The sequence below is a fragment of the Corynebacterium sp. HMSC078A10 genome, from assembly GCF_001811565.1.
GTDB lineage: Bacteria > Actinomycetota > Actinomycetes > Mycobacteriales > Mycobacteriaceae > Corynebacterium > Corynebacterium hesseae.
This window is the reverse complement of record NZ_KV805185.1, coordinates 1-57,671: the sequence shown is the minus strand read 5'-3', so window position 1 is coordinate 57,671 and position 57,671 is coordinate 1. Positions and strand designations below refer to the sequence as shown.

50 protein-coding genes and 2 pseudogenes are annotated in these 57,671 nt (G+C 59.5%); 39 read left to right on the top strand and 13 right to left on the bottom strand.

Translation table 11 applies throughout. The features are described 5' to 3' along the window. The first annotated feature begins 7 nt into the window (after nucleotides 1-7). The 8 genes from mshC (at nucleotide 8) to HMPREF2808_RS02095 (ending at nucleotide 8,638) form a co-directional block, all read left to right on the top strand. A complete protein-coding gene (gene mshC / locus HMPREF2808_RS02130; protein ID WP_070520550.1) occupies nucleotides 8-1,252 on the top strand; it encodes a cysteine--1-D-myo-inosityl 2-amino-2-deoxy-alpha-D-glucopyranoside ligase in 1,245 nt (414 codons plus the stop codon). A gap of 24 nt (nucleotides 1,253-1,276) precedes the next feature. After that, entirely contained in the window at nucleotides 1,277-1,660 is a 384-nt protein-coding gene (locus HMPREF2808_RS02125; RefSeq protein ID WP_070520547.1) for a hypothetical protein, read from the top strand. Further along, nucleotides 1,661-2,386: an HAD family hydrolase gene (locus HMPREF2808_RS02120; RefSeq protein WP_070520544.1), complete on the top strand. Its 726-nt coding sequence runs from the start codon at nucleotides 1,661-1,663 to the stop codon at nucleotides 2,384-2,386. A gap of 103 nt (nucleotides 2,387-2,489) precedes the next feature. Next, on the top strand, nucleotides 2,490-2,753 hold the full coding sequence (locus HMPREF2808_RS02115) for a phosphoribosyl-ATP diphosphatase (RefSeq protein WP_070520541.1): 264 nt from the start codon (nucleotides 2,490-2,492) through the stop codon (nucleotides 2,751-2,753). Between the two features lie 58 nt (nucleotides 2,754-2,811). Then, the gene (gene hisG, locus HMPREF2808_RS02110) at nucleotides 2,812-3,657 is read left to right on the top strand and encodes an ATP phosphoribosyltransferase (protein WP_070520538.1); all 846 of its coding nucleotides are present in this window, start codon (nucleotides 2,812-2,814) and stop codon (nucleotides 3,655-3,657) included. A 91-nt stretch (nucleotides 3,658-3,748) separates the two neighbouring features. Next, nucleotides 3,749-5,281 (top strand): aspartate ammonia-lyase, encoded by a 1,533-nt coding sequence (gene aspA, locus HMPREF2808_RS02105; protein ID WP_070520535.1) that lies wholly within the window; start codon nucleotides 3,749-3,751, stop codon nucleotides 5,279-5,281. A 309-nt stretch (nucleotides 5,282-5,590) separates the two neighbouring features. Then, nucleotides 5,591-6,898: an anaerobic C4-dicarboxylate transporter gene (locus tag HMPREF2808_RS02100; RefSeq protein ID WP_070520532.1), complete on the top strand. Its 1,308-nt coding sequence runs from the start codon at nucleotides 5,591-5,593 to the stop codon at nucleotides 6,896-6,898. Nucleotides 6,899-6,970: 72 nt separating this feature from the next. Continuing rightward, nucleotides 6,971-8,638: a formate--tetrahydrofolate ligase gene (locus HMPREF2808_RS02095; protein ID WP_070520529.1), complete on the top strand. Its 1,668-nt coding sequence runs from the start codon at nucleotides 6,971-6,973 to the stop codon at nucleotides 8,636-8,638. Between the two features lie 27 nt (nucleotides 8,639-8,665). Here the strand turns inward: HMPREF2808_RS02095 and HMPREF2808_RS02090 are convergent, their stop codons facing one another. Next, complete coding sequence (locus HMPREF2808_RS02090) at nucleotides 8,666-9,469, bottom strand: RecB family exonuclease (protein WP_070520526.1); 804 nt, start codon at nucleotides 9,467-9,469, stop codon at nucleotides 8,666-8,668. 76 nt (nucleotides 9,470-9,545) lie between these two features. Between HMPREF2808_RS02090 and HMPREF2808_RS02085 the strand changes: the two genes are divergently transcribed. From HMPREF2808_RS02085 to HMPREF2808_RS02035, 11 genes are all read left to right on the top strand, one after another. Next, nucleotides 9,546-10,808 (top strand): M18 family aminopeptidase, encoded by a 1,263-nt coding sequence (locus tag HMPREF2808_RS02085; RefSeq protein WP_070520601.1) that lies wholly within the window; start codon nucleotides 9,546-9,548, stop codon nucleotides 10,806-10,808. A gap of 39 nt (nucleotides 10,809-10,847) precedes the next feature. Then, nucleotides 10,848-11,684, top strand: a complete 837-nt coding sequence (locus tag HMPREF2808_RS02080) for a tRNA (adenine-N1)-methyltransferase (protein WP_070520523.1) — start codon at nucleotides 10,848-10,850, stop codon at nucleotides 11,682-11,684. Nucleotides 11,685-11,728: 44 nt separating this feature from the next. Then, nucleotides 11,729-13,303: a proteasome ATPase gene (gene arc, locus HMPREF2808_RS02075; RefSeq protein WP_070520520.1), complete on the top strand. Its 1,575-nt coding sequence runs from the start codon at nucleotides 11,729-11,731 to the stop codon at nucleotides 13,301-13,303. Next, nucleotides 13,300-14,844 (top strand): depupylase/deamidase Dop, encoded by a 1,545-nt coding sequence (dop, locus tag HMPREF2808_RS02070; RefSeq protein WP_070623423.1) that lies wholly within the window; start codon nucleotides 13,300-13,302, stop codon nucleotides 14,842-14,844. The genes arc and dop overlap by 4 nt, the downstream gene beginning before the upstream one ends. A 36-nt stretch (nucleotides 14,845-14,880) precedes the next feature. Beyond that, entirely contained in the window at nucleotides 14,881-15,072 is a 192-nt protein-coding gene (locus HMPREF2808_RS02065) for a ubiquitin-like protein Pup (protein ID WP_070520514.1), read from the top strand. 47 nt (nucleotides 15,073-15,119) lie between these two features. Continuing rightward, a complete protein-coding gene (gene pafA / locus HMPREF2808_RS02060) occupies nucleotides 15,120-16,502 on the top strand; it encodes a Pup--protein ligase (protein WP_070520512.1) in 1,383 nt (460 codons plus the stop codon). Between the two features lie 31 nt (nucleotides 16,503-16,533). Continuing rightward, nucleotides 16,534-17,523 carry a helix-turn-helix transcriptional regulator gene (locus HMPREF2808_RS02055; RefSeq protein WP_070520509.1) on the top strand — a complete coding sequence of 330 codons (990 nt, stop codon included), beginning with the start codon at nucleotides 16,534-16,536 and terminating at the stop codon, nucleotides 17,521-17,523. Beyond that, nucleotides 17,516-18,481, top strand: coding sequence for a helix-turn-helix transcriptional regulator (locus tag HMPREF2808_RS02050; RefSeq protein ID WP_070623421.1), 966 nt, complete (start codon nucleotides 17,516-17,518; stop codon nucleotides 18,479-18,481). The genes HMPREF2808_RS02055 and HMPREF2808_RS02050 overlap by 8 nt, the downstream gene beginning before the upstream one ends. An 83-nt stretch (nucleotides 18,482-18,564) precedes the next feature. Then, nucleotides 18,565-18,828, top strand: a complete 264-nt coding sequence (gene tatA, locus HMPREF2808_RS02045; protein WP_070520503.1) for a Sec-independent protein translocase subunit TatA — start codon at nucleotides 18,565-18,567, stop codon at nucleotides 18,826-18,828. A 188-nt stretch (nucleotides 18,829-19,016) separates the two neighbouring features. Next, a complete protein-coding gene (gene tatC / locus HMPREF2808_RS02040) occupies nucleotides 19,017-20,006 on the top strand; it encodes a twin-arginine translocase subunit TatC (RefSeq protein ID WP_070623419.1) in 990 nt (329 codons plus the stop codon). A gap of 96 nt (nucleotides 20,007-20,102) precedes the next feature. After that, on the top strand, nucleotides 20,103-22,916 hold the full coding sequence (locus HMPREF2808_RS02035) for a DEAD/DEAH box helicase (protein ID WP_070623416.1): 2,814 nt from the start codon (nucleotides 20,103-20,105) through the stop codon (nucleotides 22,914-22,916). On the opposite strand, the gene HMPREF2808_RS02030 is transcribed toward HMPREF2808_RS02035, so the two are convergent. Next, nucleotides 22,913-23,542 (bottom strand): serine protease, encoded by a 630-nt coding sequence (locus HMPREF2808_RS02030; protein WP_246818419.1) that lies wholly within the window; start codon nucleotides 23,540-23,542, stop codon nucleotides 22,913-22,915. The two genes, HMPREF2808_RS02035 and HMPREF2808_RS02030, sit on opposite strands and share 4 nt — an antisense overlap. A 45-nt stretch (nucleotides 23,543-23,587) precedes the next feature. On the opposite strand from HMPREF2808_RS02030, the gene HMPREF2808_RS02025 reads away from it, so the two are divergent. Continuing rightward, complete coding sequence (locus HMPREF2808_RS02025) at nucleotides 23,588-24,712, top strand: M24 family metallopeptidase (RefSeq protein ID WP_070520494.1); 1,125 nt, start codon at nucleotides 23,588-23,590, stop codon at nucleotides 24,710-24,712. Beyond that, the gene (locus HMPREF2808_RS02020) at nucleotides 24,712-25,458 is read left to right on the top strand and encodes an SDR family oxidoreductase (RefSeq protein WP_070520492.1); all 747 of its coding nucleotides are present in this window, start codon (nucleotides 24,712-24,714) and stop codon (nucleotides 25,456-25,458) included. The genes HMPREF2808_RS02025 and HMPREF2808_RS02020 overlap by 1 nt, the downstream gene beginning before the upstream one ends. Here HMPREF2808_RS02020 and HMPREF2808_RS02015 read toward each other — a convergent pair. Further along, nucleotides 25,455-26,294 carry a cobalamin biosynthesis protein gene (locus tag HMPREF2808_RS02015; RefSeq protein ID WP_070520490.1) on the bottom strand — a complete coding sequence of 280 codons (840 nt, stop codon included), beginning with the start codon at nucleotides 26,292-26,294 and terminating at the stop codon, nucleotides 25,455-25,457. The two genes, HMPREF2808_RS02020 and HMPREF2808_RS02015, sit on opposite strands and share 4 nt — an antisense overlap. 70 nt (nucleotides 26,295-26,364) lie before the next feature. On the opposite strand from HMPREF2808_RS02015, the gene HMPREF2808_RS02010 reads away from it, so the two are divergent. From HMPREF2808_RS02010 to musI, 9 genes are all read left to right on the top strand, one after another. Continuing rightward, nucleotides 26,365-26,937, top strand: a complete 573-nt coding sequence (locus tag HMPREF2808_RS02010; protein WP_070565285.1) for an FxsA family protein — start codon at nucleotides 26,365-26,367, stop codon at nucleotides 26,935-26,937. Next, entirely contained in the window at nucleotides 26,937-28,424 is a 1,488-nt protein-coding gene (gene lnt, locus HMPREF2808_RS02005) for an apolipoprotein N-acyltransferase (RefSeq protein WP_070520484.1), read from the top strand. The genes HMPREF2808_RS02010 and lnt overlap by 1 nt, the downstream gene beginning before the upstream one ends. Before the next feature lie 28 nt (nucleotides 28,425-28,452). Further along, nucleotides 28,453-29,328 carry a polyprenol monophosphomannose synthase gene (locus HMPREF2808_RS02000; protein WP_070520481.1) on the top strand — a complete coding sequence of 292 codons (876 nt, stop codon included), beginning with the start codon at nucleotides 28,453-28,455 and terminating at the stop codon, nucleotides 29,326-29,328. Between the two features lie 218 nt (nucleotides 29,329-29,546). After that, complete coding sequence (locus HMPREF2808_RS01995) at nucleotides 29,547-30,677, top strand: ABC transporter ATP-binding protein (protein ID WP_070520478.1); 1,131 nt, start codon at nucleotides 29,547-29,549, stop codon at nucleotides 30,675-30,677. 99 nt (nucleotides 30,678-30,776) lie between these two features. Beyond that, nucleotides 30,777-32,021: a DUF4032 domain-containing protein gene (locus tag HMPREF2808_RS01990; RefSeq protein ID WP_070520475.1), complete on the top strand. Its 1,245-nt coding sequence runs from the start codon at nucleotides 30,777-30,779 to the stop codon at nucleotides 32,019-32,021. Between the two features lie 365 nt (nucleotides 32,022-32,386). Beyond that, complete coding sequence (locus HMPREF2808_RS01985) at nucleotides 32,387-33,718, top strand: ABC transporter substrate-binding protein (RefSeq protein ID WP_070520595.1); 1,332 nt, start codon at nucleotides 32,387-32,389, stop codon at nucleotides 33,716-33,718. 172 nt (nucleotides 33,719-33,890) lie between these two features. After that, on the top strand, nucleotides 33,891-34,736 hold the full coding sequence (locus HMPREF2808_RS01980; protein ID WP_070520471.1) for a carbohydrate ABC transporter permease: 846 nt from the start codon (nucleotides 33,891-33,893) through the stop codon (nucleotides 34,734-34,736). Nucleotides 34,737-34,739: 3 nt separating this feature from the next. Then, nucleotides 34,740-35,654 (top strand): carbohydrate ABC transporter permease, encoded by a 915-nt coding sequence (locus tag HMPREF2808_RS01975; protein WP_070520468.1) that lies wholly within the window; start codon nucleotides 34,740-34,742, stop codon nucleotides 35,652-35,654. A 26-nt stretch (nucleotides 35,655-35,680) separates the two neighbouring features. Further along, nucleotides 35,681-36,322, top strand: coding sequence for an ABC transport system MusEFGK2I component MusI (gene musI / locus HMPREF2808_RS01970; RefSeq protein WP_070623413.1), 642 nt, complete (start codon nucleotides 35,681-35,683; stop codon nucleotides 36,320-36,322). Between the two features lie 103 nt (nucleotides 36,323-36,425). On the opposite strand, the gene HMPREF2808_RS01965 is transcribed toward musI, so the two are convergent. Continuing rightward, nucleotides 36,426-36,809, bottom strand: a complete 384-nt coding sequence (locus HMPREF2808_RS01965) for an RNA polymerase-binding protein RbpA (RefSeq protein WP_010186588.1) — start codon at nucleotides 36,807-36,809, stop codon at nucleotides 36,426-36,428. Between the two features lie 135 nt (nucleotides 36,810-36,944). On the opposite strand from HMPREF2808_RS01965, the gene HMPREF2808_RS01960 reads away from it, so the two are divergent. The 4 genes and pseudogenes from HMPREF2808_RS01960 to HMPREF2808_RS01950 all read left to right on the top strand — a co-directional run bounded on the left by HMPREF2808_RS01960 (nucleotide 36,945) and on the right by HMPREF2808_RS01950 (nucleotide 40,157). Then, nucleotides 36,945-37,304 carry a hypothetical protein gene (locus HMPREF2808_RS01960; RefSeq protein WP_070533068.1) on the top strand — a complete coding sequence of 120 codons (360 nt, stop codon included), beginning with the start codon at nucleotides 36,945-36,947 and terminating at the stop codon, nucleotides 37,302-37,304. 3 nt (nucleotides 37,305-37,307) lie between these two features. Next, nucleotides 37,308-38,006, top strand: a complete 699-nt coding sequence (locus HMPREF2808_RS01955) for a YceI family protein (RefSeq protein ID WP_070565281.1) — start codon at nucleotides 37,308-37,310, stop codon at nucleotides 38,004-38,006. Nucleotides 38,007-38,021: 15 nt separating this feature from the next. Next, a complete protein-coding gene (locus HMPREF2808_RS13455) occupies nucleotides 38,022-38,186 on the top strand; it encodes a hypothetical protein (RefSeq protein ID WP_168163001.1) in 165 nt (54 codons plus the stop codon). 601 nt (nucleotides 38,187-38,787) lie between these two features. Next, nucleotides 38,788-40,157, top strand: a pseudogene (locus HMPREF2808_RS01950) (MFS transporter). Nucleotides 40,158-40,495: 338 nt separating this feature from the next. Here HMPREF2808_RS01950 and HMPREF2808_RS01945 read toward each other — a convergent pair. Continuing rightward, nucleotides 40,496-41,473: a bile acid:sodium symporter family protein gene (locus tag HMPREF2808_RS01945; RefSeq protein ID WP_070520455.1), complete on the bottom strand. Its 978-nt coding sequence runs from the start codon at nucleotides 41,471-41,473 to the stop codon at nucleotides 40,496-40,498. 109 nt (nucleotides 41,474-41,582) lie between these two features. Between HMPREF2808_RS01945 and HMPREF2808_RS01940 the strand changes: the two are divergent. Next, a pseudogene (locus HMPREF2808_RS01940) lies at nucleotides 41,583-44,506 on the top strand (FAD-binding and (Fe-S)-binding domain-containing protein). A gap of 68 nt (nucleotides 44,507-44,574) precedes the next feature. On the opposite strand, the gene HMPREF2808_RS01935 reads toward HMPREF2808_RS01940, so the two are convergent. From HMPREF2808_RS01935 to HMPREF2808_RS01910, 6 genes are all read right to left on the bottom strand, one after another. Then, a complete protein-coding gene (locus HMPREF2808_RS01935; protein WP_070596585.1) occupies nucleotides 44,575-45,705 on the bottom strand; it encodes an ABC transporter ATP-binding protein in 1,131 nt (376 codons plus the stop codon). 26 nt (nucleotides 45,706-45,731) lie between these two features. Further along, nucleotides 45,732-47,042 (bottom strand): ABC transporter substrate-binding protein, encoded by a 1,311-nt coding sequence (locus HMPREF2808_RS01930; RefSeq protein WP_070596586.1) that lies wholly within the window; start codon nucleotides 47,040-47,042, stop codon nucleotides 45,732-45,734. A 76-nt stretch (nucleotides 47,043-47,118) separates the two neighbouring features. Beyond that, a complete protein-coding gene (locus HMPREF2808_RS01925; protein WP_070623410.1) occupies nucleotides 47,119-48,090 on the bottom strand; it encodes a carbohydrate ABC transporter permease in 972 nt (323 codons plus the stop codon). Continuing rightward, entirely contained in the window at nucleotides 48,091-49,065 is a 975-nt protein-coding gene (locus tag HMPREF2808_RS01920) for a carbohydrate ABC transporter permease (RefSeq protein ID WP_070520440.1), read from the bottom strand. It abuts the gene before it with no gap. Nucleotides 49,066-49,303: 238 nt separating this feature from the next. Then, nucleotides 49,304-50,023, bottom strand: a complete 720-nt coding sequence (locus HMPREF2808_RS01915; protein ID WP_070623407.1) for a glycerophosphodiester phosphodiesterase — start codon at nucleotides 50,021-50,023, stop codon at nucleotides 49,304-49,306. A 60-nt stretch (nucleotides 50,024-50,083) separates the two neighbouring features. Continuing rightward, entirely contained in the window at nucleotides 50,084-51,376 is a 1,293-nt protein-coding gene (locus HMPREF2808_RS01910) for a class I SAM-dependent methyltransferase (RefSeq protein ID WP_070623563.1), read from the bottom strand. Between the two features lie 186 nt (nucleotides 51,377-51,562). On the opposite strand from HMPREF2808_RS01910, the gene HMPREF2808_RS01905 reads away from it, so the two are divergent. Continuing rightward, nucleotides 51,563-52,906, top strand: coding sequence for an NAD(P)/FAD-dependent oxidoreductase (locus HMPREF2808_RS01905; protein WP_070520431.1), 1,344 nt, complete (start codon nucleotides 51,563-51,565; stop codon nucleotides 52,904-52,906). A gap of 99 nt (nucleotides 52,907-53,005) precedes the next feature. Then, nucleotides 53,006-53,842, top strand: coding sequence for a bifunctional hydroxymethylpyrimidine kinase/phosphomethylpyrimidine kinase (gene thiD, locus HMPREF2808_RS01900; RefSeq protein WP_070520428.1), 837 nt, complete (start codon nucleotides 53,006-53,008; stop codon nucleotides 53,840-53,842). Here the strand turns inward: thiD and HMPREF2808_RS01895 are convergent. Continuing rightward, a complete protein-coding gene (locus HMPREF2808_RS01895; protein WP_070520425.1) occupies nucleotides 53,839-54,441 on the bottom strand; it encodes a class I SAM-dependent methyltransferase in 603 nt (200 codons plus the stop codon). The genes thiD and HMPREF2808_RS01895 overlap by 4 nt on opposite strands. A gap of 83 nt (nucleotides 54,442-54,524) precedes the next feature. Between HMPREF2808_RS01895 and corA the strand changes: the two genes are divergently transcribed. After that, a complete protein-coding gene (corA, locus tag HMPREF2808_RS01890) occupies nucleotides 54,525-55,598 on the top strand; it encodes a magnesium/cobalt transporter CorA (protein WP_070520423.1) in 1,074 nt (357 codons plus the stop codon). A 4-nt stretch (nucleotides 55,599-55,602) separates the two neighbouring features. Here corA and HMPREF2808_RS01885 read toward each other — a convergent pair whose 3' ends face one another. Then, nucleotides 55,603-56,049, bottom strand: coding sequence for a PaaI family thioesterase (locus tag HMPREF2808_RS01885; protein ID WP_070520420.1), 447 nt, complete (start codon nucleotides 56,047-56,049; stop codon nucleotides 55,603-55,605). A gap of 43 nt (nucleotides 56,050-56,092) precedes the next feature. Here HMPREF2808_RS01885 and gndA point away from each other — a divergent pair, with 43 nt between their 5' ends. After that, entirely contained in the window at nucleotides 56,093-57,550 is a 1,458-nt protein-coding gene (gene gndA, locus HMPREF2808_RS01880) for an NADP-dependent phosphogluconate dehydrogenase (RefSeq protein ID WP_070520417.1), read from the top strand. Nucleotides 57,551-57,671: the final 121 nt, after the last annotated feature.

Genomic DNA, 57,671 nt, shown 5'->3' with positions numbered 1-57,671 from the left:
TGTGGGCATGCAATCTTGGCCTGTCCCGCACATCGATTCCGTCCCTGGCGCTCCGTCGCCGCTTCACCTCTATGACTCCGCTGATGAAGCGGTAAAGAAGCTCGACATCAGTGGGGAGACTGCCACCATGTACGTCTGTGGCATCACCCCATATGATTCGACCCACCTGGGCCACGCCGCGACCTATCTGACCTTTGATCTGATTTACCGCCAGCTGCTGGATAACGGCTACAAGGTGAATTACGCCCAGAACATCACCGATGTGGATGATCCGCTCTTCGAGCGCGCGGAGCGCGATGGCGTGGATTGGCGCGAGTTGGGGACCTCCCAAATCAACCTTTTCCGCTCAGACATGGAGCTGCTCTCCGTGTTTCCTCCGCAGCACTTCGTTGGGGCGATGGAAGCCATCGACGAGATTACGGAGATGGTGCAGGCGCTTCTCGACGCAGGTGCGGCCTACGTCGTCGATGACCCCGACTATCCGGACGTCTACGCATCCATCGAGGCCACGAAGAACTTCGGCTACGAGTCGAATTACTCCCGCGAGCAAATGGAGACCTTCTTTGCCGAGCGCGGTGGCGACCCTGATCGCCCCGGCAAGCGCGATCCTCTTGACGCTCTGATTTGGCGCGCGCACCGTGAAGGCGAACCGGCCTGGGATTCGCCTTTTGGGCCGGGCCGCCCTGGATGGCACATTGAGTGCTCCGCCATCGCAACCAACCGGCTTGGCTCCAGCTTCGATATTCAAGGCGGCGGTTCGGACCTGAAGTTCCCGCACCACGAATTCTCCGCAGCGCACGCAGAAGCAGCGCTCGGCGTGGAGCGCATGGCGCAGTCCTATGTACACACCGGCATGATCGGCTTGGACGGAACCAAGATGTCCAAGTCTTTGGGCAACCTCGTGTTCGTCCACAAGCTCGTGGAGGCGGGCGTCGATCCCTCAGCGATACGCCTGGGTGTCTTCGCCGGCCACTACCGTGCCGACCGCGACTGGTCAGATGACGTTTTGCGCACTGCGCAGGAGCGACTCCAGCGATGGCGCGAAGCTTTAAGCCATCCGGGCACTGTGGAGGAGGTCAAGGAGGTCATTCAGCACCTGCGGTTGGCGTTGGCTGATGATCTCGATACTCCGCGCGCCATTGCGGTTCTCGATGAATGGGCGAAGAAGGCTCCAGAATCCGGGGAAGCAACAGAAGAGGCATCCGATTTGCTGCGCACCGCAGTTAATTCCTTGCTGGGCGTGCGCCTCTAGGTAACTTCAGGCATGATTTAGCTCATGACGATTCGTGCAGAATTCCAGCCCACCGTTGATGAGTTCATGTCCAACCTACAGTCCTTCGCTACCGGGGATTACCTCAAGGAAGAAGAAAAGGAGTTCTGGGAGGCCCCGTTTGATGCCGCGGTACTCCCACGCCTTCGCACTATCTTGGAGTCCTTCCTTGACGATATGGATAAGCTGCCGGATGACCCTGAAGGGTCACTCCTGAGCGCCGCGGTACGCCCCACCGTGGACAAGCTCGCGGCCTTCAACCAAGAAAACGCAGATGCAGTGCTGGAACCGGAGGAGAAGGAAGAGCTCACGGAGCTTATTCACTCCGCCTCTGCGGCAACCGGTGCGGACGATGAGGCACTCGCGCAGCTTCCGGAGCTGGACTTCTAAGTGACTGACCACGCAACTTCCGCTTTCACTACCCGTCCAGCAGCAATCTTTTGGGATATGGACGGCACACTGACCAACTCCGAGCCCCTGTGGGAAGAGGCCACTTTTTATCTCTCTGAAACACTGGGGCGCCGCTTAACACCCACGGAGCGCTTGGCCACGGTTGGCGCTACCTTCGAAGACACACTCAGCATCTGTGCGCACAAAGCAGGCGTTACGCTTCAGCCAGGAGATAACGAACGCTATCGTGCGCTCATGTTCGATTACGTCAGGTCCCTTTTTGCCCAACACCTGGAGATTTTCCCGGGGATTCCCGAGCTGCTCGACGAACTCAAGGGCCTGGGAATGCCGATGATCGTGACCACAAACACGGAACGATATGTGGCTGATTCCGCGATTGCGGCCTTAGGCCGCGAGTACTTCGTCGACACGATTTGCGGTGACGAAGTACCTCAAGGCAAACCTGCCCCCGATATGTATATCGAGGCGGCGCGTCGAGTGGGTGCCGATCCACGGGACTGCCTTGTATTTGAAGACTCTGCGGCAGGTATGCGCGCGGCTGTCGACGCCGGGTGCACCGTCATCGGACTGCCGGAGGGAGACCACGTCGCGGTGCCCGAGCAAGCCACCGAAATTACTGACCTCCGGGGCTCTGCTCACCGTCATCTGAAGGGGGCGACGGCGGCCAATGTTCACGAGTGGTTTAGCCGGTTGCGCGCCGACTAGACGTACCGATTTCAGTTGCGCATCATGTCAGCCGGCTTTGCGTAACTGAGAATTTCGGCCGACTAGCAGAATTTTATGCAGCGGTGTGGAAGAATAAACCACCGTGAAGAATTTTGAGAGCCTATTTGAGGAACTGTCCCAGAAGATCGCCGAACGCCCTGAGGGCTCCGGCACCGTGGAGTCTTTTGACAAAGGCATCCACCATCTGGGCAAGAAGATCATCGAAGAGGCTGGCGAAGTGTGGATCGCCGCGGAATACCAGTCTGATGAAGAGCTCGCTGAGGAGATGTCACAGCTGCTGTATTGGCTCCAGGTTATGGCCCATAAGCGTGGCCTGAAGCTCGAAGACATTTACACCTACCTTTAATCGGCCATAAAGCCGTCCCACCATTCACCGTATTCAGCGTAGAAAGCACCACACACTGATGATCAAAATCGCCGTCCCCAACAAGGGATCGCTGTCCGAGGCAGCCCTTGAAATCCTCAAGGAAGCCGGCTACAAGGGCCGCGGACACAGTAAATCGCTCAACGTCGTGGACGAGGAGAACGGAGTCGAGTTCTTCTTTCTGCGCCCAAAGGATATCGCTATCTACGTGGCACAAGGCGTCTTGGATCTGGGAATTACTGGTCGAGACTTAGCGCTCGATTCCCGCGCGAAATTCAATGAAGTTCTAGCACTCAATTTTGGCGGCTCGACCTTCCGTTACGCCGCACCAGCAGGGGAGCAGTGGGACGTCGCCAAGCTGCAAGGCAAGCGCATCGCCACGTCCTATCCCAACGTGGTGCGCGATCACCTCGCTGCCAATGGAATCGATGCAGAGGTTATCCGCCTTGACGGTGCAGTAGAGATTTCGATTCACCTTGGAGTCGCGGACGTCATTGCCGACGTTGTCTCCACAGGAGCCACCCTCCGCCAGCAGGGGCTTGAACCCTTCGGCGACCCCATCGTCTCCTCGGAGGCCGTGGTGATAAAGCGTGAGGGAGAAGACGTCACCGCTGATGAAAACGTTGTGCTTAGCCGCATTCGAGGAATCCTCAATGCGCGCCACTACGTCATGCTCGACTACAACGTGGCAGAAGAAAAGCTGCCAGACGTCGAGGCAGTGACCCCTGGGCTTACAGGACCGACCATCTCTCCCTTGGCCCGTGAAGGGTGGGTTGCCGTGCGCGTCATGGTTCCCCGCAAACTGGCCAACCAAGTTATGGACAGCCTCGAAGAGCTCGGGGCAGAGGCAATTCTTGCCTCGGATCTTCGGATTGCCCGCTTTTAGGGGGAGATTCCAAACATTTTATTCGGGCTCCTAGCTACGATGGGGACTGACCATCATCGTTCTTCGATTTTTATGCAAGGAGTCAGCCCCGATGGCAAAGACAACTAAGAAGGATGCACAAGCAGAGGCCAAAGAGACCAAGGATGTAAAGTCCCAGGTCGAAGAAAAGGCCACCAACAAGTCTTCGAAGTCCGCCTCTAGCAAGAAGACGCGTACTGAGACTGACCTTCTCGGCTCCCTGGAAGTTCCGAACGATGCGTACTACGGCGTTCACACGCTCCGCGCTATCGAAAACTTCCAGATTTCCTACGTGACCATCAACACCATCCCGGACTTCATCCGCGGCATGGTCCAGGTCAAGAAGGCCACCGCTATGGCCAACCGCCGCCTGCACGTTCTTCCGAAGAAGAAGGCAGAAGCAATTATCTGGGCTTGTGACCAGATTCTGGAAGAAGGCCGCTGCATGGACCAGTTCCCGCTGGATGTCTTCCAGGGTGGCGCTGGCACCTCGCTCAACATGAACACCAACGAGGTTGTGGCCAACCTGGCGCTCGAGCACCTCGGTGAGGAAAAGGGTGCCTACGACATCATCAACCCGAACGATGATGTCAACATGTCCCAGTCCACCAACGACGCGTACCCGACCGGCTTCCGTCTCGGCATCTACTACGCGATGGAGGACCTCATTGAGCGTATCGACGCGCTGCAGGCTGCATTCCACGCCAAGGGCAATGAGTTCGTTGACATCCTGAAGATGGGCCGCACCCAGCTGCAGGACGCAGTGCCGATGACCCTGGGTGATGAATTCAAGGCCTTCGCTCACAACTTGGCCGAAGAGCAGGCCATCCTGCGTGACGCCCAGAAGCGCCTGCTGGAGATCAACCTCGGCGCAACCGCCATCGGTACCGGCGTGAACACCCCGGCTGGCTACCGCCACCAGGTCACCGCAGCACTGTCTGAGGTGACGGGCCTTGAGATCAAGACCGCCCGCGACCTCATTGAAGCAACCTCCGACTGTGGCGCCTACGTGCTTCTGCACTCCACCATTAAGCGCGCAGCGATGAAGCTGGCCAAGATCTGTAACGACCTGCGCCTGCTGGCCTCTGGCCCGCGCGCCGGCCTGGCAGAGATCAACCTGCCACCGCGTCAGGCCGGTTCCTCCATCATGCCGGGTAAGGTCAACCCGGTTATCCCGGAGGTTGTCAACCAGGTCTGCTTCAAGATCTTCGGTAATGACCACGTAGTCACCATGGCTGCCGAGGCTGGTCAGCTGCAGCTCAACGTCATGGAACCGGTTATCGGTGAGGCACTGTTCCAGTCCATCCGCATCATGGGCAACGCCGTCGACACCCTGCGTGAGAAGTGCGTCGTGGACATCACGGCTAACGCTGATGTTTGCCGCGCGTACGTTGAGAACTCCATCGGTATCGTCACCTACCTGAACCCGTTCATTGGTCACCACAACGGTGACATGATTGCTAAGGAGTCCCTCAAGACCGGCAAGGGCGTCAAGGAGCTCGTTCTGGAGAAGGGCCTGCTCGATGAGGAGACCCTCAACAAGGTTCTGTCCGTTGAGAACCTCATGCACCCGGAGTTCCGCGGTCAGCTCTACATCGATGAATAAACCTTCGTCAGCACCAGTGTTGTAAATACGCTCTGCTGTTTCGTCCACGCCCGTACTGCCTCGCTGAAGGTGGTACGGGCGTTTGGCTGTTTTCAATCCGACTGATGCTGCCGACACCCTGGATACCCCGATGGGGGTGCAGTGGTTGGCATCGGTGTGTAAACGGACACAATCGGGCCTGGATTCTCGCCAAAGCCACATAAATAGGGCAGAATTAGAACTGTCAGTTGTCGCGCCCAGGTCGTGTACTGACCACAGCGCGAATTACCACCCATACTGCAGTTCACCTGCACATATTGGAGTTACATAATGGTTGTTGTGCACATCATTATCGTCCTTGCGGCGATTTATCTCGGTGCCCGAATTGGTTCGATCGGTATTGGTATGGCCGGCGGCTTGGGCGTTCTACTACTCGGCCTCACCGGTGTCCCCGTAACGCGTGAAGACATCCCCTTTGATGTCATTGGCATCATCATGACCGTGATCGCCGCCATTGCTGCCATGCAGCGTGCTGGCGGTATGGACTATCTGGTCTACCTTGCCGAAAAGTTTCTTCGCAAGAACCCAAAGAGGATCACGTTCTACGCACCTATCGTTACGTGGTTGATGACCGTTCTGGCAGGCACCGGCCACACGGCGTTCTCCACGCTCCCGGTTATCGTTGAGGTAGCGAAGGAAGGCAAGGTCCGTCCTTCCCGCCCGCTTTCGATTTCCGTCGTAGCCTCGCAGATGGCAATCTGTGCCTCACCTATTTCCGCAGCCGTTGTTCTGTTGGCTTCGCTGCTGGAGCCGATGGGCGTGGGCTATTTGCAGATCCTCGCGGTCCTTATTCCGGCTACGTTCCTCTCCATTTTCCCTGCCGCTTGGGTAGCAAACCGCTCGGGCGCAGAACTCGAAGATGACCCCGTTTACCAAGAGCGCAAGGCCCAGGGCTTGGTGAAGCTGCCGCAGGGTTCCCAGAACTACGCTCCGGCACAAGGTGCAAAGACCTCGGTCATCATCTTCCTAGTCGCCATCGTCATCGTGATGCTGTGGGCCACCCTTACCTCATCCCAGGTGGGTCTTATCGAGGAACCGACGCTGCCGCGTAACGAGGCCATCATGACAGTGATGCTCACCGCCGCAACACTCATCGTCATGGTCACCAAGGTCCCCGCCGGCGACGTTCTCAACACGCCTGTCTTCAAGTCGGGTATGTCCGCCTGTATCTGCGTGCTCGGTGTCGCATGGTTGGGTACCACGCTGATCAACCACTACATGGAGGACATCCAGGCCATCTCCGGGTCCATCATTGAGTCCGCCCCGTGGCTGCTGGCCATCGTGCTCTTCTTCGCTGCGGCGCTCCTGTACTCGCAGGCCGCAACCACTAAGGCTCTCATGCCGGCAGCCCTGGCCCTCGGCGTCAACCCGCTTACCGCAGTGGCTGCCTTCCCAGCAGTGTCCGCGCTGTTCATCCTGCCGACGTACCCGACCTTGTTGGCGGCCGTCGAAATGGATGACACTGGCTCGACTCGCATTGGCAAGGCTGTCTTCAACCACCCGTTCATCATTCCAGGCACTGTGAGCATCGTCTTGTCGGTCCTCCTGTGCTACGCCTTTGGCGCAGTCCTTATCTAGCATCACCTAGCATCATTTAGAAATAATTTGATGTTGCTTAGCGCGCTTCTTTAGCGCGCTAAGCTGGAGAGCATGACTACGCAACCTTCTGATGTTGATATTGCTCAAGCTCACCAGCTCGAACCGATTACGGATATTGCTGCACGCGCAGGCATTCCGGAGACGGCTCTTATTCCTTATGGGCAAAGCAAAGCCAAAGTGGATATCACTCGAGTTGGGGATACTCCCGCAGATGGCAAGTTGGTCCTCGTCACCGGCGTCTCACCGACGCCAGCTGGCGAGGGTAAATCTACTGTTCTTATCGGCTTGACCGACGCCCTCACGCAGCTGGGCAAGAAGGCTATCGTCGCCCTTCGCGAGCCTTCCCAGGGCCCTGTCATGGGCATCAAGGGAGGCGCCGCGGGTGGCGGCTACTCTCAGGTTGTCCCAATGGAGGACATCAATCTCCACTTCACCGGTGACTTCCACGCTATCGCCGCGGCCACCAACACCTTGGCCGCCATCATCGATAACCACATCCACCAGGGCAATGCGCTCAACATCGATCCGCGCCGCATTACCTGGCAGCGCTGCGTTGACGTCAATGACCGTGCCCTGCGCCACGTTGTTACCGGGCTCGGTGGCCCCGCCCACGGCGTGCCGGGGGAGACTGGGTTCACCATTACGGCGGCGTCGGAAATCATGGCCATCCTCGGCCTCGCAACCGACTTGGCAGACCTAAAGAAGCGTCTCGGTGACATCACTGTGGGCTACACCTACGACCAAAAGCCAGTAACCGCCCGCGAATTGGGCGCAGAAGGCGCACTAACAGCGCTCATGCGTGATGCCCTGAACCCTAACCTGGTCCAGACCCTGGGCGGCACCCCTGCCTTCGTCCATGGCGGCCCCTTCGCCAATATCGCTCACGGCTGCAACACGCTGCTGGCAACCCAGACTGCGATGCGCTTCGGTGACATTGTCCTCACGGAGGCAGGCTTCGGCGCGGATCTCGGCGGCGAGAAATTCATGGACGTCAAGTCCCGCTTCGGTGATCTTGACGTCGCCGGTGCCGTCGTTGTTGCGACTATCCGCTCCCAGAAGTACAACGGCGGACAGCCCCGCGAGGAACTCACTACCGAAAACCTGGAGGCGCTAAAGAAGGGCGTGGTGAACCTCGAGCGCCACGTTGAGAACGTGCGCAAATTTGGCCTCAAGCCAGTGGTCGCTCTCAACCTCTTCTGGAGCGATACCGAGGCCGAGCGCGAGTTCATGCGCCAGTGGGCCGCCGATTTCGACGTCGCGCTCGAAGAAGCAGAAGTGTGGGCCAAGGGCGGAGCGGGAGCAACAGCGCTGGCTGAGCGCCTTCTGGAGAGTCTTTCCGAGGGTAACTCCCACCAGCTCTATGATCCCGCTGAGGGCATCGAGGCCTCCATCGACACCATTGCTAGGGAAATCTACCGCGCCGAGCGGGTGGAGTACTCGTCTAAGGCGCTGAAGGATTTGAAGTACATCAAGGACAACGGTTGGGAGGAGTTCCCAGTCGTGATCTCGAAGACTCAATATTCCTTCTCGGATGATCCGAGCCAGCTCGGCGCCCCGGAAGGCCACGTCCTTCATGTCCGCGAGCTGCAGCCCCGCACAGGCGCTGGCTTCATCGTGGCGCTGACCGGCGACGTCATGACCATGCCGGGTCTACCGAAGAAGCCCGCGGCCAACAACATCGATGTTGCTGCGGATGGTTCCATCTCTGGCCTGTTCTAAGCCGCGGCGCGCTCTTCGGGGCGCCGTCTACGAGGCCCGGTCCGGCCACCCGGGGTACTCGGGTGGCGTGCCGCCGAAGGCGGGGCATAGGTGTTGGAAAGAACACCAGCCACAGAGCTTCGAGGTCTTGGGCCTGAAGTCACCGGACTTGCCATCGCCTTCGATCTTGGCCCAGAGCTCACCCAGGTCGCGCTCGAAGTACTCGAGCTCCTCCGGCCCCGGCGTGAGGAACATCGAATCCAGGACCTTGAGGTACATCAGCCGCAACTGCGTGGGGATGGTGCCGAGCAGCCGCCAGTACACCAGCGCGTAGAAGTTCATCTGGAACTGCGCGTCCTGGGAATAGCGGGGGAGCGGCTTCTTTCCCGTCTTATAGTCCACCACGCGTACCTCGCCGGTGGGGGCAACGTCGACGCGGTCGATGAACCCACGGACAGGAACACCGTTCGGCAAGACGGTATCGACGTACATCTCGCACTTGTGGGCGTCGAAGCCTTGGGGGTTTTCCATCTGGAAGTAGCCCTTGACCAGTTCGCGCGCCTCGACGAAGAAGTCCAGCTCTTCGGGCTCCGGCACCAATTCACGCAGCTCGGGGTCTTTGTCCAGCATCACCGCCCATTCGGGCTTAATCATCTTCACCGCGGCTGGGTACTCACGTTGCTCGCGGGGCAGCTGGTGCATCTTTTCTAGGACTGCGTGGACCAGCGTTCCCTTCACCTGGGCCTTCGTCTTGGGCTCGGGCAACTTGTCAATAGCCCGGAAGCGATAGAGCAGCGGGCATTGTTTGTAGTCGGAGGCACGGGAAGGAGAGAGGGCTAGTCGTTTCGGCATAGTGTTTCTCAGCCTAGCGCATAGCCCACCGCGAACCTTCCCGCATCTCCCGACCGTCCGCGGCAAGCTAGATGGCATGAGCACTACGCAAGAGTTTCTTGATTTCATCGCCGCGAGCCCCTCGTCCTATCACGCGGCTGAAGAGGTGGCGCGCACGCTCGTCGCCGCCGGCTTTAGCCGCCAAGATGAGTCTGCCGAATGGTCAGCTGCACCAGGCGGCCACGTCATGGTCCGGGGTGGTGCGGTCATGGCATGGTATGTCCCCGAAGGCGCCGGCCCGGATTCCGGCTTCCGCATTATCGGCTCCCACACCGATTCGCCCGGCCTGGCGCTCAAGCCCACCCCGGACTTCGATTCCGCAGGGTGGCAGCAGGTAGCCGTCGAGGTCTATGGCGGGGTGCTTCTCCACAGCTGGTTCGACCGCGAGCTCACCGTCGGCGGCCAGGTCATCACGAAGGATGGCAGCCGCCACTTGATCAATACCGGCCCCTTGCTGCGCTTGCCTTCCTTGGCGATCCACCTCTACCGCAAAGATGAGTTCAAGCCGGATCGCCAGCGCCACATGCAGCCGGTGCTCTCCGTGGGTACTCCGGAGACGTCGGTGATGGGGGTCGTCGGCAAGCAGCTTGGCGTAGACCCAGAGGATATCGCTTCCTTCAACCTGATTACCGCGGATGCCCAGCGCGGTGAGGTCTTTGGCGCCGGCGAAAAGCTCATCGCTGCCGGGCGCATGGACAACCTTTCTTCCGTTCATGCTTCGCTGCGTGCCCTGCTCGCTGCTGCAAAGAACGCCGACTCCATCGAGCACAAGGACGTCCTCGTCATGGCGGCCTTTGATCACGAAGAGGTGGGCTCCTCTTCGCGCTACGGCGCAGGTGGCCCGATCCTGGGGGATATCCTGACCCGCACCGCCCGTGCCCTCGGCGCGAACGAGGAGCAGCGTTTCCAGATGTTTGCGCGCTCCAGCTGTGTCTCGGCCGACGCCGCGCACTCCGTGCACCCCAACTACGCCGAAAAGCACGATCCCACGCATCACCCGATCATCGGCCAAGGCCCGGTGACCAAGATTAACGGCAACCAGCGCTATGCTTCCGACGCTAATACCGTGGCCCTGTGGGAATCTGCCTGCCGCCGTGCGGGTGTTCCGGTCCAGCGCTTCGTGGGAAATAACGATGTCCCGTGTGGCTCCACCATCGGGCCGATTTCTGCCACCCGTCTGGGCATCCCCACCGTTGATGTGGGAGTGCCGATGCTCTCGATGCACTCGATCCGTGAGCTGGTAGGCGAGCGCGACCAACTATGGCTTGGTGACGCCCTTGAGGCATACTTGGTTGGTTAATCCTTCTTGCCCCTAACTTTGTGAAAGGTTTTTCACGCTATGGCTTATTCTGGCCCCTTCCGCTACGGCGACCGCGTGCAGCTCACGGATGCCAAGCGGCGTCATTACACCATCGTCCTCGAGGAGGGAGGCCAGTTCCATTCGCACAAGGGCATCATCAACCACGATGACATCGTCGGCATGGATGAGGGCTCCGTCATCGATTCGACGCTGGGCAGCTCCTTCCTCTTGTTCCGCCACCTCATGGTGGATCACGTCTTGTCGATGCCGCGCGGTGCTGCGGTGATTTACCCCAAGGACTCCGCGCAGATCCTGGTCGAGGGCGATATCTTCATGGGTGCGCGCGTGCTGGAAGCCGGCGCCGGTTCCGGAGCACTCTCAATGACCCTCTTGCGCGCCGTGGGGCCAGAAGGCCACGTTTTCTCCTATGAGGTGCGCGATGATCACTTGGAATACGCCGTGAACAACGTCGCCGAATACTTCGGTGAGCAGCCCGAGTGGTGGAGCCCGCGGCTTGGCGATTTGGCCGATGTGACCGTCGAGGAGCTCGGCGGCCCCGTGGATCGCGTCATCTTGGACATGCTCGAACCCTGGGAGCACCTCGAGAAGGTGCGCGATATCCTCATCCCGGGCGGCGTCTTCATGACTTATGTGGCCACCGTGCCGCAGCTGATGAAGGTGATGGAGGGAATCCGCGAGCTGAAGTGCTTTACGGAGCCGCGCGCCTGGGAGTCCCTCGTGCGTGAATGGAAGGTGGAGGGCTTGGCCACCCGCCCGGAGCACCGCATGAACGCGCACACCGCGTTCCTGATCTGGACGCGTCGGCTTGCCGACGGCGTCACCCCGCCCCGCCCGCAGCGCCGCGCCCGAAAATAAGCCCCGAGGCTTAACGTGGCGCACCGCGCGCTAGGGTGGATTCTATGAACGATGCCACTCATTCCCAGGAACTTGGCCAGCACCGCCGCCAGATAGAGCAACTGGCTGAGCGCAATGCCAAGCTTGCTGCCCTGTTGAAGGATGCGCGCACGAAGCTTCAGCAGATGCTCGCGGAGGTGGACGCTCTTGCAGAGCCTGCCTCCACGTACGGCGTCTTTCTTGGCTATTCCGGGCGCGCACACGATTCGCGCCGCGATGCTGAGGTATACACCAATGGCCGCGCCATGCGGGTGAAGATTTCTCCGAACCTGGAGCCAGGCTCGTTAGAAGTCGGGCAGCAGGTCCGCTTGGGCGAAGGATTCGTGGTGGTGGAGGGCTGTGCCCCGGTGAATACCGGCGCGCTGGCGACGCTCCAGGAGCGCCTAGGCACCGACCGCGCGGTGGTTATCAATTCCGCGGGCGAAGAGCAGGTGGTGCTGCTCGGCACGATGCTGCGCGATACCGTCCGTGCCGGCGATACCCTCCTGGTCGAGCCGAAATCAGGCGTGGCCACCGAGCGCGTGCACAAGACTGAAGTAGCGCAGCTCACGCTGGAGGAAGTCCCGGACGTATCCTACGAGGACATCGGTGGTTTGGACGAGCAGATTTCGCTCATCCGCGATTCGGTCGAGTTGCCTTTCCTCCACCCAGAGCTCTACCGCCAATACGATCTCCAGCCGCCGAAGGGCGTGCTGCTCTATGGCCCACCTGGCTGTGGCAAGACGCTCATCGCCAAGGCGGTCGCGCATTCTCTGTCGGCGTCCCTGGGCGCTACTGCCCCCAGCTACTTCCTCAACGTGAAGGGCCCAGAACTGCTCAACAAGTTCGTGGGTGAGACTGAGCGCCGTATCCGCCTCATCTTTGAACGCGCCCGCGAGCTTGCCTCCGAGCCCACTGCTGATGGTAGCCAGCGGCCGGTCATCATCTTCTTCGATGAGATGGAATCCATCTTCCGCACGCGCGGCTCCGGTGTGTCCTCCGATATGGAAACCACCGTCGTCCCGCAGCTGCTGACGGAATTGGATGGCGTCGAGAAGCTCAGCAATGTCATCGTCATCGGTGCCACCAACCGCGAGGAGCTCATCGACCCCGCCATCATGCGCCCGGGGCGCCTCGACATCAAGATCCGCGTCAACCGGCCCACCAAGCAGGGCGCGCGGGAAATCTTTGCGCGCCACTTCCCGGAATCAGTCCCGCACGAGGGCGAGCTTTCCCAGCTCATCGATACCGCAGTGGAGGATCTCTACGCGGAGCGCCCCTTCGTCACGCTGCACTTCTCCAACGCGGATCCTCGCGTGCTGCACTACCGGGACTTCGTCTCCGGCGCGATGATCGCCAACATCGTCTCCCGCGCAAAGAAGTTGGCTATCAAGGAGGCTTTGGACGAAACCAACGCTGCGGAGGGTAAACAACCCGCAGGCATCACCGCCGCGCACCTGCACCAGGCCATTGCTGCCGAGCAGGCTGAATCGGAATACGTACCGACATCCGCCAACCCGGAGGAGTGGGCCAAGATCGTCGCCGGGACCTCCGCCGGCGCGCATGTCACCGGGGTCGAATTGATGGGAGTAAAACCTTGAGCCGTGTCCTAGGAACCGAAACCGAGTACGGAATCTCCACGCCGTCGAACCCGGCGTTGTCACCAATCGTGACGTCCACGCACGCGGTAGTGGCCTATGCCGCCCTGCATACCGGTGCGCGCTCCCGCTGGGACTTTCGGGAGGAGCACCCGCTGCGCGATAGCCGCGGCTTCGATCTCAAGCGCTACCACACCGTGCCCGTGGTGGACCCAAACGCGCTGGGCGTGGCCAACGTGGTCACGGCCAACGGAGCCCGCTTCTACGTCGATCACGCCCACCCTGAGTATTCCTCTCCGGAGTGCACCAATGCCTGGGATGCGATGCTTTATGACGCCGCCGGCGACCTCATCCTGCGCCGCGCTGCAGATGCCGTAGCATCTCTGACTGCCCATGGCACGTCAGTACTGGCCACGCACGATCCCTGCCCGCCGCTGAAGTTTTACAAGAACAACGTGGACGGCAAGGGAGCTTCCTATGGCAGCCACGAAAACTACCAGTACTCCCGGGAGACTGATTTCGACGACATCGCCCAAGGTCTGATCCCGTTCTTCGTCACCCGTCAAGTGGTCACCGGTGCTGGCCGCATGGGCCTGGGCGCTGATGGTGAGGAACCAGGCTTCCAGATCTCGCAGCGCGCGGACTATATCGAGCAGGAGATTTCCCTGGAGACCACGCTCAACCGCGGCATCATTAACACCCGTGATGAACCGCATGCGGTGGCAGAGGACTTTGGCCGCCTGCACGTCATCATCGGTGATGCCACGATGGCCCATACCTCGACGCTGCTCAAGCTGGGTATGACGTCACTGGTGTTGGACGCCATTGAGGAGGGCGTTGACTTTAGTGACCTGCGCCTGAAGGACCCCGTGGCAGAGGTCCAGCGAGTTAGCCGCGACCTCACCCTGACTCATCAGCTGGAGCTTCACGACGGCCGCCGCCTCACCGCCCTCGAGATCCTCGCCGTCTACCGGGAGCGGGTCACTGCGACCTCAGAGTCAGATGAGAAGGTTCTTGCCGCCTGGGACGAGGTCGTGTCGCTCTTGGCGGACAACCCGTTGAAGGCGGCCCATCTGCTGGATTGGGTAGCCAAGTACCGCTTGATTAAGGGATACCTCGACCGTGGCGTGGCTGCAGATGACCCGAAGCTGGCGCTCATCGATCTGCAGTACACCGATATTGACCCGGCCAAGTCCCTCTACCACGCGCTCGTGCGCAAGGGCCAGATGCGCACCTTGGTCAGTGAGGAGGAGATTGCTGCGGCCGGCGACACCCCGCCCACGGATACCCGCGCTTATCTGCGCGGACACGCCACCCGCATGTTCGGCGAAGACGTCCTGGCCGCATCGTGGCAGTCACTAACCTTCCGAATTGGTGAAGCCGAGGGCGCCAACTCGGGAGCCGCCTGCGTGGCGCTCGATGACACCACGCGGCTCGGACAGGACGAAGTGGGAACCTTGCTGGAATCTGCAGACAGCGCCGCCGATTTCGTCGACGGTTTGCGCCAGCTCGGGGTGCGAATCGAGTACCCTACACTGTATTAGCGCAGCAAACCTCCACTCGCGAAAGGAGCTCTGACAATGAGCGGACAGCAGTCTCAGATCAATGCCGGCGGCGGCAACGGTGAGGGAGGAGACTCACAAGAGTTCGACGCTGGACAAGTCAGCATCAACAGCGCCGGAACCGATGATCTCCTCGATGAGATCGATGGGCTCCTGGAATCCAATGCCGAGGAGTTCGTGCGCTCCTACGTCCAAAAGGGCGGCGAATAAAGGTGGAACAGCGCTCCGGTAGCGCCCCTGTCTACGCACGGCGGATCATGGGCATCGAAACCGAGTACGGAATCACGGCGAGTGCTTCCCATGGCCAGCGAGTCATGTCCCCGGATGAGATAGCTCGCGTGCTTTTCCGGCCCATCGTGTCGAAGTACTCCTCCTCGAACATCTTTAGCCCCAACGCCTCGCGCCTCTACCTCGATGTCGGCTCCCACCCGGAGGTCGCCACCGCTGAATGCGATAGCCTGAGCCAGCTCATCGCGTACGAGCGCGCTGGCGATGCCATGGTCAACCGCATGGCCGTACAGGCGGAGGAAGCCTTGGCTGCGGAGGGGGAGAAGCGCGCCGTCTACTTGTTCAAGAATAACGTCGATTCTGCGGGCAATTCCTACGGCTGCCACGAGAACTACCTCATTGGCCGCCACGTGGTGCTCAAAGACCTCGGCAAGGCCCTCCTGCCGTTCATGATCACCCGCCAGCTCATTTGCGGCGCCGGGATGATTAAACCTGCCAAGGGCGACGAGCCTGCGCGTTTCGTGCTTTCACAGCGCGCCGACCAAGTGTGGGAGGGCGTGTCCTCTGCGACGACTCGCTCACGCCCCATCATCAACACCCGCGATGAACCGCATGGTGATTCGAAGCGTTTCCGCCGCATGCACGTTATCGTCGGCGACTCCAACATGGCGGAGCCCACGATGGCGCTCAAAGTAGGCTCCACGCTGCTCATGCTGGAGATGCTAGAGGCTGGCTTTGAGGTACCGGAGCTTTCGGTGCTTGATCCAATTCAGCACATCCGCACCATCGCGCTCGATTCCACCGGCCGCACCGAGCTTCCGCTCGAGGGAGGCGGCAACACCACCGCGCTCGCAATCCAGCAAGAACTGTGTGCCGCCGCAGAGCGTTGGCTGGAGCACCGCGAGGACACCGGGACACCAACGGCTGAGCTCGCACGCGTCGTCGATCTCTGGAAGCGCACCCTCCAGGCCATTGACACACAAGACTTTTCCGCGGTCGACCGCGAGATCGATTGGGTGATTAAGCGCGGCCTGCTGAACCGCTACCGCGAGCGCCTGGGCGGAGATTGGGCGCACCCCAAGCTGGCCCAGATTGACCTGACCTACCACGACATTCGCCCTGGGCGCGGTCTCTACAGCGTGCTGGAGCAGCGCGGCATGGTGGAACAGTGGATCGATGATGCAGCAATCAATGCCGCCGTCGATACCGCACCGCAGACCACCCGTGCCAAGCTGCGCGGCGAGTTCCTCGCCGTTGCCCGCGAGCTCAATGCCGCTGTGACGGTGGATTGGACGCGGATGAAAGTCAACCGCCCAGAACCCATGACCGAAGAGTTCTCCGACCCCTTCGTATCCGAGGACCCGCGCTTAGACGGGTTGTTAGACTACATGCGTTCGCACCAAGGTGCTTAAGGCCCCGAACCTCAACAAGGAACCTGCCATCATGCCGTCAGCAGATCGCACTGCGGCTCGGACACCAGTCCGAGATCGAGCCATCGAAAGGCTCACCAACCTCGCCTTTGCCCTCCACGGCGCAGCGCACCAAGGCGGCGTTCCCGACCGCAGCGCTGCCTGGATTCGCACCAACGTCGAGGGTTATCAATCCCGCAGCGACGAGGCCTTTCAGAAGCAGCTTTCCCGCGACATTGTGACGCTGCAACGCGCCGGAGTGCCGGTGGTGCACAGCAGTGGTGTGGAAGGCTCGCTGTATCGCCTTGATCCTGAGAGCTACCAGCTGCCTCCCGTGGACTTCACACCCGAGGAAGCCATGGTGTTGGGCGTTGCCGGAGGGATTGGCACCCCGGGGGGCTTGAGTGATTTCAGCTTGTCCGCGTGGACCAAACTCGCAGCCTCGGGAGCCTCCCGCGACTTGCGCGGTGCGCCCGTCTACACCGCCGTCAACGACATGACCAGGCTGAGCCCAGAGCTCGTCACCGGGGTGATTACCGCCGTGCGCGCGGGGCTGCGCATTTCCTTTGATTACTACGCCACGCCCTCAGCCAAGCCGGTTCGCCGCCACATGGATCCCTGGGGCCTAGTCAACCACCGTGATCGCGTTTACCTCGTCGGGTGGGATGTGGACCGCGAGGCACCTCGTACTTTCCGCGCTACCCGCGTGGACAACGTCAGGCGCTCGCGCGCTGCGGCCACCCACCTCGAGCCCACCGCGCCGCTGCAAGATCTCGTCGTGGAAGCGCTTGACCGGGGAGACACCGTCGATGCCCTCCTTGAGGTACCAGATGGCCAGGCCGCGGAGCTTGTCGATGCCGGACGCAGACGCGCGGATGGCCTCCTTGCGCTGACGGGCGTGCGCCGCGATTGGCTAGTGCGCACCGCCGCGGGATATGCACCAGATGTCGTGGTGATTGAACCGACAGAAGTTCGTTCAGACATCGTCGCGCTCTTGAGTGGGGAGGAATCACACCATGGCTGATCAGCCACGCAAACTGCAGTCTCTTGTTCGCTCCCTCAACCTCATCCCATACCTGCGCAACCACCCAGGGTTGACCCCGATGGAGGCGGCCGAGGATTTGGGAATGACCCCCGCTGAGCTTAAGGATGCCGTCGATAGGCTCTTCTGCTCCGGGGTGGGCCGCAATACTGAGGACCTCATCGACTTAAGCTTCAGCTACCGCGATGGCATCGAGATCTACAACGACCAGGGCCTGACCCAGGCCCTGCGCTTGACCCCAACGGAGGCCGGCGCGTTGTTGCTGACGCTCGAGTCCCTTGAGGCAATGCCGGGGCTTGTCGACGTCTCCGCAGTCCATTCCGCCGCCGCGAAGCTGCGCGAGATCATGGATGAAAAGACCGCCGCCATCTACGATTCCCTGGCCACAACGGATCCGGAGGAATCTCAGGTGCAAGCGGCGCTGGCGGGGGCCGTCGACAAGCGCCGGCAGGTCCGTTTCACCTATTGGAGCATGTCCTCCAACCGCACCAGCGAGCGCACCGTGCACCCAGCACGAATCTTCATCGTGGATGGCGAACCCTATTTGGTGGCCTGGGATGAATCGGTGGGGGAGCACCGTACGTTCCGCCTCGACCGCATGAGTGATGTTGAGGTACTCGACGCCAGCGCGACCCCGCACGTGCGCAAGCTGGATTTCAACCCCGATTCCCCCTTTGGTCTAGATCACACTTTCGTTGCGCAGCTGGAGATTCACCAAGATTTCACCTGGCTCGCAGAGCACTACGACATCACGCTCGGCGACACACTGGAAAATGGGCTGATAGCTGCAACAATGCCCGTCGGCTCTGAAGCATGGTTTAGCCGTTTCGCCCTCGGCCAAGCCGACCGAATGCGGGTCGTGGGGCCGCAAAAGCTTGTCGACGCCATTTCGGAGCATAGAAATCGGGCGCTGGAGCGTTATACTCAACTGCCAGACTAAGAGCTCTCCTGTGTGCGCCCCGTGCAGCGCTGCGCTGCATGGAAGCGTACGCTTCATCAACCTAGAAAGAAGGGGCACCCTCAATGACCGTGGGACCTTTGGAAATCGGCCTTGTCGTTCTCGTTATCGTGCTGTTGTTCGGCGCCAAGAAGCTGCCGGAGCTAGCTCGTTCGATGGGCCGCTCCATGCGCATTTTTAAGTCCGAAGTCAAGGAGATGAAGGAGGAGAACAACACTCCCGAGCAGCAGGCCCAAATTGCTGCATCGAAGAAGAACGATGAGGACTTCTGGAACAGCCCGGAAATGCAGCCGCGCGCATCCAAGCCGGTTGATGGAAATCAGAACTAATCATCTTTCTCGGTAGGCACACCACGCTCAAGGGACTTGGAACTCCAAGGGAGTGTGTGCCGCTGTGGGCTTTCTAGGGAGGCATTGCATTGAGTACCGCGAGTACACCGCCGAATCCCGCGTCTAGCGCACGCAAGCAAAAGTGGACCTCAAAGCTGCGCCGCAAGCCCAAGAATCCTACGGGGGAGATGACCCTAGTCCAACATCTCCAAGAACTGCGTCGGCGCATCGTGATTTCCTTGCTTGCTCTCGTGGTAGGCACCATCATCGGATTCATTTGGTATCAAAACGCTCCGTTTAATATGGCGCCGCTGGGCGAGATCTTGCGTGGGCCCTATTGCTCGCTGCCTGAGGAAAAGCGCATCTCTTTCACCGCGGATGGCGAATGCCGCTTGCTTGCCACCAGCCCCTTCGAAATGCTGCTGCTGCGCCTCAAAGTGGGCGCGTTGGCTGGCGCAGTAATGTCCTCACCGGTGTGGCTCTATCAAATATGGGCTTTCATTGTGCCCGGTCTGCATAAGAACGAGCGCCGTTTCACCTTCTTTTTTGTCTCCACGGCGGTAGTTCTCTTCGTGCTTGGCGCGCTTCTTGCCTACTTCATCCTTTCCGTGGGTTTGGAGTTCCTCATGGGCATGGGCTCGGAGTACCAGACCGCGGCACTAACCGGTGAGCGCTATTTCTACTTCCTGCTGACGTTGCTCCTCATCTTCGGCGTGAGCTTTGAGATCCCACTACTCGTGGTATGCCTCAATGTGATAGGTGTCCTGGAATACGATGACGTCAAGGACAAGCGCCGCATCATCATTGTCGCCATCATGATCTTCGCTGCGGTGGTGACACCCGGCCAAGAACCTTTTTCGATGTTGGTCTTGGCCGGTGCCCTCGTACTCCTCGTGGAATTGGCCTTCCAGTTCTGCCGCATCAACGACAAACGCCAGAAGCGCCAGCGCCCAGACTGGATGGATCTGGATGATGAAACAGCCTCGTCCTTGGACGAAGGTCCGGGTGCCATAGGTGCACCAACTCCGGTGTCTGCATCAACGAGCGTTTCTGCGTCTTCGCGGCCGGTATCTTCCAGGCCTGTTCCCCCGGCCTCAACGGGTGAAGCTCCGGCACCGCAGCCTCAACAGAGGAATACTCAGCCCCCGCAGAGCGGCTTTTTCGACGACGTTCTGTAAGCTGGTCAGCCTTTTTAGGGAACTTGTTCAAACGTTTCCTTGGCGCTGGGGACCGGGGCGCTAGTACGCCGTCCCTGACAGGTACCCTGGGGTCTTATGACACTGACGCATCTGGACGAGTTCACTCAAGCACTACCGTACTCACTGGATGACTTCCAGATTGAAGGATGCCAAGCAGTTGAAGCGGGCCACGGTGTTTTGGTCTGTGCGCCCACAGGCGCAGGTAAAACCGTGGTGGGTGAGTTCGCAGTGTCCTTGGCGCTGCGCCAAGGGACCCGCTGTTTCTACACCACACCTATCAAGGCGCTGAGTAACCAGAAGTACCACGACCTGGTTGAGGCACACGGCGAGGATGCCGTGGGGCTGCTGACGGGTGATGTCTCCATCAATTCTTCCGCGGACATCCTCGTGATGACCACCGAGGTCCTGCGCAACATGATTTATGCAGGATCCGGCGCACTCGACCGTCTGACCCACGTGGTGATGGATGAGATCCACTTCCTGGCGGATGCCTCGCGCGGCGCGGTATGGGAAGAGGTCATCCTCAACCTGGAGGAACACGTCTCCATCATTGGGTTGTCCGCGACGGTGTCCAATTCCGAAGAGTTCGGCCGGTGGCTAACCACCGTGCGCGGAGATACCGAGGTCATTGTCACCGACAAGCGCCCCGTCCCGCTGGACCAGTGGATGATGGTGGGGCGCAAGATCTACCCTCTTTTCGAGCCTGATTCAGGCGGCCAGGTCAATGCTGAGTTGGCGCGCCGTATCCAGCGCCTAGAAGCAGGGGATAGCGACACTGGCCGCGCGGACTACGCGCAAGACCGCGCGAGCTTTCGTGCGCGAGCCCGACACAAAGGTGGAGGACGTAATGACCGAAACAAGGATCGGCGCAGCGGCGCGCCCCGCGCGCAGGACCGCTACCGACCGCTGGGCCGTCCAGAGGTGCTCAAAGAGCTGCAGGCAATGGAGATGCTGCCGGCGATTACCTTCATCTTCTCCCGTGCGGGCTGCGATGGTGCGTTATATCAGTGTCTGCGCTCCCGCATGGTGCTGACCTCCCAAGAGGAGGCAGCTGAGATTAAGGCCATCGTCGATAAGGGCGTGGAAGGCATTCCGGAAGAAGACCTCAAGGTTCTTGATTTCAAGCGATGGCGCGAGGCGCTTTCGCGTGGCTTCGCCGCCCACCATGCGGGTATGCTGCCAGCTTTTAGGCACATCGTGGAGGAGCTCTTCGTCAAAGGCCTGGTTCGTGCGGTCTTTGCCACCGAAACCCTTGCCCTGGGCATCAATATGCCCGCGCGCACGGTGGTCCTTGAGAAGCTCGTGAAGTTTAACGGCGAGGCACACGTGGACCTGACACCGGGTCAGTACACGCAGCTCACCGGCCGCGCGGGCAGGCGTGGCATCGATACCTTGGGCAATGCCGTCGTGCAGTGGGCACCCGCCATGGATCCCACCGCGGTGGCGGGCCTCGCATCGACCCGCACCTATCCGCTCATCTCTACCTTCGAACCCGGCTACAACATGGCCATCAACCTGCTGGGCATGCTCGGCTTCGATGACTCTTTGCGCCTGCTGGAGAAGTCCTTTGCGCAGTTCCAGGCGGATGGCTCTGTCGTGGAAGAAACGCGCGAAATTGAGCGCGCTGAGCATCGGGTCCGCGAGCTTCGGGCACAGTTAGATCAGGCCGTAGATAACTTGGCTCCACCGACAATTGATGGTGAAGACCCAGCGGAGATACTCATGGACTATATGAGGCTGCGCCGCGAACTGACTGAGGAAGAAAAGTCAGCGCGTGCCTCCAAGAAAGAAGAGAGGAGCAAGGAGGTCGCGGCGGTCCTTGCCCGCTTGCAGGTGGGTGAGGTCGTCGCTATCGCAACAAAGAAGCGACCAACCCTGGCAGTTGTCATCACCCCGGCAAACCAGACCGCCGATCCACGCCCCTGGGTCACCACGGAGACCGGATGGTCAGGCCGCATCGATGCAGCCGGTATTGATAATCCGCCGATAGTGGTCGGCCACATGAAGCTGCCGCGTGCGGCGCAGAAGCATCCGCGTCGGCATACCAAGTACGTTCAGGATGCCTTCAAACGCGACTACTACAAGCGGCCTAAGAAGATGCGCACTGAGCCGCGTAATCGTCCCAACAAGAAGATCGCGCAGCTGCGCGATGCCCTCCGCGAGCACCCGGTGCACAATTGGCCGGCGACCGACCGCGAGCAGCTGGCCGGTGTGGCCCAAAAGCTCGCCCGACGCGAGCGCGAGCTCCACAAGTTGGAAGCCAAGGTGGAGCGCGCCACGGATACCCTCGGCCGCACTTTCGAGCGCATCGTGGACCTGCTGGCAGAGATGGATTACGTGGAGTTTGAAGGCTATGGCGAGGACCGCGAGCCGGTCATCACGGACGAAGGCGAGCGCTTGGCCAAGATCCATTCCGAATCCGACCTACTGGTGGCACAATGCCTCAAGCGGGGTATCTGGAATGACCTTGACCCGGCAGAGCTGGCCGGCGTTGCCTCCCTGTGCGTCTTCGAAAACCGCAAGGCCACCCGCGGCGAACCAGGTGCGGCTAGCGACGAAATGGCGGACGCCATGAACGCAACGTGGCGCATCTACGCGGAGCTTGTCAGCGATGAGAAGCGCCATAATCTGCCACAGACCCGTGAACCGGAGCCTGCCTTCGCGCTGGCCATCCACCAGTGGACGGCGGGCGCACCCTTGGCCTATTGCATGGCCGCGGCTAACGAGTCCGGCGCAGAGCTGACTCCGGGTGACTTCGTCCGTTGGTGCCGCCAGGTCATCGACCTGCTCCAGCAGGTAGCCAAGACAGGCTACGAAGAAGAGATTCGCCGCAATGCCTGGCGCGCCATTGACGCGATTCAACGAGGCGTTGTCGCCATCGGCGCTTAATTTCCTTCGACCAAGTCCAGTATCACGGTGGCTGCCGCCGCGATGGCCTTGCGGTGGGGCGCGACCAGCGCCACCGTGGCTAGCTTCAGGTTTCTCCCCAATGGGTTGAGGATGAGGGCTTGGGTTCCGATGACGGAGTCGTCGACAAGCGCTGGCCCTCCCGAGTCACCCTTGACTGCCGGAATCGTGTTGAAGACAAATCCGGCGGGGGAGACAGTGGTGCGGAAGTCGATGGACCACGTGCGAAAGAAGGGCAGTAGAAACAACCCCGTTCGCTTCTGTGCGCGACGGGACTTTCCGCCATATCCCCAGGTGTTGACTGGCGCGCGAAAATGCGGTGTGCTTTTAGCGAGCCCCGGAAGGTCCCGGGGCGGTGCTGGTATATCAAGCAGGCACACAGCTATATCGGTCCCGTCAATCGTGCGCACGGCGGTGATCCGCCGGTTGAACCCGCCACTGACTTTGTAGTGTTCACCACCGCCCACGCCATCGCGAAAGAAGTGCGCACAGGTCAGAACTAGCCGGGTTCGCTGCTGGGAGCGGGGGTTTAAGGATGCATCGATGAGCACACCCGAGCAATAGCTACCGCGGGTACGGATCTTGACGGCTGCGGGATAGGAATTCACGGCGCCCAGCTTAACTGGACGAAGGCGAGCGGTAGGCTAACTGCCATGACTGATTATGCTTCCCGCTTGGACCGCGCCCGCGCGATTGCCGCTGCCAAGGGTATCGATGTATTGCTCGTGGGTACCGGCGCAGAGTTCGCTTATCTTACGGGTTCCTGGGTCTCTTCCCATGAGCGGTTGACGTGCCTGGTCATCCGTCCCGAGGCCAAACCGATCATCGTCGCACCCAGCACCGACATTGAATCGCTTCAAGGCGTTGCTGCCCAGCTAGTGGGATGGAGTGACGGGCAGGACCCTTATGCACTGGCCTTAGACGGTACGCATCCCACCACCGTGGCTGTGGGCTCTTCGCTAACTGCGGACCACGTATTGCGTTTCCAGTCCACGATTCGACGCCAAGTCGAGCCGTCTTCGCTCACTTCGACGGATGCTCCACATGTGGAGTATGTGCTTGCTACCGAGGCGCTGGCTGGGCTCTTTAGCCGCAAGGACCCAGATGAAGTCGCGGAGCTACGCGCTGCGGCAGTGGCTATCGATGCCGTCCATGCAGAGGTGCCACGTCTCCTGCAGCCTGGCCGCACTGAGGCCGACGTAGCGGCAGATTTGCGCGAGCTTATCTTGCGCGAGCACAAAGAGGTGGACTTCATAATCGTTGGTTCCGGCCCGAATGGTGCGAACCCGCACTATGACTACGGGGAGCGCGAACTCAGCGCTGGTGATCCCGTGGTGGTGGATATCGGGGGGACGTTGCCCTCCGGCTATCACTCTGATTGCACACGCACCTACGTGGTAGGCGCAGATCCTTCTGCGGCGCCTGCTGATTTCCAGGAAGCCTATGCGGTGTTGGAAGAGGCCCAAGCTGCCGGGCGAGCTGCTGCACGGCCCGGGGCGACTGCCCAGGAGATCGACCGTGCGACACGCAGTGTGATCGAAAGCGCCGGCTGGGGTGAGTACTTCACGCACCGCACCGGACATGGCATCGGCTTGTCGACGCACGAGGAGCCCTTCATCATGGAAGGAAACGAGCTGGAGCTTGCAGAGTCCATGGCCTTCTCGATCGAACCTGGTATCTATGTACCCGGAAAATGGGGCATGCGTCTCGAGGACATCGTGGTGACCACCGAGTCCGGCTACGAGTCTTTGAACCAAGCTCCGAGGGGGTTGCGTTAATGGGCGCGCTATTGATTCTTGGTGGGCGCAGCGATATTGGCGGCGAGCTTGCACGCCGGTTGTGCGCAGGCCGCCCGGTAGTACTTGCCGCGCGGGGTGAGCACGGCATGGATGAGCTCACCTCAGAGCTTCTGCGCAACGGAGCAACGTCCGTTCACACGCTTTCCTTCGATGCCGCGGATGTGTCCTCCCACCGCGCAGTTATCGAGCAAGCTGCAGCGCTCGCGGGTGAGGACATCACGACGGCGGTTGTCGCCTTCGGAATCTTGGGTGACCAGGAGCAAGCTGAGCACGACGAAGCCCATGCCTTCGACATCGCTCTGGTTGATTATGCCGCGCAGGTATCTATGCTCACCGTGCTGGCCGACGTCATGAAAAGAGGCCATATCGTGGCCTTTTCCTCCATTGCGGGCTGGCGTGCACGGCGGGCCAACTATGTCTATGGCTCAACCAAGGCTGGCCTCGATGCCTTCTGCCAAGGTCTGGCGGATCGCCTGCAGGGCAGCGACCTAGCGCTGATCACCGCGCGCCCCGGTTTCGTTATCGGGTCCATGACACAAGGGATGAAACCCGCGCCCCTGTCGGTGACACCTGACGTAGTCGCACAAGCTGTGGTCAAGGCCGTCGAATCCTCGTCGGGTTCGCGGCCGGTGTCCCGCACGCTGTGGATCCCACGGACGCTTCAGCTGTTGGCCTGGGTCATGAAGCTTGTCCCGCGCCCCATCTGGCGGCACATGCCGCGCTAGCGATGTCCGAGCGCGGGGGAATTGGCATCGAAGATGAAGCCGCGCGGAGCAAGGACGCGGAGCACGACGTCCGCATCGCCCTCCGCCAAATCGTGGATGACCAAGCCCTGCCACGGAGTAACGGTGATCGCTGCTCCCAGCTGAGCAATGAGCCCTGCGTACTCTGCGGGCAACACGCCATCTTGGAGGCCCGCGCCGAGATCGACGCGGCCGGGCGCAGTGTGTTCGGTTAACCAACCAATGGGCACATCCGATTGCGCGAGTCCGGCAGGTGTAGCCGAGGACAACCGGTCAATGGCCTCTGGATTCTCAGCGGAGACCTCGTCCACGTAGTCCACGAGCTGCGAAATCGCGTCGCATAATCCCAGCGCCGGTCCAGTTGCTGCCCCCTCACGGATGAGGCGTGCGGAGTCGGCTTCCTCGACCTGCCCTGCACTGCCGCCGGATAGTTGGAGTCCCGCCGCCACGCCGTGTGCGAGGAGATCGCCAGCTCCACCATCGACGCCGAAGACCGCAGCGCGGGTGATAGCCGGGGAGGTTCCTTCCTCTTCAGATAAGGCATCAGCAACGCGCTGCGCTACCCGGCGCGCCTGAAGAGAGAGGGGAGAGGCCAAGACGTGGGCAGCGGCGGTGGGGAGGGGGACGTCGCCAAGCGCCTGCTCGTTACTCACGCCGCGCACACTGATAACACTGTGCTGCTCTAGGTACACATAGCCATCGCCATGTTCACGGGCGGCCTGGCCCAGTGCTAACCACTGCTCGGGCGTGACGACGCCGCCGGCGGGGTGGAAGCGCATGGTCTCGGATTCAGGATGCTTCGACTCAGTGAGGGACATGGTGCGCAAGTTTAATCGTTACGGGAGGGTCGCCAGCGAACCGGCAGGTCCAGCAAGTATGGTGGGCTGCATGCCGTTTCTTCTGTTCATCGCGTACATCCTCCTCGAAACCCTGGCGTTTTGGGCAGTCGCCGAGTGGATCGGTGTGCTGTGGGCGCTGCTTGCTTTGGCGTTAACCATGCTGTTCGGGATGACGATTGCCAGCTGGGAAGTGCGCCGCATGATGGCCAGCCGCATCCGGCAGACCGAAGACGGCGTCTATGTGATGGAGGATCCCACCCCAGGCAAAACGGCCGGCAATGTTGGTCTGACCATGGTGGGCGGCATCCTGCTTTCGCTGCCTGGGTTCGTCTCCACTGTTTTTGGCGCTCTGCTCATCTTTGCGCCCACGCGCTCCATAATCCGCACGCTCCTTGCCGCATCGATGTTCAAAAAGATTGAGGACATGGGCGTGCGCGTGTACGAGGCCTCGCCCATGTCGCAGCACCGCGATTCCTATGGTTCCTTCGGCACTGTTGGTGGCAATACAGCCGGCAGCGGGATGGATCAGTCAGGCCAATCGCACGAAGTCTTGGATGAAGAAGAAATCCGCTCGTGGACTCAACACGTTAAGCCCGAGGACTTCGAGGACGGAAGCAAGTAGTGCTCCCCATATTCGCGCGGCTTGTTCTTGCCGCTCTGTCGGGCGCGGTCACGTATCTTTCGGTGGAACCACGCGGCTGGTGGGCCGCGGGGATCATTGGGATGGCCATGCTGGTGGCAGCGCTGGCGCCGTGGAGAAAGCCCCTGCATCTAGGATGGGCAGTACTCATCGCCATAGTCCATAGCGCTGTCTTGTACCTCTTCACGCTGCCGTGGATTGGTGAGCTCGTGGGCAACATGCCTTATATTGCGCTCGCTATCTTCCTCTCGCTGTACAGCATCCTCCTCGGCGTCGGTGGGGCAGCACTGCTGCGCTTGCGCTATGGGTTCGCGCTCTTTCCCTTTTTCTACGTGGCGGTGGAAATGCTGCGCTCCTCCGTACCTTTTGGAGGCTTTGCCTGGGTGCGCCTGGCATGGGGTCAGATCGAAGGACCGTTGGCCAACCTCGCCCCGTGGGGTGGTCCCGCGCTCATTACTTGTGCGGTCGTCTGCATGGGCGCGGGTCTGGTGGGGCTTGCGCGCGCGCCACGGTTGGCCTGTGCCCTCTTAGCGGTGCCGTTGCTTGCCGGACTTGTAGCTGCGCAGGGCGTGAATCGCCCTAGCCATACCACGGGTACTGTGACGGTAGCCGCTGTCCAGGGAAACGTTCCGCGGCTTGGCCTCGACTTCGCCGCGCAGCGCCGCGCGGTGCTGGATAACCACGTCCGCGTCACCGAACAGGCAGCCAAGGATGGTGCACGGCCTGACATCGTCATCTGGCCGGAGAACTCCTCCGATATCAATCCTTTTGCCAACGACGACGCACGGGCGCTTATCGACGCCGCCGCCCACGACATCGACGCCCCCATCCTCGTCGGCACGTTAACGCGCGATGAGGTCGGTGCGCGCAACACCATGCAGGTATTCAACCCGGATGGATCGGTGGGGGAGCATCACTACAAGAAGTACCTGCAGCCTTTTGGCGAAACGATGCCGATGCGTGACTTCTTTGCGCGGATTACCGATTTGGTGGATCTCGCAGGCGACATGAAACCCGGTGACGGGCCAGGAATGGTGACCATGGCCGGAACTGCGGTCGGCGTTGCCACCTGCTACGAGGTGAGCTTTGACCAGGCCTTTCGAACCGCGATTAACAACGGGGCGCAGATTCTCACGACGCCAACAAATAACGCCACGTTCAGTGATTCCGATATGACCTACCAGCAGTTGGCCATGAGCCGTCTGCGCGCCATGGAAGCAGATCGCGCCGTCGTTGTGGCGGCCACGTCAGGGGTCTCGGCCATCGTGCACCCAGATGGTTCCGTGAGCCAGGACAGCGGCATCTTTGAACCGGCTTATCTCGAAGAAGAGCTTCCGCTCCGAGAGGGGCGTACATTTGCGGTGCGTTATGGTTCGCTCCTGCAGTGGCTCATGACTATTATTGGAACGGTCTGCGCGCTGTACGCGATCTATTCCACCCGCTTGTCCGGACGGCGCAGCGCGCCTTAAAGCAGAAACCAAAAGGAGCAAGGAACTAGTGAGCTCGACCCGCGAATCTACTCTGGTCATCATCCCCACCTACAACGAGATTGAGAACCTGCCGCTGATTACCGGCCGCGTGCGCAAGGCCACCCCGGAGGTTCACATCCTGATCGTGGACGATAACTCCCCGGACGGCACCGGAGAGGCCGCGGACAAGCTGGCCGCCGAGGATTCTCACCTGCACGTCCTTCACCGCGAGGGCAAGGGCGGCCTCCTCGGCGCCTACATCGCCGGCTTCGAGTGGGGCCTGGAGAAGGACTACCAGGTGCTCTGCGAGATGGACGCGGACGGCTCCCACGCCCCGGAGCAGCTGCATCTCTTGCTCGAGGAGATCGACAAGGGTGCTGACTTGGTGATCGGTTCTCGCTATGTGCCGGGTGGAGAGACTGTGAACTGGCCGGCCAACCGCGAGCTACTGTCCCGATTGGGCAACAAGTACATTTCGGTGGCGCTGGGCGCTGGCATCAACGACATGACCGCTGGATACCGCGCCTTCCGTCGCGAACTGCTAGAGCACCTCGACTTTGAGGAACTATCCAACGCCGGCTACATCTTCCAGGTAGATGTTGCCTTCCGCGCCATCAAGGATGGCTTCGATGTCCGCGAGGTTCCGATTACCTTCACCGAGCGCGAGCTGGGCGAATCCAAGCTGGACGGCTCCTTCGTCAAGGATTCCCTGCTCGAGGTGACCAAGTGGGGAGTCGCTCACCGCTCCGAGCAGGTCAGCGACTTCACCTCGGAAGTATCCAAGATCACTTCCCGCACAGTGAAGGATATGGAGCTTGGTTCCAAGGCCGCCACGGCTAAGAATGCCGTGTCTGACTTTGTGTCCGAGGTATCCAGCCTGGTTAAAGGAATGCTCAGCCGTTAAAATCCAGTCTCTCCAAGGAAAGGCACGCTGACCTTTCGAGCCTCGCATAAGGCAAACAAGCCCGAAAACCTGTCATGGTTTTCGGGCTTTTGCGGTAATAACCACCACCAGTGCTAATGTCGTAGGTGGCACTTTATCTGGTGCACAGTGACTTGCTTCACTTCATTCTCACACTACGGATCGTTCGGCACGTACCTGCCGATGGAGGAGAGTATGCTATGGCAACCGTAACGTTCAAAGATGCGTCCCTGACCTACCCAGGCGCTAAGGAACCCACCGTCAAGAAGTTCAACCTGGAAATCGCCGATGGCGAATTCCTCGTCCTCGTCGGCCCCTCCGGCTGCGGTAAGTCCACGACGCTGCGCATGCTGGCCGGCTTGGAAAACGTCACCGACGGTGCCATCTACATCGGCGACAAAGACGTCACCCACGTTGCCCCGCGTGACCGAGATATCGCCATGGTCTTCCAGAACTATGCTCTCTACCCGCACATGACCGTGCGCGAGAACATGGGCTTCGCCCTGAAAATCGCCGGCAAGTCCCAGGACGAAATTAACAAGCGTGTCGACGAAGCCGCCGCCACCCTGGGTCTTACCGAATTCCTTGAGCGCAAGCCGAAGGCCCTGTCCGGCGGTCAGCGTCAGCGTGTTGCCATGGGCCGCGCAATCGTGCGTAACCCGCAGGTCTTCCTCATGGATGAGCCGCTGTCCAACCTCGATGCCAAGCTGCGCGTGCAGACCCGTACCCAGATCGCAGCCCTGCAGCGCAAGCTTGGGGTTACCACCGTCTACGTCACCCACGACCAGACTGAGGCCTTGACCATGGGTGACCGCATCGCTGTACTGAAGGACGGTTACCTTCAGCAGGTTGGCGCACCCCGCGAGCTCTACGACCGCCCCGCCAACGTCTTCGTCGCCGGCTTTATCGGCTCCCCGGCAATGAACCTGGGCACCTTCTCTGTCAAGGACGGTAACGCAACCTCCGGCCATGCTCGTATCAAGCTTTCCCCGGAAACTGTCGCTGCGATGACGCCGGAGGATAACGGTCGCATCACCATCGGCTTCCGCCCAGAGGCCCTCGAAATCATCCCCGAGGGCGAGTCCACCGATCTCTCCATCCCGATCAAGCTTGACTTCGTGGAAGAGCTTGGTTCCGACTCCTTCCTCTACGGAAAATTGGTGGGCGAAGGTGATCTCGGCTCCTCGAGCGAAGACGTTCCCGAGTCGGGCCAGATCGTCGTTCGTGCAGCTCCGAACACTGCGCCTGCCCCGGGCAGCATTTTCCACGCACGCATCGTGGAAGGCGGCCAGCACAACTTCTCGGCGTCGACTGGCAAGCGCCTCCCTTAAGCCCATATGCCGGCTGACCCGCGGAACATGTCGCGAACGTCAGCACGGCTGTGGCAAAGCTCTAGGCCAAAATCAGCAAAGAAGGTGGAGTGACTCGACATGAAAGAGTCCATGAGCATCACCTCTTCGACGTACGCGTCGGCATTGCTGGCGTTGCCTTGGGATACGCCCCTGGAACAGTGGCCCGATGATCTCATCGCCGCACTGCCCAGGGGCATTTCCCGGCATATCGTGCGTTTCGTGGGGATCAATCGCGGCATCGTCGCAGTCAAGGAGATTGGTGCGCGTACCGCTCACCACGAGTACAAGATGCTGCGTGAGCTGCAGCGCCTCGGCGCTCCCAGCGTGCGTCCCGTTGCAGTCATCACGGGACGCCAGCCGGCTGTAGAAAGCTACGGAGAGCTCACCGCAGCTCTGGTGACTGAACACCTAGAGTTTTCTCTTCCGTACCGCGAGATCTTCTCGCGGCACCTGACAGTCGTCGAAGCGGAGAAGCTCATCCGTGCCTTGTCGGTGCTTTTGGTGCGGATGCACTTGCTGAATTTCTACTGGGGTGATGTATCGCTGTCGAATACCCTTTTCCGGCGTGATGCCGAGACTTATTCGGCCTATCTTGTCGACGCCGAAACAGGGGAGTTCCAGCCCAATCTCTCCGAGTCACGCAGGCTTTACGACGTCGACATCGCCCGCGTCAACATCATCGGTGAGCTCATGGACTTGCAGGCAGGTGAATGCCTAGATCAAGATATCGATGTTATCGCCCTCGGAAGCTTGGTCGAGAGTTCCTACCTTGAATTGTGGACAGAGCTGACCGCCGAAGAATCCGTAGATGCCAGCGAGTACTGGCGCGTTTCCGAGAGGATCGACCGCCTTAACCAGCTGGGTTTCGACGTGGGGGAGCTCAAGGTCACCAAGGACGAGTCGAAACAGGTCGTGCGCATTCGCCCTGTGGTAGTCGATCCCGGCCACTATCGTTCGGAGTTGTTGAGCTTGACAGGGCTGAGCGTCGAGGAGCACCAAGCGCAACGCCTATTGGGCTCTATCCAGGCCTATCAGGCCATCGAGTGCGGCCCTCATGTTGGGCTGACCCAGGCGGCGCACTTGTGGATGACACACGAGTATGAACCGACCATTGCTGCGGTTCCCGTCGAGATGCTCCACAAGCTGGAACCGGCACAGATCTTCCACGAGATCGTTGACCACCGCTGGTTCCTCGCCCAAGAGAGGGGAGAAGCCGTAACCCTCCCGGAAGCCACGGCGTCCTATCTCTCTTCCGTATTGCCCGCCCGCCGCGACGAGGCTCGGCTGCTTCAGACGCCGGCACCGAATGACGACTTGTCATAACCGCCCGTGTGCCCCAACACCGCTCAATAGCTCAAGTCTATCGAGCCGCTCTCAGCCGTTTCTTATATCGTTTTGTATGTTTTAGGCCCGATTGCCCCTTAAATGGGGAGCGATCTCATGCCCGAATATGGATATAGTCACAATCGGGCGTTTTAGGCCCGATTTCTTTTGATCGTGTGGAATACCTCACTAAGGTAGGAGACAGGCTAACCAGTTCATAGTCGGATAGTGACCAGCTATGGACCAACTGGTAGCACTGGGCAAGAGCCTTTGTCATGGAGGATCGCCCAGACATAACCGCATACGAGCCGGTTGTCTATCTACGGCTCAACATCCCGCTTTTCATCAAGAAAGATGAGGACCACATGAAGCGTCTTACTCGCATCGCATCCATCAGCATGGCTTCCATGCTGGCCGCCGCAAGTCTCGTCGCCTGCTCAGGCTCTACTGACGACGAAGGCGATGTCTACTTCCTGAACTTCAAGCCAGAACAGGATGCCGCTTACCAGGAGATCGCAAAGGCTTACACCGAAGAGACCGGCGTCAAGGTCAAGGTCGTCACCGCAGCCTCCGGCTCCTATGAGCAGACCCTCAAGGCTGAGATCGGCAAAGATGAAGCACCGACCCTCTTCCAGGTCAACGGCCCGGCTGGTTTCATCACCTGGCAAGACTACATGGCAGACATGTCGGATACCGAGGTAGCTAAGCAGCTCACCGATGACATCCCGCCACTGACCACTGAAGATGGAGAGGTACGCGGCGTCCCGTTCGCTGTCGAGGGCTTCGGCATCATCTACAACGACGAGATCTTCGACAAGTACATCGCCACCTCCGGGGCAAAGATCAAGTCCACCGATGAGATCAAGAGCTACCAGAAGCTCAAGGAAGTCGCCGAGGACATGCAGGCGAAGAAGGACGAGCTCGGCATTGAGGGCGCCTTTGCCTCCACCTCACTGACCTCCGGCGAGGACTGGCGCTGGCAGACACACCTGGCCAACGCTCCGATTTGGCAGGAGTACCAAGACAAGGGCGTCGAGGACACCAACGAAATCGACTTCTCCTATAACAAGGAGTACAAGAACCTCTTCGATCTCTACCTGGACAACTCCACCGTCGAGAAGTCTCTTGCCCCGTCTAAGACGGTCTCTGACTCCATGGCTGAGTTCGCTCAGGGCAAGGCCGCCATGGTCCAAAACGGTAACTGGGCATGGTCCCAGATTTCCGAGACCTCCGGCAACGTAGTCAAGGAAGACAAGATCAAGTTCCTGCCGATGTACATGGGCCTGCCGGATGAGGAGAAGCACGGCATCAACGTCGGTACCGAAAACTACTTGGGTGTGAACTCGGAGGCTTCCGAGGCAGACCAGAAGGCTACCAAGGACTTCGTGGACTGGCTCTTCACCTCCGATGCCGGCAAGGAGCACGTGGTTAAGGACCTTGGCTTCATTGCCCCGTTCAAGAACTACTCCGCAGAAGACACTCCGAATGACCCGCTGGCAAAGCAGGTCGCGGAAGCTATCGACAACGAAGACCTCACCACCTACCCGTGGAACTTCCAGTACTTCCCGTCACAGCAGTTCAAGGATGACTTCGGCCAAGCCCTGTCTCAGTATGCCTCCGGCACCCTGAAGTGGGATGACGTCGTCAAGCAGTTCAAGGACAACTGGGCTGCTGAAAAGGAATCCAACTGGGGCTAAACCTTTAGTCCCATCCCCTCGCCATCCGCCTTCCCAAACGGAGGGCGGGGAGGGGAGTAGGTGAGAGGCATGGCACGTACTCGTCAGTTTGTTCCACGCCCTCAGCCCCCCTCTCCTCGCCGCCATCCTTTGGGAAACGCGTGGCACCACCTGAATTTAAGGTTTCACCACCATGCAAGCAACGCTGAAGAAATACTTCCCAGTCTTTGTCTTGCCCACCCTTCTGGCATTCATGATTGCCTTCTTGGTGCCGTTTATCGTGGGTTTCTTCCTCTCCTTTACGAAATTCACCACCATCACTAACGCCAAGTGGGTTGGCATCGACAACTACGTCAAAGCTTTCTCCCAACGCGAAGGATTCATCTCAGCCTTCGGTTTCACCGTCCTCGTGGTCATCGTCTCCGTGATCACCGTCAACGTCTTCGCCTTCCTCTTGGCGTGGATGCTGACCCGCAAGCTTCGCGGAACAAATTTCTTCCGCACGGTCTTTTTCATGCCGAACCTCATCGGCGGCATCGTCCTGGGCTATACCTGGCAGACCATGATCAACGCCGTGCTTTCGCACTATTCCACGACTATTAGCGCGGACTGGAAATTCGGTTACGCCGGCCTCATCATGCTGCTGAACTGGCAGCTGATCGGCTACATGATGATTATCTACATCGCCGGTCTACAAAACGTCCCGCCGGAGCTTCTCGAGGCCGCTGAGCTCGATGGTGTCAACAAGTGGGAAATGCTGCGCCACGTCACCATTCCGATGGTCATGCCGTCAATCACCATTTGTCTCTTCCTGACCTTGTCGAATTCCTTCAAACTCTTCGACCAAAACCTTGCACTGACCAACGGTGCACCTGGCGGACAAACTGAGATGGTCGCCCTTAACATCGTCAATACGCTGTTCAACCGTATGAACGTCGAGGGCGTGGGGCAGGCCAAGGCCGTCATCTTCGTCGTCGTCGTGGTCGTCATCGCGTACTTCCAGTTGCGCGCGACCCGCTCCAAGGAAATCGAGGCTTAAGTCATGACTACCAGTACTTCAGCGCAGGCCGCACCGGCCCCGAAGAAGAAGGAACACCAGCTTCCCACGGACAACCAGACCAGGATGTCCGGCGGCGCCAAGTTCATTGTCTACGCCATCCTGGTGTTCTTTACCATCGTGTTCCTTGGCCCGATTCTCTTCATCTTCATCAACTCCTTTAAGTCCAAGTTCGCTATCTCATCCGATCCTTTCTCCCTACCCATCGGTGAAACCTGGGTCGGTTTCGAGAACTTCATGGTGGGCTTGACCAAGCAGGGCTTCCTTGAAGCGACCTTGTGGTCCTTCGTCATTACGATTCTCTCCGTGATTGTCATCGTGTTTTTCTCCGCGATGACCGCCTACTACATCACGCGCGTTAAGACCTGGTGGACGAACCTTCTGTACTACCTCTTCGTGGTGTCCATGATTATCCCCTTCCAGATGGTCATGTTCCCGACGGTCAAGATTGCAGACATGCTTCACCTCAACAACCCGATCGGCATCGTGGTGCTCTACCTCGGTTTCGGTTCCGGTCTATCGGTGTTCATGTTTGCCGGATTCGTGAAGTCCATCCCCTTGGACGTCGAGGAAGCCGCGATGATCGACGGCTGCGGCCCGCTCCAGAACTACTTCCGCGTGGTGTGGCCTATGCTTAAGCCGACTGCCATTACCGTGGCCATTCTCAATGCCATGTGGGTATGGAACGACTACCTGCTGCCGTACCTGGTCATCGGCCTTTCCACCCGCTACAAGACCATCCCGGTAGTCATCCAGTCCTTCGTTGGCTCCAACGGTAACCGCGATATGGGCGCCATGATGGCGATGCTGGTTCTGGCCATTATTCCTATCGTCATCTTCTACTTCTCCACGCAGAAGCACATCATCGAAGGTGTTGCTGCCGGCGCTGTCAAGGGCTAATCCGCAGTGCGGTAGGTTAGAAAACCATGAACCGCATGCTGGGCCCCGAATCGAAGTTCTATGCTGCTCTGAGCCTCTTCGCTGACCTCGTCATCGTTAACGTTCTCCTGCTTATCACGTGCTTTCCCGTATTCACTGGGGGAATGTCCCTACGCACCGCTCACGCGGTGACTGGTCAGATGGTTCGCGAAGAAGGTTCCCGCCGCGGCTCGGCCTTCGTTCGGGGCCTTTTGACGCGTCCCGGGGTAAACACTACATGGTGGCTCATTTACCTCGCCGTAGGCGCCTTGGCCGCCTATGAATTCGCCATTATCGCAAAGGCTGAGCTCGGGACGATGGGCGTAGTGCTTCGCGCTGCGCTGGTCTCAGGCCTCATTGTCATAAGCTGCATTAGTGTGTGGTTCTTCCACCTCGATGCGCCAGGGTTGAGGTTTAGTCAACGGTGCACAACGGCCATGATGAAGGCGGTAGCGCACCTTCCGCGTACGCTTTTAGCAGTGTGCCCTTGGGCACTGCTGGTACTGTACCCACTCTTTTTCCCTGCGCAGTGGGGAGGCTACCTGTTCTTTCTCGTTGTGCTCGGTCCGGCCCTCGCAGTCTATCTCGCTGAGTTGGCGCTACAATGGCCCGAACTCAATTCCGATTCACCCGATGGCAGCGCCGCATAAGGCGCTGCGGGCAAGCCGGCCCCAAAACGAAAAATAGGGTAGTGGTATCCACTTCTTCGTGGATTCACTACCCTTGAGAATTCTATGCGGCGCGCAAAGGCTGCTAGGCCTCTCCTTCTTCCTGCGCCTTCTGCTCCTTGAGGAGGCGTGCCGCCGCGCGACGTCGCGAACGCAGATTCTCAATGCGCTCCGTCAAGAGTTCATCCAGCTCCTCAATGGAGCGACGCTCACGCAGCATGTCCCAGTGGGTCCGCGGCGGCTTCACGGGCTTGGACTCTACGCCTTCGCCCTCAACCAGAGTGCCGAGCTTACCGTTCTTGCACATCCACTCCTCGGGAATCTCCGCATCGTCAGCGAAGGGCACCTCGTAGATGTCGCCGTCTTCGGTGCGGTACTTCACCATCTGGCGCGGGGCCAAGTCGTGGTCGCGGTCGGTTTCGTAGCTCACTGCGCCCATGCGGCTGCCACGGAGTACGCGATCTGCCATGCAACATCATCCTTTTCAAGTGTTGAGGTAGGAAAGGGATCAGGGTCGACCTATATCACCCAAAGATCTATCATTATAACGAATGGCCCCTTGCCTTTGTTCCCACCCTCGGGTTAATGGGCTAAGGTGATTGAGGTGATTGGTACACAGGATCCGCAGCCCGACACGCCGCCAAGGCGCAGCCCGGCAACCTGCCAGTGGTGTGGCAAGGAAATCGCGCAGGGCGGCCGGGGTAGGCCACGCAAGTTCTGCTCGCCATCCTGCAAGCAGCGAGCCTACGAGCAGCGCCACAACGTGGTTGGAACGCCCATTCCTGCGGATGCCGTCATCCTAACTCCAGAGAAGGCTGATCGTCTCCGCGACGGCCTCTTTGAGCTGCGGTGTTGCGCTGAGGATGTTGCTACGGCAGCGTCGGAAAGCGCCAGCGCTGAAGAGATGGAACAGCTGTGTGCTGAACTGGTCGCACTGGCTCGAAAGCTTGAGGAATTGAGATAGTACATGAAATCCCTATTAGGCAACCGCAAACTGATCGTTAGTATCTTCGTGATCCTGATTGTGGCCTCGACAGCGCTGGCCCTAGGACCACTCGTGTTTTCTTTGATCATGGGCCGCGGTGTCAAAACCGAGCCCATCAATGCGGATAAGGTCCAGGCCGCTACTACCAACGTCGATGGCGAATGGCACGTGGCGCAAGGTACGGCATATAACCACACCTCGGCAGGTTTTACTATCGATGAGATCCTCCCAGCCGATAAGCGCACGACATCCGGCTCAACCAAGCATGTCACCGGCCAGGCCACCATCAAGGACGGCACCGTTGAGAAGGCGCACATCGCCGTGGACATGGCGAGCCTGACCACGGACAAGAAGGTGCGCGACCAGAACATGAAGACAAAGCTCTTTGAGGTCACAAAGTATCCAGAGTCTACCTTCACATTGACCGAGCCCGCAGACGTCTCCGCCGTGCCTGACGACGGCTCAGTAGTCACCATCCCACTCACAGGCGATCTCACCATCCACGGCCAGACCAAGAGCGTTAGCCAGGATTTTCAGGTGGTCCGCGATGGCGACACCATCATCTTGGGTGGCGACATCCCGATTAACCGCCTCGATTTCGGCATTGAGACTCCTGAAATGATCGCCGCGCGGATCTCCGAAACTGGCGAGATCAACGTCCGCGTCACCTTTGAGAAGTAAGATTCACTGTTCTTCATGAATTCCCAACGCCTCATTCCAATCCTGTGGGTACGGCTCGTCGTGCTCGTAGGGTTTGGCATCTTTATTTGGTTGCAGGAGATGAAGCTCCTCGCTGCCTTCTCGGCGGTACTCGTAGCTCTTACCATCGTGCAGCTGGTGATCGCCTACCGTCAGCGCTAAAACTGACGCTTGACGCATGCACAGAAGTATACCCCAATTACGTAACTGTGACTATTTAATGGCAATTTGGGGGCCGCCCACTAAGCAGCCAACAGGGAGGCGCAGATGAAGGTAAGCGGCCGCCAACTATAGCAACCCCGCGCACGAGACCTTATCCACAAAACAAGGAGTGGCGCGCAAAAAGGGGCATCCGGAAGGTAGCAAGCAAAGGAACCTTGCAGCCACGAAGGATTTCCCAACACAGAATCGGCAACGCCGATACGACACGCAGCCCAGAAACCAATCGCCAGCCAGCCGCCAACAGCACGCGCTGCGACCAGGGTGAAACCATGAGCGTCCATGAGTGAGTCGAGACAGCACAGTCAAGGAACAAACTCGGAACCGGGCAGCCCTGAAGGAAAGACCCCACCCAGTTCATAAGTGTTTGTCCGATAATGTACATTATGTCATTCTAACCACGCTTCCGCTCCCCAGCTTTCAACCGCTAGTCGCTCGCTTTAACTTTTTCACTCAATGAGACTTTCATTTCACCCGGTGAGACGGTAGTGTTTCCTCCATAACCAATCAAGCTATTGAAATTTTCAAGGAGGGCGCCTCTCACATGACCGCCGTCAACACCACGCTGCCAAAGCCAGCGGGCACAACACAGCAACTCACCAAACGTGATCGTGTTCGTATTGCCGTGGCTTCGACCATTGGCACGACCATCGAGTTCTACGACTTCTATATTTATGCCACGGCAGCCGTAGCCGTCTTTCCTTTTCTCTTTTCCCGAAGACCGAGGATCCCACCGTCGCCCTGCTCCAGTCCTTCGCCACCTTCGGCTTGGCCTTCATCGCGAGGCCGCTGGGGTCATTGCTCTTCGGACACTTCGGCGATCGCGTCGGCCGCAAAGCCACGCTCGTCGGTGCGCTCCTGACAATGGGCATCGCCACCTTCATCATCGGTATCCTGCCCACGTACCAGACCGCAGGTATCATCGCCCCGGCCTTGCTGGCTCTGATGCGTTTCTGCCAAGGCTTAGGCTTGGGTGGCGAATGGTCCGGCGCAGCACTGTTGGCCTCCGAAACCGCTGAGGAAGGTAAGCGCGCTTCTGCTGCCATGTGGCCACAATTTGGCGCACCTTTCGGCTTCTTCTTAGCTAACGGCTTTTTCCTAACCTTGGTTGCCACCATGGATTACTCACGCGGTGACACCACCGGCACCTTCATGGAATGGGGCTGGCGCCTCCCCTTCCTCGCGTCTGCGGTCATGGTTCTCATCGGCCTCTATGTCCGCCTGCGCTTGGAAGAAACTCCTGTCTTCCAGCAGGCCGTTGACGAAGGCAAGAAGGTCAAAACACCTATGGCTGAAGCATTCCGCATCGCCTGGAAGCCAATGATCATCGGCACCTTCGTCATGGTCTCCTGCTACACGTTGTTCTACCTGGTCACCACCTGGATTCTCTCCTACGGCATTGGTGATAAGACCAAGGAGCTGGGCCTGGGAATCCCTTACCTGGAATTCCTCGAGATTCAGCTAATCTCCATCTTCATGTTCATGATCGGCATCCCCGTATCTTCGATGCTTTCGGATAAGTACGGGCGCAAGCCAATCTTGACCGTAACCTCACTCATCATGATTGCCTTCGGCTTTAGCTTCCCCTTCTTCCTCGGCATCGACAACGCTGACCGAAACTCGGTCCTCGGATTCCTCGTCGTCGGCATGTTCATCATGGGACTCATCTTCGGCCCTATGTCCGCTGTCCTTCCAGAGCTCTTCCCCACCAACGTGCGCTACACCGGTTCCGGCATCGCGTACAACGTCTCATCCATCCTCGGTGCTGCAGTAGCACCTTTCATCGCAACGTGGCTGGTCAGCTCCTATAACGTGAATTTTGTTGGATACTATCTCATCATCGTCTGCTTCATCTCTCTCATCGCAATCATCATGATGCAGGAGCTGAAGGACCATGACCTCTCGCAGGTTTAGCCGGTCTTAAGACACATACTTCTCCCCGACTTCTTCTGGTGTTTCACACCAAAGGTCGGGGAGATTTTGGTTTCGGTTCCGTCGGCGGCTTGGCCCCGGCAGCGCCGTCCCGAAAGACACCGATTGGGGGATCCAATCGTGGGAGCACTCTGCCGCTGCTTCCAAAAGCGCAGACTAGAAAGTGCATACCTGCAGGTGGCCGTCGCTAAGCATCCGGGCAGTGCTTGGCGACGACCAGCGTTCCTGCACTTTCAGGTCTGGACAAATGGAAAGGGCGGCTAGCACAGTAGTTGCTAGCCGCCCATGAGATGCTGCTTTGTGACAGAGGCGCCTGCTAACTACGCAGCAACAGTTGCTCGCTCGGTCTGGAGTTCGTTGACAATGGGCTTGCGGCGCACGATGGCGGCGAAAATCGCTCCGGTGACATTGGCCCACACCGCGGCCACGACACCCGGCAGCGCCGCCTCCGGGGTAAAGAACTGCAGCGCCAAGGCCGAAGCCAATCCGGAGTTCTGCGTTGCCACTTCGATTGCCGTAGTACGCGCCGCCGCCTCGCGTTGACGGGCAAGCTTCGCCGAGTAATAGCCAAAAAGGAAGCCGATGAGGTTCTGAATGGCCACACCTGCGAAGACGACCAGGCCAACGGTGACGAGCTTGTCCTGCGATTGTGAAACCACAGCCATGACCACGCCTCCGATGCCGGCAATAGCTACCCACGGAAACGCCGGCAGGACCTTGTCCACTGCCTTGCTGGCGATAACGCGCAAGAGAAGCCCGAGTCCTACAGGAATGAGCACTGTCTGAACCAGCGACCACATCATGCCGGCGCCGTCGACCTCAGCGGTCTCCCCCGCCAGCCACAGCATGAGCAAAGGCGTCATAATCGGTGAGACGAGGGTCGATACCGAGGTCATCGCCACTGACAGTGCCACATCACCCTTGGCTAGGTAAGCCATGACGTTGGATGCGGTACCGCCGGGGACAGAGCCGAGGAGGATGAGGCCGACGGTGGCGGCGTCGGAAAGCCCCAGCAGTTTTGCCACGAGTACGGCGCTGGTCGGCATGATGGCAAATTGGCAGATAACACCCAAGAAGATGGGCAACGGACGCTTCGCCACGAGCGCCAGGTCCGGAATGGTCAAGGTCAGACCCATCGAGAACATGATGACCATCAGCAATTGCGAGGTGTACTGCCCTATCGGTTCAAAGGTGTTGGGGCTCATGAAAGCAACAAAAGCGCAGGCAATGATGACGATGGGGAAGATATACACGGCGAATTTCTCGCCGGTCTCCCCCTCTGTGCGTGGGTTCGTCACGGTGTTTCCTTTCCAGAAGGTGTCTCACTAGATGAATTGAGTATCTCATATGATGAACCTCACGTACCCGGTTTGACCCATATTTACTATCAAGCGATAGATTAGAAACATGTCCAAGCTACTAAGCCCCGATTCCTCTCGTTTCTCACGTCCAGCCGGCACCACAAGCCAGGCCGACGCCGTCCCCGCACGCTTCAAGAACGGCTCCCCCGCCGAACTCCTCGCGGACATGGAAGCCATCGTCGGCGCAGAAAACGTGCATGGACGTCTCAGCGACCTCGTGCGCTTCTCCTCCGATGCCGGCCCCTACCGCTCCATCCCCAACATCGTGGTCTCTCCACGCAACGCGGCGGACCTGTCTGCCTTGATGAAGTATTGCGATAGCCACGATCGCCACATGACCTTCCGCGCTGCAGGAACCTCGCTCAACGGCCAAGCTATGGGCGACGACATCCTCGTCGATGTCAAGACCCACTTCGGTGGCATGGAAGTGCGCGAGGAAGGCCGCACGTTGTGGTCGCGCCCCGGCGTCATTTTGGGCGATGCCCAAGCAGTACTCTCCCGCCACGGCTTCATGCTGGGGCCTGACCCGGGTTCCACGTCCGTATGCACTATCGGTGGCGTGCTGGCGGATAACTCCGGCGGCATGCGTTGCTCCTTGGAACGCGACAGCTACCACAGCATCGAAGAGCTCATCTTCGTCCTGCCATCCGGCACCATCGTCGATACCTCGCGCGGCGATGAGGCCTTCCGCAAGCAGGAGCCGAAGCTCCACGCCGAGCTGCTGGCCTTCCGCGATAAGTTACGCGCCAACACCGAAATGGTAGAGTTCCTGCGCACCAAGTTCTCCATCCGCAACACCAACGGCCTGCGCATCGATGCCTTCCTTGACGAAGACGAGCCCGTGCACATCCTCAAGCGCCTGCTCATCGGCTCCGAGGGCATTTTCGGCGCGATCACGGAATCCATCATCCGCACGGTGAAGCTACCCCGCGTGAAGGCCACGACGTGGGTCGAGCTGCCCAATCTCCGCGACGCAGCCAATTACGTGCACCCCATCATGGAAACCGGCGCGGAAGCCTGCGAACTTCTCGTCGCCCCGGTCATGCGTCGCTCGGCCGAGCACTACTCCCACGCCCCGGAGTCCTGGCGCAACCTCGACGATGACGCCGCAGCACTCCTCGTGGAGGTCGGCGGCAGCGACGAGGCAGACCTGAACAAGGCCATGGATCGCCTGCGCACCGTGCTTGCCGACGCCCCACTACTGCGCCCCCTCGAATTCCTCACCACCGCAGAAGGAATGCGCGGCGCCTGGGAGCTACGCAATGGCCTGTACGGCCTGTTGGGTGCGGATCGCCCGAATGGCACGGCCTATATCACCGAGGACGTATGTTTCCCGCCCTCCCAGGTCGGCGAGGCAGCGGCGGATCTGCTCGATCTGCAGGCCAAGTATGGCTACCCGGAATCTGTCATGGGCCACGCAGCCTTTGGCAACCTACACTTCTTCTTCACCCCGCGTTTTGATGTCGAGGAAGAGCGCGAGTCCTATGCCGCGTTCTTGGATGACCTCGCCGAGCTGGTCATTGATAAGTACCAGGGCTCGATGAAGGCCGAGCACGGCACCGGCGTGAACATGGCTCCCTTCCTTGAGCACGAGTGGGGCACGGAGGCCTTTGAGTTGTTCTGGGAGGTCAAGAACATGATCGACCCCAAGGGCATCCTCGCGCCGAACGTGAAGCTTACGCGTGACCAGACTATCCACCTGCGCAACTTCAAGTCCTTCCCCAAGGTCGAAAATGAAATCAACCCCTGCGTGGAGTGCGGCTTCTGCGAGCCTGTCTGCCCCTCCCGGCACGCCACGGTAACCCCGCGCCAGCGCATCGTCTTGCGCCGAGAAATGGCCCGGCAGAAAGAAGGCTCGGAGGTCTTGGCGCAGCTGCAGAAGGAGTATCAGTACGACGCCGTCGACATGTGCGCGGCCGACGGCACGTGTTCTATCCCCTGCCCGATCAGCATCGATACCGGTGCTGTCATGAAGAAGCTACGCTCTCAGCAGGCAACCCCCGCCCGCGAAAAGGTGGCGCTCTCACGACGGCACAGCGCTGGGAGCTGGTGGAAAAGCTCGCCCGCGCTGGCATCGTCTCCGCCAACAAGGTTCCTCACAAGCCTCTGGAACTGGGGGCCAACATGGCGCGTAACGTGGTGGCCCCCGACTTGCTGCCGACCGTCCCAGGCCCACTTCCGAAGGCCGCATCGCGTCTGCCGGAAACTCCGCGCGAGGGTGCTGGTGCACTTTACTTCCCGGCCTGCATCAATCGCATCTTCGGCCGTCCTGCTGGGGCAGCTAAGGATTCCGTAGACCTGCCGCGCGCCATCGTGGAGCTTGGTCGCCGGGCTGGCCAGCCAGTGTGGATCCCCGAAGATGTCGCGGGCGATTGCTGCGGCACCCCATGGTCCTCCAAGGGCTACAAAGAGGGATTTGAATATCAAGCTCAAAAGATCGTTCGCGACCTCTGGCACTGGTCGGAACACGGCCGCCTGCCCATCGTGGTCGATGCTGCCAGCTGCACCCACGGGTTACTCGATTCGGTTCCCGAGGTGCTCTCCCCCGCTGACCGCGAGCTCTGGGAGGACTTAAAGATCCTCGATGTCGTGGAGTGGCTGCGTGATGAAATTGCACCACACCTGCCAATCGTGAAGAGCATGGGCAGCATCGCCGTCCACCCGACGTGCTCGACAGACCACATGGGGATTAGCCAGGACCTCCTTGACTTGGCCAACCTCTGCGGTGACGCCCAGATCCCTGAGGGCGCGATGTGCTGTGGCTCCGCCGGCGACCGCGTCATGCTTCACCCGGAGCTTGTTGAGTCCGCTACCCGCGAGGAGCGCGCTTCTCTCGACGCCGAACACTTCGACGCGTACGTCTCCGATAACCGCACCTGCGAGATGGGTCTAGAGATGATTGCGGGCAAGACCTATGACTCGATTGCAGTGCTGTTGGAGAGGGCTTCCCGTCCGGTCGTCACTCCATAGCACCATGCCGGTGGCGGCACCCCTCGTGGGAGCCCCGCCACCGGCACGTCAGTCGTGGCGGAAGCAGCTTAGAGATAGTCGTAATTGATTTCGGTGTCTGGGGCGAAGAACACGCAACCTCCCTTAATCGGGCGCAGGTAAATCGTGTCTCCCTGGTGCACGGCAATGCCGCGCGGCACCTTCACAGTGATCCGGTCACCGCGGACTGCGATGACGTCGTCCGCCGATTCCTCCCGGCCGCCGTAGACGTACAACTCGGAGCCAAGGTGCTCCACAATGTCGACCCGAACTGGTAGACCATATTGCTCACCGGGTTGGTTCACGCCAACGATTTCCCAGTTCTCTGGGCGCACGCCGACGATGACGCGATCCGATGCCACCTTCGCGGCCTGCTCCGGCGGCATGTAGTAGTCCAAAGCATGGTCCTTGCCGCCGACAACGCGACCGTCGACGAAGGGGACGTTGTCGATGAGAGTCATAGCCGGCGAACCGATAAACGTCGCCACGAACGAGTTACCCGGATTCTCATACAACGTGTTCGGCGCGTCGACCTGCTGAATGATGCCTTGTTTGAGAACGCACACGCGGTCCCCCATGGTCATCGCTTCAGTCTGGTCGTGGGTGACGTAGACCGTGGTGGTATTGAGCTCGCGCTGCAGCTGCAGGATTTGTGCACGTGTGGAGACACGCAGCTTCGCATCCAAGTTAGACAGCGGCTCATCCATGAGAAAGACCTTGGGCTGGCGAACTATAGCGCGTCCCATCGCCACGCGCTGGCGCTGGCCGCCCGACATCGCGGAAGGCTTGCGATCAATGAGGTCTTCCAGTTCCAACATCTTGGCGGCATTATTAACGCGCTTTTCGATGGTTGCCTTATCCACCTTGGCGTTCTGCAAAGCAAAGGCCATGTTCTGGCGCGCTGTCATGTTGGGGTACAGCGCATAGGATTGGAACACCATAGCTACATCGCGATCCCGCGAGCGGGCTTCAGTAACGTCAACCCCGTCGATGAAGATCTGGCCTTCGTCGATTGGCTCAAGGCCAGCGAGCATGCGCAATGTCGTAGATTTGCCGCAGCCCGAAGGCCCGACGAGTACTAGGAACTCGCCGTCCTTGATATCTAGGTTTATGCGGCTAACCGCCGGAGGCTTCTTCGGATCATAAATCCTGGAAGCTTGACGGAATTCAACTGTAGCCATGGTGTCCTTTCAAACTATCCGAAGTGTTACTTGAGCTTCGGGGTGATGTCGCGGTCGATAACGCTCTGGGTCTCCTTCTGCAGGTCACCGAATGCGGACTCCACGTCCTCATTGCCTACGGTGATGCGATCGAGAACACCACCGATACGCTGGCCGCCGCCTGGTACGAAGACGCGAGCATAGTCCTGCGGCTTGGTGTTCTCGTTGAGCTGCTCGATAGCGGTCTGCGCGTTCGGGTTCTCCTCCAAGAACTTCTTCTCTTCCGGATCGTCCAAGGCGTCCTTGCGCACCGGCATGTAACCCGTCTTCTGGGAGAACTTGATGGTGTTCTCGGTATTAGTCAGGAAGTCAATGAACTTAACCGCGTTAGCCTTGCGCTCGTCAGAAATGCCAGCCGGCACGGCCAGTCCGGCACCGCCAGTCGCTGCCGAAGGACCAGGGCCCGGCAGGTAGGTGGTGATGAACGGAATCGTTGCCGTCTCCTTCAGGCCACCCAAGGAACCGGTGGACTCCAACAGACCGGAGGCCTTGCCGGAGCCGAATGCGACGGTCGGGTCAGTGGAGATTTCGATATGCCCAGCCTTGACTTGCTCCTGCAGGAACTTACCTGCCTCGATGGACTCCTTCGAGGTAAAGTTCGGTTCCCACTCATCAGAGTAAGAACCACCGAAGGCCCAAATCATGCCCTGGAAGTACCAGTCGAGATAGCTGGAGCCATCCGGAACAGTAACAGCCGGCTTGTTGAGCTTGTCCTTGATCTTGGTAGCCCACTCGTCGAACTCTTCCCAGTCCTTCGGGCCACGATCGGTAGGAAGCCCCGCTGCCTTGAGGTCATCGGTGTTCCAGTACATCAGGTTCGTGGATCGGGAGTACGGCACGCCGTAGTGCTTGTCCTTGTACTTGTAGTCTTCACGCAGGGTATCGACGTAGCTCTCCGAGTCAATGTCGTTCATCTCCCAGAGGTCATCGAGCGGCGTGGTGGCCTCATTCAGTGCGAAGTTGAACCAGGTGACGTCGGAGGCAACGAGGACGTCAGGCAGATCGCCGCCTGCGAGGGCAGCATTGAAGCGCTGCGCAACTTCCTCATAGTTGGATCCCGCGGTGACCAGCTCAACCTTGAGATCCGGGTTTTCCTTCTCAAACTCATCAATGAGCTCTTGCTCTAAGTCGCGCGAGGATCCCGGGTGATTGGACCAGAAAGTAATAGTGTTGGCATCGCCGCCATCCTTGGAGCCGCTTCCTGCAGTGGTCGAGCCACCTGCGCAGGCGGTCAGAGACACGGTGGTCAGCAGTGCTGCACAAACGGCAGCGATGCGAGTAGAGGTCTTACGAGACATGGTGGAGGTTCTCCTTGAAAAGTGAAGAATATGGGGGACTTGAGTGAGTTGGGCGTTGAGATAGCAGGCGGTCAGACTAACCCTTGACTGCGCCCGCAGTCAGGCCCTTGATCATCGGCTTCTGAAGAATGAGGAAGATAATGATCATGGGCAGAGTTGTCAGCACGGTGCCGGCCATCACCGGCGCCCAGTTTGTAACGCCTTCCGCATCCTGCAAGCGGGTCAGGCCCACCGGCAGCGTGGCGGCAGCCGGTGTATCCGTAATCAGGAAGGGCCACAAGTATTGGTTCCATTCATTGACCACGGTAATGAGGACAAACGCAGACAGCGTTGGCCACGACATTGGCAGGACCACTCGGAACAAGGTGGTAAAGAAACCTGCTCCGTCCATGCGAGCGGCCTCGAGAATTTCCGGGGGCAATGACTGGAAGTGATTGCGCATGAGGAAGGCACCGAACGCCACGCCCGCCAGTGGGATGATGACGCCAGCGTAGGTATCTCTCCAACCCCATGACGCAACCAGCGAGTAGTTCGAAATAATGGTGATCTGGTTGGGAACCATCAGCGAGGCGATGATAAGCAGGAACAGTAGGTTTCGGCCGGGGAAACGAATGAATGCGAAGGCATAGGCAGTCAGAACGCCGAGGACTACCTCTACCACCGTCAGGATCAGAGTGATGATGACGGAGTTTTTCAGGTAGCTCGAGAAGCCAGAGGTCTGCCAGACGTAGGAATAGTTCTCCGCCTCGAGCGGATTAGGCCAGAAGGAAATTGGATCCGAGTACACGTCCTGGAAAGACTTGAAGCTGGTGATGAAAATAAAGTACAGCGGCACCATAATCATCAGCACTGTCAGTACCAAGGCGATGTAGCCGATGACCTTCGTCGCTGGATGACTGTGATCAATTGGCTCGCCTTTGCGTTTTCGCTGGGCATCAGTAATGACCGGCGCTGCGAGGGATTGGGAGCCAGGAACGGGTGGCAGTTCGCCTTTGGCTTGCGGGAGACCTACCTGGACGGAAGCCGGAATTGAGTGGCTTTCGGACATTTACTTATCCATCCTTTCCTGCAACTTAATCTGCAGCACCGTAATGACAAGCACTACGAGGAACATGATGGTGGCTACTGCTGCACCATAGCCGGCACGGTTGTTGATGAAGGTCTCCTGGTACACCTGGAAAACCATCGTGGAAGTTCCGTAGCCGAACGGTCCACCACCGGTCATCGCATTGATGATGTCGAAGACCTGGAAGGAATTGAGCAGCACGGTAATCAACAAGAAGAAGGTGGTGCCGCGAAGCTGCGGCAGGACCACACGGAAGAAGTGTCGCGCGGCCGGGGTGCCGTCAATCTCCGATGCTTCGTCAAGATCACGGCGCCGTCCTTGCAAGGCAGCCAGATAGATAACGAAGACGTAGCCTACGTTTTTCCAAATATAGGTCACCGTAATCATGAACAGCGCCCAGTTCTGTTGTTGGTAAAAGTTCGGCACATCGACCCCGATGATCCCCAAGAAGTATTGGATGAGGCCGTAGTTGGGATCAAAGACAAACTGGAAGGCCACGCCAATCGCCGCACCTGCGATGACGTAGGGAGCGAAGACTATCGAACGCACCGCAGCGCGACCAAAAAGCTTTTGGTCCAGCAGCAATGCCAGAGCCAGTCCCAAAACCATCGAACCGGCCACCGCGAAGAAAGTAAAAACGACAGTGTTGAACACCACGCGTCCGGTATCCGGTGCTTGGAACCAGTCGATGTAGTTCTGAAGACCGACAAAGGTCATGGTCGGCGATGAAATATTCCAGTTAAAGAAAGAGATGCGAATGTTATCGACCAACGGCCGATAAGTGAAAAGAACGAGAAGGAGAAGGTTCGGGCCAACGAGCAATGCCGCAAGACCGATCTGTTTCCAATCGAGCTTCCGTTTGCGTGGATGACGCGCGAAGTCCTCGGAGACGACCGGCTTCTCAGTGACTGCAGGGATCGCAGCCGTTAGCCCGCTTGCCGGGGTGGAAATTGCCATGCAGAAGAAACTAGACCAAGGCAGTAAACAAAAAGTTTATTGAAAGTATTGACTTGATAAACAGCAGGAAAATTTCCGGAGCCGAGCACTCGAAAACCCATGCTGCGCGTGGGGAACATCACAAGCAACACAATGGAAGACCTCACATCACGTTGCGTTAATGAGAGAACTCCGCCATCTCTTTAGATAGACCATTTCGGTCCATGACGGATCAGATGAGGATGTAGCCTAACGCTGGCTAACTGCGCGAAAGCACGTTGATTGCCAGCTCTGGCAGGTCGGTTGCCATGAGCGATACTCCGTTTTCGCGGCACCACTCCATGTCCTTCGGCAGGTTCACCGTCCACACGTAGGACGGGGCATCAACACCGACAAAGAAGACGGCGTCCCTCCGCACTTGGTGAATGGAAGGCCCAAATCCCGTTGCACCCTCGAGCGTTTCCGGGACTCCCTCATCAGGTTCAAGGAGAAGGAATGACCGCAAGGACGGCAAGAAGTGTCGAAACCGAGCAATTGCTTCGGGGTTGAAGGAGATCAGGCTAAACCGTGGGTCGGCATCGAGCTGTCGGCCGCGTAGGACTTCCGCTACCGATTCCTCAAGGCGTGCACCAAAAGGAGACGGATGCTTCGTCTCTATGAGCAGCTGCTTTCCGGGGTAAGACATGACGAGGTCCACGAGTTCGTCGAGAAGCATGATGCGTTGCGGATCCCCGTGGGTACCGAAATTGAGTGTGCGCAGCTCCTCTAGGGTCATGTCGCCAACAGCGCCGGCGCCATCCGACGTCCTGCCCACCGTCTGATCGTGGATAACTACGACTTCTCCGTCTTTGGTTAGGTTGACGTCGCACTCCACACCAGCCACGTCGAGCTTGAGAGCTTCTTCGAAGGACCGGAATGTGTTTTCGGGGTACCAGCCGTTATAACCTCGGTGCGCGATGATTCCTGGGCGCTCTGACATACTCTTATCCTCCGGGCGGCAAAGTGAATTGTGACGTTGGCGCCGCCCCAGTGTAGACCGCTAACGCCGGCCGCCGCGGTGGCGGTGGGTCGCCACCACGTGCACGGCATCCAGCATGCCCAGGCTGAGCAACGCCTCGCGCAGGGCAAATTGGAAGGTCCACAGGCGTCGAAAGACCTGATCGAACCCGGCTGCCCCGGCTTCGCGGTGGCGGCCATCGAAAAAGCTGCGCTGGTAGCGAAGCGTTTCGAGGTAGTGGCTTCCGGTGTGGGTTTGCGCGATGATTCGCAGGTTGGAGCGCTTATCGAAGAGCCTATGGGTTTCTTCCAACGACGGGTATTCCAAGCCAGGCCAGATATAGGCACGCAGAACCTGAATCGCCGAACGCGCCGCCGGAGTCATCGCATTCGTGGCAAAAAGCGAAGCTAAAGCCAGACGCCCGCCACTGACCAGCGAGCGGTCCAGCATCTCGACATATCGGCGGCGTTCCGGCGGCGAAAGCGTCTCCAGCTTTTCGACGCTCACTATCGCGTCATACCGCCCGCGCCACTTCTTTGGGTTGGGCAAGGCCGTCTCTATGCCCTGCACGTGAACCGAATCAGCGGCGCCTTCGAGAAGCAGTTGCTCGTCGAAAAGCGCCTTCTGCTCCGTGTCGCCCGTAAGCACGTCCACCGTGGCGCGCCGGGCCACCGCCTGAACCGCTACTTGCAGCCCAGTGGCTGGGTAGACCAGGAGGTGGGTTCCGGCGCCGGTGCGGGTGGCGTCGAGAAGCCACTGCGCAGCGCGACGCTGTGCGTCGCCCAAGTCCTCGCGGTCCGTTGATGCCGGCTCGGTCACCGTGGTTACATCGACGAAGTGCTCTTTGGGTTCTTTTCTGCCCGCACGCGCGCTATAGCTACGCACCGCCTCGCGCACCGTAGTGGGTACGCCACTTGCAAAAATGCCGCCCGAATGGCTCAACGAGTCACCTGCGTACAGTTTCACAACGTCAAGGGGTAGTTCACCAGGGCTCGATGTCTCCACGGCAAGCTCCTTGGCCTTCGGCCGATAACCCACCCCCACCAGCCGCGTGAGGACTCTGACAAGGCGCTCAGAATCGGGAGTTGTCCACTCGCCAGCCATATAAGACTCGGCCAGGCCCAGCCAGCCCGAATCGGCGATGCGGGAGAAAAGGGCGTCGTGAAGCACGGTGACATCTGGGTCTTCGCCGTCCAGCTCTACCCCAGCCTTGGAACAGGCCTGCGCGAACTCCGCCTCAGCCCGGCCAGCTTTCATACGCAGTAGGCGCGGTGAAGGGACAGTAGCCACACCGGGCCACACCGCAGCATCGATCGAAGCCAAGTGGGGATACACGCTCAAGTCAGCCTTCCTCATCGCACGCATGTGTCCTCCCAGACTAAAGCCAACGGGGCCCGCGCGGGTGGAGGCGCGGCCCAAAAAGCCAGTTAATAACCCATAAAGTATGCATGTACCGCTAGAAAGGTTTAGACTGACTCGGGTAAAATAATCTGGCTTTCTTAAGGAAGGTAATCAAACACCATGGCGCAAACTCCCCACCGTCCTAGTAACGGCCGCCACCACGTCGTTGTTATCGGTGCCGGCTTCGGCGGTATCAACGCCGTCAAGAAGCTCAAGGACGCGGATGTTGAGATCACCCTCATCGACAAGAAGAACCACCACCTCTTCCAGCCGATGCTCTACCAGGTAGCCACCGGCGTCATTTCCGCCGGCGAAATCGCCCCGTCTACGCGTCAGATCTTGCGTCACCAGGACAACGTTAACTTTGTCAACGGTGAGGTCACCGACGTCAATATCAAGGATCAGACCGTCACCGCGGAACTCGATGGCGCTGTTCGTACCTACGGCTACGACTCCCTCATTGTGGCAGCCGGCGCTGGCCAGTCTTACTTCGGCAACGACCACTTCGCCGAGTATGCCCCGGGCATGAAGACGCTGGATGATGCCCTAGAGATCCGCTCCCGCATTATCTCCGCTTTTGAGAAGGCGGAGCTGGAAGAGGATCCTGCAAAGCGCGAGAAGCTGCTGACCTTCGTCATCGTGGGCGCTGGCCCGACCGGCGTTGAGCTGACCGGCCAGATTGCCGAGCTGGCACAGCGCACCTTTGCTGGCGAATACTCCAATTTCGGTTCCTCCTCCGCCAAGATTTACCTCTTGGACGGCGCTCCGCAGGTCCTTCCGCCGTTCGGCAAGCGCCTCGGCCGCAAGGCTCAGCGCACGCTGGAGAAGCTGGGCGTTGACGTGCGCCTCAACGCCATGGTTACCGACGTCACCGCTGACGCCGTCACCTACAAGAACATGAAGACCGAGGAAGAGGTCACCATCGAGGCCGCGACCAAGATCTGGTCCGCAGGTGTCGCCGCTTCCCCGTTGGGCAAGGTCATCGCTGACCAGGCTGGCGTGGAATCCGACCGTGCCGGCCGCGTCTCCGTTAACGAGGACCTCACGGTTGGCGAGTACAAGAACGTCTACATCGTCGGCGACATGATTTCCCTCAACCGCCTTCCGGGCGTGGCCCAGGTGGCCATCCAGGGCGGCAACCACGTGGGCAAGCTCATCGAAGCCAAGATCGATGAAGAGTCCACCGCGAACGAAGCCGAGCCGTTCGAGTACTTTGACAAGGGCTCCATGGCCGTTATTTCCCGCTTCAACGCCGTCGTCAAGCTGGGCAAGACCGAGTTTGCTGGCTTCCCGGCGTGGATCTCCTGGCTCGGCCTGCACATCTTCTACATCGTTGGCTTCCGCAGCCGTACCCTCGTGGCGCTGCACTGGATCCTCAACGCCTTCTCGCGCGACCGCGGCAACCTGGAAATCACCCAGCAGCAGCGCGTCGCTCGCAACGTCATTGACCGCGACCTTCACTAAGTTCTACGCGCTTTAAGGGAGAGAGGAATCATCCTCTCTCCCTTTTCTTTGGCCACATACGGTAGAACGGAAGAAGTCCCTAGCGTAAAGGAGAAAACCGTGAACCGTCCTGCCCTGCCTCGCGTCCTCAGCATTGCTGGCACCGATCCCACGGGAGGGGCGGGAATTCACGCTGACCTCAAATCCTTTGAGGCGGCCGGCGCCTATGGCATGGCAGTGGTGACGGCCCTCGTCGCGCAAAACACGCAAGGGGTGCGCGCCATCCACACCCCTCCGGTGGAATTCCTGCGCGAACAACTGACAAGTGTGAAGGAGGACGTGACTATCGACGCCCTCAAGATCGGCATGCTCGGCTCGGTGTCCATCACCGAAACGGTGAGCAAGTTCGTCTCTACCCTGCCCGAGGGGGTTCCCATAGTCTGCGATCCGGTCATGGTCGCCTCCAGCGGCGACCGCCTACTCGAACGGGAGGCGGAGCGCGCTGTGCGCGAACTCGCCCGCCGCTCCACCGTGGTCACGCCGAACTTGCCGGAGCTCGCTGTCCTCGCGGACGTCGCACAGCCGCGCATCCTCGAGGAAGCAATCGATATCGCCATTCAGTGGGCTCACGACAATGGGACCTGGGTCGTGGTCAAGGGCGGACACCTCGACGGCGCCCAAGCCGATAATGCAACGGTAAGCCCGTCCGGCGCGGTAACCCGCGTGCCCTGCCCGCGGATTAACACGAAGAACACGCACGGCACCGGCTGCTCGCTCTCCTCCGCGCTCGCAGCACGTTTAGGAGCGGGGGAAACACTCGACGAGGCATTGGTATGGGCCACCGAATGGCTCCACGAAGCGATAGAGAATGCTGATGCGCTTCACGTCGGTCGCGGGCGCGGCCCCGTTGACCATGGTCACCGGCTGCGGCGCCTCGCCGCAGGCGCGCAGCGCTAACCCAATAGGTCTGCGCCGGGGCGGGTAAGCACGGCCACCATGAAGGTGGAGTTCTCCTTAAAGACCTTCATGTCCCAGGATGCGAAGATGAAGTCGACTCGGTAGCCCACCGCGCGGGCGAGGTCGAGGAATTCATCGAAGCCCCAACCACGACCTTCGCCAAAACCAACGACGAACCGACCACCCGGGCGCAAAGCGTTGAAGACGTTGCGCAGAGCGGCCTCACGTCCTTCGATGGCAATGAAGGTCATCACGTTGCCCGCAGCCACAGCGATATCAAAGTTACCCTCCGGGATTTCCTCTTCCGAAAGGTCCCCCACTTCCCAACGGGCCTCCGGATAATCATTGACCGCATGCTCGATCAGGATGGGATCGACGTCCACGCCCAACACCGTGTGGCCGCGCTTTGCCAACTCACCGCCGAGGCGCCCGGAACCGCAGCCGGCGTCGAGGACGCGGGAGTGGCGTTCACTCATGGCGTCGATAAGCCGGGCTTCCCCATCGATGTCCTTGCCCTGGGCCCGAAGTGTCTTCCACTTCCGCGCAAAGTTATGGGAATGGGCGGGATTCGCTGCAGTAACTTCTTTCCAGGTAGGCATGACAACGATTATATGCCCTTACAGGTGTAAGCTTTAGCCGCCATTACAAAACGCCTATACGAAACGAAGGAGGCTGAGACACGATGCCATCTGTACCGTCACCATTCAAGCCACGCAAGAAAAACACTTCTGACGACAGTGCTCCGAGTTTTTCCGTTCCCGTCGAACGTGCCATTGAGCACTGCCGCGTGTTCGTCGATGGCGAGGCTCTTCCCGGCGAGTTTTCGCCGCACAGCGCGCTGCAAACCGTGGAAGAGTACGGACGCGGCTTCGTGTGGGTAGGCCTCTACGAGCCGCTCGAATCACAGATGACGAAGGTGGCGGCTGAGTTTCGTATCCACGAGCTCATCGTCGAGGACGTCGTCCAAGCTCACCAGCGCCCGAAGCTGGAACGCTACGATGACCAGCTGTTCGTGGTGGCGCGGTCGGTGAACTACCGGGATCACGACGAGGTAGCCGATAAGCGCCAAATTATTTCCACTGGTGAGATGCAGATGATCATCGGTGACACATTCATCATCACGGTGCGTCACTCGGCGAAGCTACCCAACTTGGCCTACGTGATCGATGATGAGCAGGACCTCGTCGAACAGGGCCCCGTGTCCCTAGCGTGGAAGATCCTAGACATGATGGTGGACCGCTATTCGGAGATCTGCCGCCTCATCGCCATCGAGGTCGACGAGCTCGAGGAAGAAATCTTCACTCCGAATTCGCTGCCGAACATCGATCGCATCTATATGTTCAAACGCGAGATTCTGGAGATGAAGCACGCCATCGTGCCGCTTTCGCCTGCTTTGCGCTCGATGGTCTCTGACCACAAGGACCTCATTCCGAAGGCGATTCGCTCCTACATCAGGGACGTCAACGATCACCAGCTGGTGGTCCAGGACCACGTGTCGGGGTTCGATGAACGCTTGACCTCGCTTATCGACGCCTCCGTGGCCAAGATCAGCATGCAGCAAAACTCCGACATGCGCACGATTTCCGCGGTGGTTGGTATGTGGGCCGCACCAACGCTTGTCGCGGGTATCTACGGAATGAACTTCGATGTCATGCCGGAGCTGCATTTTCCTTGGGGCTATTACGGCGCAATCGGCCTCATGGTGTTAGTCGTGGCCGGAATGTGGTGGTGGTTCCGCCGCAACAACTGGTTGTAAGAGGCTACTGCACCACCATCGTGCGCAGCGTGGACGCGGCGAGGAGCACATCCCCCTGGCTGATCTTAACCTCCCACAGCTGCGTGCGGCGCCCCTTGTACAGCGGTGTAGCAACGGCGGTCACCGTGCCCGAAGCCACCGGCTTGAGGAAATCCGTGTTGTTGTTGACACCGACAACGGGCTTGCCTGCGAGGATTAGGCTGCCGACGGATGCAGTCGATTCCGTAATTGTGCAGTACAGACCCCCATTTGCAACGCCCCAAGGCTGGTGGTGATCTGGGACGACTTCCACCTCAGATCGAACCTCGTCTGCAGAAATGTGCGTGTAGCGCAGGCCAATAAGCCCTGCGAGCCCCTGCGGGTTGGAGTTGATCAACTCGAGTTCTTCCGCGTTGAGCGGACGCGACTGGGAAACGGCCAAGAGCTTTTCAAAGATTTCAGAGTGGTTCATGCCACAACAGGTTAGTGGAATTCGGTGACGTAGGATGGTGAACATGACTCAAAGTGCTGAAAAGACAGATCTCGCTCAGATTGGCGTTGTGGGGCTTGCTGTGATGGGCTCCAACCTTGCGCGAAACTTTGCTCGCAACGGCAACACGGTCGCGGTGTACAACCGCAGCCCGGAAAAGACTCGCGCGCTCATCAGCGAGCACGGCGATGAAGGAGCGTTCATTGCCTCCGAGAACGTCGAGGACTTCGTTGCCTCCCTCGAGCGCCCGCGTAAGGCGATCATCATGGTTAAGGCTGGCGCGGCTACTGACGCCGTCATCGAGCAACTCACCGAAGCCATGGATGAGGGTGACATCATCATCGATGGCGGCAATGCACTGTTCACGGACACCATTCGCCGCGAGAAGGAGGTGGCCGCTAAGGGCCGTCACTTCGTCGGCGCAGGCATTTCCGGTGGTGAGGAAGGCGCGCTCAATGGCCCGTCCATCATGCCTGGTGGCCCAGCTGAGTCTTGGGAGACCTTGGGACCAATCCTCGAGTCCATCGCCGCTAATGTCGACGGTACTCCGTGCGTGACCCACATCGGACCCGATGGCGCTGGCCACTTCGTCAAGATGGTGCATAACGGCATCGAATACGCCGACATGCAGGTTATCGGTGAGGCTTACCAGTTGCTTCGTTATGGTGCGGGCATGGAACCGGCTGAAATCGCCGAAGTCTTCCGCGAATGGAACGCCGGAGACCTAGACTCCTACCTCATTGAGATCACCGCCGAAGTACTAGCACAGAAAGATCCGGAGACAGGTGCCCCGCTTGTCGACGTCATCGTGGATGCCGCCGGTCAGAAGGGCACCGGCCGCTGGACCGCCATTAATGGTCTCGAGCTGGGCGTGCCGATCACCGGCATTGCGGAATCCGTTTTCGCGCGTGCGCTCTCTTCTGCCACTGCTCAACGTGCAGCTGCCCAGGAAGGCCAGCTGCCTTCCGGAACCATTGCCGAGCTCAATGTGGACAAGGCTGAGTTCGTCGAAGACGTTCGCCGTGCACTGTATGCCGCGAAGCTCATTGCCTACTCCCAGGGCTTCGATGAGATCAAGGCTGGCTCCGAGGAGTTCGGCTGGAACGTGGACCCACGCGATTTGGCCACCATCTGGCGCGGTGGATGCATCATTCGCGCGAAGTTCCTCGATCGCATCCGTGAGGCCTACGACAACAATGCCGACCTGCCTGCCTTGATTCTGGACCCGTACTTCAAGGGCGAGCTGGAGAACCTCATCGACCCCTGGCGTCGCGTCGTGGTTACTGCAACGCAGCTGGGCCTGCCGGTTCCGGTGTTTGCCTCTTCCCTGTCCTACTACGACAGCTTGCGCGCCGAGCGCCTCCCAGCTGCTCTGATTCAGGGCCAGCGCGATTTCTTCGGCGCCCACACCTTCAAGCGTGTGGACCGCGAGGGCACGTTCCATATCGAATGGTCAGGTGACCGCTCGCTTACCGAGATGTAGCTGCTAAGCCCCTCCCCTGAGGGGCTTTTCTTATCCCTCCGCTACCCGCGACCAGAATTTTTCTTCTTCCGGTTGCGGGGTGTAGAGACCTGTTTTAGTCTCTGTGCTCATGGGGGATATC

Bases quoted from the DNA above. Each gene is read 5' to 3' on its own strand.
- mshC (WP_070520550.1), top strand. From the start codon at position 8: ATGCAATCTTGGCCTGTCCCGCACATCGATTCCGTCCCTGGCGCTCCG.
- HMPREF2808_RS02125 (WP_070520547.1), top strand. From the start codon at position 1,277: ATGACGATTCGTGCAGAATTCCAGCCCACCGTTGATGAGTTCATGTCC.
- hisG (WP_070520538.1), top strand. From the start codon at position 2,812: ATGATCAAAATCGCCGTCCCCAACAAGGGATCGCTGTCCGAGGCAGCC.
- aspA (WP_070520535.1), top strand. From the start codon at position 3,749: ATGGCAAAGACAACTAAGAAGGATGCACAAGCAGAGGCCAAAGAGACC.
- HMPREF2808_RS02100 (WP_070520532.1), top strand. From the start codon at position 5,591: ATGGTTGTTGTGCACATCATTATCGTCCTTGCGGCGATTTATCTCGGT.
- HMPREF2808_RS02095 (WP_070520529.1), top strand. From the start codon at position 6,971: ATGACTACGCAACCTTCTGATGTTGATATTGCTCAAGCTCACCAGCTC.
- HMPREF2808_RS02090 (WP_070520526.1), bottom strand. From the start codon at position 9,469: ATGCCGAAACGACTAGCCCTCTCTCCTTCCCGTGCCTCCGACTACAAA.
- HMPREF2808_RS02085 (WP_070520601.1), top strand. From the start codon at position 9,546: ATGAGCACTACGCAAGAGTTTCTTGATTTCATCGCCGCGAGCCCCTCG.
- HMPREF2808_RS02080 (WP_070520523.1), top strand. From the start codon at position 10,848: ATGGCTTATTCTGGCCCCTTCCGCTACGGCGACCGCGTGCAGCTCACG.
- arc (WP_070520520.1), top strand. From the start codon at position 11,729: ATGAACGATGCCACTCATTCCCAGGAACTTGGCCAGCACCGCCGCCAG.
- HMPREF2808_RS02065 (WP_070520514.1), top strand. From the start codon at position 14,881: ATGAGCGGACAGCAGTCTCAGATCAATGCCGGCGGCGGCAACGGTGAG.
- pafA (WP_070520512.1), top strand. From the start codon at position 15,120: ATGGGCATCGAAACCGAGTACGGAATCACGGCGAGTGCTTCCCATGGC.
- HMPREF2808_RS02055 (WP_070520509.1), top strand. From the start codon at position 16,534: ATGCCGTCAGCAGATCGCACTGCGGCTCGGACACCAGTCCGAGATCGA.
- HMPREF2808_RS02050 (WP_070623421.1), top strand. From the start codon at position 17,516: ATGGCTGATCAGCCACGCAAACTGCAGTCTCTTGTTCGCTCCCTCAAC.
- tatA (WP_070520503.1), top strand. From the start codon at position 18,565: ATGACCGTGGGACCTTTGGAAATCGGCCTTGTCGTTCTCGTTATCGTG.
- tatC (WP_070623419.1), top strand. From the start codon at position 19,017: ATGACCCTAGTCCAACATCTCCAAGAACTGCGTCGGCGCATCGTGATT.
- HMPREF2808_RS02035 (WP_070623416.1), top strand. From the start codon at position 20,103: ATGACACTGACGCATCTGGACGAGTTCACTCAAGCACTACCGTACTCA.
- HMPREF2808_RS02025 (WP_070520494.1), top strand. From the start codon at position 23,588: ATGACTGATTATGCTTCCCGCTTGGACCGCGCCCGCGCGATTGCCGCT.
- HMPREF2808_RS02020 (WP_070520492.1), top strand. From the start codon at position 24,712: ATGGGCGCGCTATTGATTCTTGGTGGGCGCAGCGATATTGGCGGCGAG.
- HMPREF2808_RS02015 (WP_070520490.1), bottom strand. From the start codon at position 26,294: ATGTCCCTCACTGAGTCGAAGCATCCTGAATCCGAGACCATGCGCTTC.
- HMPREF2808_RS02010 (WP_070565285.1), top strand. From the start codon at position 26,365: ATGCCGTTTCTTCTGTTCATCGCGTACATCCTCCTCGAAACCCTGGCG.
- HMPREF2808_RS01995 (WP_070520478.1), top strand. From the start codon at position 29,547: ATGGCAACCGTAACGTTCAAAGATGCGTCCCTGACCTACCCAGGCGCT.
- HMPREF2808_RS01990 (WP_070520475.1), top strand. From the start codon at position 30,777: ATGAAAGAGTCCATGAGCATCACCTCTTCGACGTACGCGTCGGCATTG.
- HMPREF2808_RS01985 (WP_070520595.1), top strand. From the start codon at position 32,387: ATGAAGCGTCTTACTCGCATCGCATCCATCAGCATGGCTTCCATGCTG.
- HMPREF2808_RS01980 (WP_070520471.1), top strand. From the start codon at position 33,891: ATGCAAGCAACGCTGAAGAAATACTTCCCAGTCTTTGTCTTGCCCACC.
- HMPREF2808_RS01975 (WP_070520468.1), top strand. From the start codon at position 34,740: ATGACTACCAGTACTTCAGCGCAGGCCGCACCGGCCCCGAAGAAGAAG.
- musI (WP_070623413.1), top strand. From the start codon at position 35,681: ATGAACCGCATGCTGGGCCCCGAATCGAAGTTCTATGCTGCTCTGAGC.
- HMPREF2808_RS01965 (WP_010186588.1), bottom strand. From the start codon at position 36,809: ATGGCAGATCGCGTACTCCGTGGCAGCCGCATGGGCGCAGTGAGCTAC.
- HMPREF2808_RS01955 (WP_070565281.1), top strand. From the start codon at position 37,308: ATGAAATCCCTATTAGGCAACCGCAAACTGATCGTTAGTATCTTCGTG.
- HMPREF2808_RS13455 (WP_168163001.1), top strand. From the start codon at position 38,022: ATGAATTCCCAACGCCTCATTCCAATCCTGTGGGTACGGCTCGTCGTG.
- HMPREF2808_RS01935 (WP_070596585.1), bottom strand. From the start codon at position 45,705: ATGGCTACAGTTGAATTCCGTCAAGCTTCCAGGATTTATGATCCGAAG.
- HMPREF2808_RS01930 (WP_070596586.1), bottom strand. From the start codon at position 47,042: ATGTCTCGTAAGACCTCTACTCGCATCGCTGCCGTTTGTGCAGCACTG.
- HMPREF2808_RS01925 (WP_070623410.1), bottom strand. From the start codon at position 48,090: ATGTCCGAAAGCCACTCAATTCCGGCTTCCGTCCAGGTAGGTCTCCCG.
- HMPREF2808_RS01920 (WP_070520440.1), bottom strand. From the start codon at position 49,065: ATGGCAATTTCCACCCCGGCAAGCGGGCTAACGGCTGCGATCCCTGCA.
- HMPREF2808_RS01915 (WP_070623407.1), bottom strand. From the start codon at position 50,023: ATGTCAGAGCGCCCAGGAATCATCGCGCACCGAGGTTATAACGGCTGG.
- HMPREF2808_RS01905 (WP_070520431.1), top strand. From the start codon at position 51,563: ATGGCGCAAACTCCCCACCGTCCTAGTAACGGCCGCCACCACGTCGTT.
- HMPREF2808_RS01895 (WP_070520425.1), bottom strand. From the start codon at position 54,441: ATGCCTACCTGGAAAGAAGTTACTGCAGCGAATCCCGCCCATTCCCAT.
- corA (WP_070520423.1), top strand. From the start codon at position 54,525: ATGCCATCTGTACCGTCACCATTCAAGCCACGCAAGAAAAACACTTCT.
- HMPREF2808_RS01885 (WP_070520420.1), bottom strand. From the start codon at position 56,049: ATGAACCACTCTGAAATCTTTGAAAAGCTCTTGGCCGTTTCCCAGTCG.
- gndA (WP_070520417.1), top strand. From the start codon at position 56,093: ATGACTCAAAGTGCTGAAAAGACAGATCTCGCTCAGATTGGCGTTGTG.